39 protein-coding genes and 9 pseudogenes are annotated in these 48,370 nt (G+C 58.6%); 27 read left to right on the forward strand and 21 right to left on the reverse strand.

All coding sequences use genetic code 11. From position 1 onward, the window contains the following. Positions 1-130 precede the first annotated feature (130 nt). The gene (gene gabT, locus NKJ35_RS27435; protein WP_352650606.1) at positions 131-1,432 is read left to right on the forward strand and encodes a 4-aminobutyrate--2-oxoglutarate transaminase; all 1,302 of its coding nucleotides are present in this window, start codon (positions 131-133) and stop codon (positions 1,430-1,432) included. Positions 1,433-1,638: 206 nt separating this feature from the next. Continuing rightward, a pseudogene (locus tag NKJ35_RS27440) lies at positions 1,639-1,880 on the forward strand (dihydrodipicolinate synthase family protein); the annotation flags it as partial. Between the two features lie 34 nt (positions 1,881-1,914). Here the strand turns inward: NKJ35_RS27440 and NKJ35_RS27445 are convergent. Next, positions 1,915-3,088 (reverse strand): annotated as a pseudogene (locus tag NKJ35_RS27445) (ATP-grasp domain-containing protein). An 827-nt stretch (positions 3,089-3,915) separates the two neighbouring features. Between NKJ35_RS27445 and NKJ35_RS27450 the strand changes: the two are divergent. From NKJ35_RS27450 to NKJ35_RS27470, 6 genes are all read left to right on the forward strand, one after another. Beyond that, positions 3,916-4,449: an SDR family oxidoreductase gene (locus NKJ35_RS27450; protein ID WP_352650663.1), complete on the forward strand. Its 534-nt coding sequence runs from the start codon at positions 3,916-3,918 to the stop codon at positions 4,447-4,449. Further along, positions 4,446-5,174 (forward strand): SDR family NAD(P)-dependent oxidoreductase, encoded by a 729-nt coding sequence (locus NKJ35_RS27455; protein WP_352650608.1) that lies wholly within the window; start codon positions 4,446-4,448, stop codon positions 5,172-5,174. Before NKJ35_RS27450 ends, NKJ35_RS27455 begins: the two co-directional genes overlap by 4 nt. A 759-nt stretch (positions 5,175-5,933) precedes the next feature. Further along, positions 5,934-7,586: an ABC transporter substrate-binding protein gene (locus NKJ35_RS27460; RefSeq protein WP_352650610.1), complete on the forward strand. Its 1,653-nt coding sequence runs from the start codon at positions 5,934-5,936 to the stop codon at positions 7,584-7,586. Between the two features lie 203 nt (positions 7,587-7,789). Continuing rightward, complete coding sequence (locus NKJ35_RS30975) at positions 7,790-8,197, forward strand: N,N-dimethylformamidase alpha subunit family protein (protein ID WP_023816965.1); 408 nt, start codon at positions 7,790-7,792, stop codon at positions 8,195-8,197. Further along, complete coding sequence (locus NKJ35_RS27465) at positions 8,190-10,400, forward strand: N,N-dimethylformamidase beta subunit family domain-containing protein (RefSeq protein WP_352650612.1); 2,211 nt, start codon at positions 8,190-8,192, stop codon at positions 10,398-10,400. Before NKJ35_RS30975 ends, NKJ35_RS27465 begins: the two co-directional genes overlap by 8 nt. A 280-nt stretch (positions 10,401-10,680) precedes the next feature. Further along, positions 10,681-11,412: a cysteine hydrolase family protein gene (locus NKJ35_RS27470; RefSeq protein ID WP_352650614.1), complete on the forward strand. Its 732-nt coding sequence runs from the start codon at positions 10,681-10,683 to the stop codon at positions 11,410-11,412. A 27-nt stretch (positions 11,413-11,439) separates the two neighbouring features. On the opposite strand, the pseudogene tnpC reads toward NKJ35_RS27470, so the two are convergent. The 3 genes and pseudogenes from tnpC to tnpA (NKJ35_RS27485) all read right to left on the reverse strand — a co-directional run bounded on the left by tnpC (position 11,440) and on the right by tnpA (NKJ35_RS27485) (position 13,828). Then, positions 11,440-12,971: pseudogene (gene tnpC, locus NKJ35_RS27475) on the reverse strand (IS66 family transposase). 69 nt (positions 12,972-13,040) lie between these two features. Beyond that, positions 13,041-13,397 carry an IS66 family insertion sequence element accessory protein TnpB gene (tnpB, locus tag NKJ35_RS27480; protein WP_023709031.1) on the reverse strand — a complete coding sequence of 119 codons (357 nt, stop codon included), beginning with the start codon at positions 13,395-13,397 and terminating at the stop codon, positions 13,041-13,043. Continuing rightward, positions 13,394-13,828: an IS66-like element accessory protein TnpA gene (gene tnpA / locus NKJ35_RS27485; RefSeq protein ID WP_352650615.1), complete on the reverse strand. Its 435-nt coding sequence runs from the start codon at positions 13,826-13,828 to the stop codon at positions 13,394-13,396. The genes tnpB (NKJ35_RS27480) and tnpA (NKJ35_RS27485) overlap by 4 nt, the downstream gene beginning before the upstream one ends. Positions 13,829-14,118: 290 nt before the next feature. On the opposite strand from tnpA (NKJ35_RS27485), the gene tnpA (NKJ35_RS27490) reads away from it, so the two are divergent. Beyond that, positions 14,119-14,532 carry an IS66-like element accessory protein TnpA gene (tnpA, locus tag NKJ35_RS27490; protein ID WP_352650617.1) on the forward strand — a complete coding sequence of 138 codons (414 nt, stop codon included), beginning with the start codon at positions 14,119-14,121 and terminating at the stop codon, positions 14,530-14,532. Beyond that, positions 14,529-14,834, forward strand: coding sequence for an IS66 family insertion sequence element accessory protein TnpB (gene tnpB / locus NKJ35_RS27495; protein WP_352650619.1), 306 nt, complete (start codon positions 14,529-14,531; stop codon positions 14,832-14,834). The genes tnpA (NKJ35_RS27490) and tnpB (NKJ35_RS27495) overlap by 4 nt, the downstream gene beginning before the upstream one ends. A 120-nt stretch (positions 14,835-14,954) precedes the next feature. On the opposite strand, the gene NKJ35_RS27500 is transcribed toward tnpB (NKJ35_RS27495), so the two are convergent. Further along, positions 14,955-15,989, reverse strand: coding sequence for an IS481 family transposase (locus tag NKJ35_RS27500; protein WP_352650621.1), 1,035 nt, complete (start codon positions 15,987-15,989; stop codon positions 14,955-14,957). Positions 15,990-16,167: 178 nt separating this feature from the next. Here NKJ35_RS27500 and NKJ35_RS27505 point away from each other — a divergent pair. The 4 genes and pseudogenes from NKJ35_RS27505 to NKJ35_RS27520 all read left to right on the forward strand — a co-directional run. Further along, positions 16,168-16,647: pseudogene (locus NKJ35_RS27505) on the forward strand (transposase domain-containing protein); the annotation flags it as partial. A gap of 118 nt (positions 16,648-16,765) precedes the next feature. Further along, complete coding sequence (locus NKJ35_RS27510) at positions 16,766-17,539, forward strand: IS66 family transposase (protein WP_352650623.1); 774 nt, start codon at positions 16,766-16,768, stop codon at positions 17,537-17,539. Between the two features lie 180 nt (positions 17,540-17,719). Continuing rightward, the gene (locus NKJ35_RS27515; RefSeq protein ID WP_352650624.1) at positions 17,720-18,445 is read left to right on the forward strand and encodes an SAVED domain-containing protein; all 726 of its coding nucleotides are present in this window, start codon (positions 17,720-17,722) and stop codon (positions 18,443-18,445) included. Between the two features lie 13 nt (positions 18,446-18,458). Next, the gene (locus tag NKJ35_RS27520; RefSeq protein WP_352650626.1) at positions 18,459-18,860 is read left to right on the forward strand and encodes a nucleotidyltransferase family protein; all 402 of its coding nucleotides are present in this window, start codon (positions 18,459-18,461) and stop codon (positions 18,858-18,860) included. Positions 18,861-19,064: 204 nt separating this feature from the next. On the opposite strand, the gene gabT (NKJ35_RS27525) is transcribed toward NKJ35_RS27520, so the two are convergent. Further along, complete coding sequence (gene gabT, locus NKJ35_RS27525; protein WP_352650628.1) at positions 19,065-20,360, reverse strand: 4-aminobutyrate--2-oxoglutarate transaminase; 1,296 nt, start codon at positions 20,358-20,360, stop codon at positions 19,065-19,067. 376 nt (positions 20,361-20,736) lie between these two features. Here gabT (NKJ35_RS27525) and NKJ35_RS27530 point away from each other — a divergent pair, with 376 nt between their 5' ends. The 4 genes from NKJ35_RS27530 (at position 20,737) to NKJ35_RS27545 (ending at position 26,668) form a co-directional block, all read left to right on the forward strand. Next, on the forward strand, positions 20,737-22,392 hold the full coding sequence (locus NKJ35_RS27530) for an MFS transporter (RefSeq protein WP_352650630.1): 1,656 nt from the start codon (positions 20,737-20,739) through the stop codon (positions 22,390-22,392). A 491-nt stretch (positions 22,393-22,883) separates the two neighbouring features. Then, entirely contained in the window at positions 22,884-23,828 is a 945-nt protein-coding gene (locus NKJ35_RS27535; protein WP_352650632.1) for a dihydrodipicolinate synthase family protein, read from the forward strand. After that, on the forward strand, positions 23,806-25,332 hold the full coding sequence (locus tag NKJ35_RS27540) for an aldehyde dehydrogenase (RefSeq protein ID WP_352650633.1): 1,527 nt from the start codon (positions 23,806-23,808) through the stop codon (positions 25,330-25,332). The genes NKJ35_RS27535 and NKJ35_RS27540 overlap by 23 nt, the downstream gene beginning before the upstream one ends. A 13-nt stretch (positions 25,333-25,345) precedes the next feature. After that, the gene (locus NKJ35_RS27545; protein ID WP_352650636.1) at positions 25,346-26,668 is read left to right on the forward strand and encodes an NAD(P)/FAD-dependent oxidoreductase; all 1,323 of its coding nucleotides are present in this window, start codon (positions 25,346-25,348) and stop codon (positions 26,666-26,668) included. Here NKJ35_RS27545 and NKJ35_RS27550 read toward each other — a convergent pair. Then, positions 26,665-27,576, reverse strand: a complete 912-nt coding sequence (locus NKJ35_RS27550; protein ID WP_352650638.1) for a LysR substrate-binding domain-containing protein — start codon at positions 27,574-27,576, stop codon at positions 26,665-26,667. The two genes, NKJ35_RS27545 and NKJ35_RS27550, sit on opposite strands and share 4 nt — an antisense overlap. Before the next feature lie 352 nt (positions 27,577-27,928). Between NKJ35_RS27550 and NKJ35_RS30980 the strand changes: the two genes are divergently transcribed. The 4 genes from NKJ35_RS30980 (at position 27,929) to NKJ35_RS27575 (ending at position 29,780) form a co-directional block, all read left to right on the forward strand. After that, on the forward strand, positions 27,929-28,453 hold the full coding sequence (locus tag NKJ35_RS30980; protein ID WP_502904677.1) for an SDR family NAD(P)-dependent oxidoreductase: 525 nt from the start codon (positions 27,929-27,931) through the stop codon (positions 28,451-28,453). 96 nt (positions 28,454-28,549) lie between these two features. Next, positions 28,550-28,696 (forward strand): SDR family oxidoreductase, encoded by a 147-nt coding sequence (locus tag NKJ35_RS27565; RefSeq protein ID WP_352650666.1) that lies wholly within the window; start codon positions 28,550-28,552, stop codon positions 28,694-28,696. Between the two features lie 8 nt (positions 28,697-28,704). Beyond that, the gene (locus tag NKJ35_RS27570; RefSeq protein WP_352650639.1) at positions 28,705-29,469 is read left to right on the forward strand and encodes an SDR family NAD(P)-dependent oxidoreductase; all 765 of its coding nucleotides are present in this window, start codon (positions 28,705-28,707) and stop codon (positions 29,467-29,469) included. A gap of 122 nt (positions 29,470-29,591) precedes the next feature. Then, positions 29,592-29,780, forward strand: coding sequence for a hypothetical protein (locus tag NKJ35_RS27575; RefSeq protein ID WP_352650641.1), 189 nt, complete (start codon positions 29,592-29,594; stop codon positions 29,778-29,780). Here the strand turns inward: NKJ35_RS27575 and NKJ35_RS27580 are convergent. After that, positions 29,758-30,903 (reverse strand): YgeY family selenium metabolism-linked hydrolase, encoded by a 1,146-nt coding sequence (locus NKJ35_RS27580; RefSeq protein ID WP_352650643.1) that lies wholly within the window; start codon positions 30,901-30,903, stop codon positions 29,758-29,760. The genes NKJ35_RS27575 and NKJ35_RS27580 overlap by 23 nt on opposite strands. Before the next feature lie 206 nt (positions 30,904-31,109). Then, complete coding sequence (locus NKJ35_RS27585) at positions 31,110-32,384, reverse strand: diaminopropionate ammonia-lyase (protein ID WP_352650644.1); 1,275 nt, start codon at positions 32,382-32,384, stop codon at positions 31,110-31,112. A 793-nt stretch (positions 32,385-33,177) separates the two neighbouring features. Here NKJ35_RS27585 and NKJ35_RS27590 point away from each other — a divergent pair. Further along, the gene (locus tag NKJ35_RS27590; RefSeq protein ID WP_502904678.1) at positions 33,178-33,924 is read left to right on the forward strand and encodes an IS110 family RNA-guided transposase; all 747 of its coding nucleotides are present in this window, start codon (positions 33,178-33,180) and stop codon (positions 33,922-33,924) included. A 434-nt stretch (positions 33,925-34,358) separates the two neighbouring features. Here the strand turns inward: NKJ35_RS27590 and NKJ35_RS27595 are convergent. From NKJ35_RS27595 to NKJ35_RS27650, 12 genes and pseudogenes are all read right to left on the reverse strand, one after another. Further along, a pseudogene (locus NKJ35_RS27595) lies at positions 34,359-34,562 on the reverse strand (transposase); the annotation flags it as partial. A 26-nt stretch (positions 34,563-34,588) separates the two neighbouring features. Then, positions 34,589-34,873: pseudogene (locus tag NKJ35_RS27600) on the reverse strand (transposase domain-containing protein); the annotation flags it as partial. Positions 34,874-34,917: 44 nt separating this feature from the next. Beyond that, positions 34,918-35,253 (reverse strand): IS66 family insertion sequence element accessory protein TnpB, encoded by a 336-nt coding sequence (gene tnpB / locus NKJ35_RS27605; RefSeq protein WP_352650646.1) that lies wholly within the window; start codon positions 35,251-35,253, stop codon positions 34,918-34,920. After that, positions 35,250-35,621, reverse strand: coding sequence for a transposase (locus NKJ35_RS27610; protein ID WP_352650648.1), 372 nt, complete (start codon positions 35,619-35,621; stop codon positions 35,250-35,252). The genes tnpB (NKJ35_RS27605) and NKJ35_RS27610 overlap by 4 nt, the downstream gene beginning before the upstream one ends. A gap of 79 nt (positions 35,622-35,700) precedes the next feature. Continuing rightward, positions 35,701-35,906 (reverse strand): annotated as a pseudogene (locus NKJ35_RS27615) (ISNCY family transposase); the annotation flags it as partial. Positions 35,907-36,048: 142 nt separating this feature from the next. Then, positions 36,049-36,471 (reverse strand): GNAT family N-acetyltransferase, encoded by a 423-nt coding sequence (locus NKJ35_RS27620; RefSeq protein WP_352650649.1) that lies wholly within the window; start codon positions 36,469-36,471, stop codon positions 36,049-36,051. A 471-nt stretch (positions 36,472-36,942) separates the two neighbouring features. Next, positions 36,943-38,331 carry a threonine synthase gene (gene thrC, locus NKJ35_RS27625; protein WP_352650668.1) on the reverse strand — a complete coding sequence of 463 codons (1,389 nt, stop codon included), beginning with the start codon at positions 38,329-38,331 and terminating at the stop codon, positions 36,943-36,945. Then, positions 38,255-39,289 carry a 2,3-diaminopropionate biosynthesis protein SbnB gene (sbnB, locus tag NKJ35_RS27630; protein WP_352650651.1) on the reverse strand — a complete coding sequence of 345 codons (1,035 nt, stop codon included), beginning with the start codon at positions 39,287-39,289 and terminating at the stop codon, positions 38,255-38,257. Before sbnB ends, thrC begins: the two co-directional genes overlap by 77 nt. Before the next feature lie 2 nt (positions 39,290-39,291). Continuing rightward, positions 39,292-40,353: a 2,3-diaminopropionate biosynthesis protein SbnA gene (gene sbnA, locus NKJ35_RS27635; RefSeq protein WP_352650653.1), complete on the reverse strand. Its 1,062-nt coding sequence runs from the start codon at positions 40,351-40,353 to the stop codon at positions 39,292-39,294. Between the two features lie 408 nt (positions 40,354-40,761). Continuing rightward, positions 40,762-41,748, reverse strand: coding sequence for a D-alanine--D-alanine ligase family protein (locus tag NKJ35_RS27640; RefSeq protein ID WP_352650655.1), 987 nt, complete (start codon positions 41,746-41,748; stop codon positions 40,762-40,764). Positions 41,749-42,362: 614 nt separating this feature from the next. After that, positions 42,363-42,977, reverse strand: a complete 615-nt coding sequence (locus NKJ35_RS27645; RefSeq protein ID WP_502904679.1) for a hypothetical protein — start codon at positions 42,975-42,977, stop codon at positions 42,363-42,365. A 449-nt stretch (positions 42,978-43,426) separates the two neighbouring features. Continuing rightward, the gene (locus NKJ35_RS27650; protein ID WP_352650657.1) at positions 43,427-44,653 is read right to left on the reverse strand and encodes an ATP-grasp domain-containing protein; all 1,227 of its coding nucleotides are present in this window, start codon (positions 44,651-44,653) and stop codon (positions 43,427-43,429) included. Positions 44,654-44,955: 302 nt separating this feature from the next. On the opposite strand from NKJ35_RS27650, the pseudogene NKJ35_RS27655 reads away from it, so the two are divergent. The 4 genes and pseudogenes from NKJ35_RS27655 to NKJ35_RS27670 form a co-directional block, all read left to right on the forward strand. Then, a pseudogene (locus NKJ35_RS27655) lies at positions 44,956-45,289 on the forward strand (transposase); the annotation flags it as partial. Between the two features lie 326 nt (positions 45,290-45,615). Next, a complete protein-coding gene (locus NKJ35_RS27660; RefSeq protein WP_352650659.1) occupies positions 45,616-47,226 on the forward strand; it encodes an ABC transporter substrate-binding protein in 1,611 nt (536 codons plus the stop codon). Next, entirely contained in the window at positions 47,226-48,167 is a 942-nt protein-coding gene (locus tag NKJ35_RS27665) for an ABC transporter permease (protein ID WP_352650661.1), read from the forward strand. Before NKJ35_RS27660 ends, NKJ35_RS27665 begins: the two co-directional genes overlap by 1 nt. Before the next feature lies 1 nt (position 48,168). Beyond that, a pseudogene (locus NKJ35_RS27670) lies at positions 48,169-48,370 on the forward strand (ABC transporter permease); the annotation flags it as partial.

Here is a 48,370-nt window from a genome sequence, read left to right on the forward strand (position 1 = left end):
GCGGAGGAGGGCGCGCACTACTGGGTTTTCCAGGTGACCCATAAAGTCAACGCACAAACGGAGGAGCGGCCATGACCACGATACCGCCAGCCGATGCAAAGCTTGTTTGTACAGGGGAGTGTGTTGCAGCATGATGGCACGATCGAGCGCGGAATTCCAGGTGAGACGTGAGAGCGCGCTGCCCCGCGGCGTTGCATGTGAGTTTCCGGTCTGCGCGGAACGCGCCCAAGGCGCGGAGATTTGGGATACAGAGGGCCGCCGCTATATCGATTTCATCGGCGGCATGGGCGCGCTTGCGGTCGGACATTTGCATCCGAAGGTGGTTGATGCGGTCAACACGCAACTGCAGCGCTTCACCCATACCTTCTTCGGCAGCATTCCTTATGACGGGTACGTGCGGCTCGCGGAACGACTCAACGCGATAGCTCCGTTCCCCCCGCCGGCGAAAACCTTGCTTGTTACCACTGGCGCAGAAGCGGTGGAGAACGCGATAAAGATCGCTCGTTTCCACTCGGGTCGAAGGGGGGTCGTCGTCTTCAGAGGGGGCTTTCACGGACGCACGTTACTAACTCTTGCGATGACCTCACAGCTCGACCCTTACAAACGCGGCTTCGGCCCCTTTCCAACCGATGTCTACCACGCGCCCTTTCCGTCGGCCTATCGAGGCCCTAGCGCAGACGAGGCCCTTCAAGCGCTTCGAGACCTGTTCGAGACGCAGATCGAAGCCGACCAAGTTGCAGCTATGGTGATCGAGCCGATCCAGGGTGAAGGCGGGTTCCTCCCGGCGCCACCGGAGTTCATACTCGGTCTGCGCGCTCTGTGCGACGCGCACGGCATCGTTCTGATCGCGGATGAGGTGCAGTCCGGCTTCGCTCGCACCGGCTTGGTTTTCGCCATCGAGCATTCGGGCGTGGAACCGGACCTTGTAGCGCTGGGGAAGAGTTTCGGCGGCGGCCTCCCTATCGCCGCTGTCATCGGCAGGGCGGCGATCATGGACGCCGTGCCGTCTGGCGGACTTGGAGGCACCTACGCGGGGAATCCCCTTGGATGCGCGGCAGCGCTTGCGGCCCTGGACGTGCTGGAGGAGGAGAACCTAGCTGCGCGCAGCGTTGAAATCGGCGAGCGACTCACCAACGGCTTCCGATCCCTCAAGTTGGGGACTAGTTCCCCAATCATCGGCGAGGTGCGAGGTTTGGGCGCGATGATCGGGATTGAACTCGTCGACGGTGCAATGTGCCAGCGCCCGGCGACAGCGCTGACGGCGAGGCTCGTGGAAGACGCCGCGATGCACGGTCTTCTGCTCGCCTCAGCCGGACGCGCGCATAACGTCATCCGCGTCCTTGCGCCACTTACAGTGTCGAACGGGATCGTCGACGAAGCCTTGGCGATTTTTGACGAGTCACTTACGCGCGTGGCCGCTTGCCCGCCGTAGATTTTATATGACGCCGATAATTCGGAAAGGAAGCCGCAAATCTGATTAGGGGTGCCTTCACCGCTCCCGGGCGACGGCGGAGACGATGGACCGCGCCATCTCCTCGGTAGATTCGACGGCACCAAGCCCATGAGCCATGCTGGCGCTTCGCGGATGACTACCGTTTCATCGTTGTGGCTTCGTTGGAGTTTAGGTAAGGCGTAAGGGACGATCAGGCCCTCGAATTCTTCGCCTCGAGCGCCAAAGGGTGGGTTTGCGGCACAGGTTACTGCTTGCCGGCAGAGCACATCGCGCTATTACGAAGTGTGCGTGATCGAGAAGGATTTCACTATAGGCAGGCAGATCACGTCGGCCTTCAGCCGCTGATGAGAGTTCTCGAGCAGGGCGGCAGCTTGTGCAGAGCTTTAAGTTGGGGTGCGAGCCGGCTGGGTTGCCCGCTGGCCCCGTTACATTTCATTGTATCGCCGCATCGCATATCGTTCCTATTCGCCAATAGTCGGAAATGGTGTGATCGACCAATTAATCAAGTCGGTGGCACGTTGAAGGATGGCTTTAGTCTGAGCAAGGTTTGGTGCAACGGCCATCACATAACCCATAGAGTCTCCGCCATCGCCTTTCCTGAAGATCGGCGTCTCAGGTTTAACATGCAACTGGACCTCCGCGACACCTGACAGGGCAGCTGCCCGGTTGGCGCCGTCTATCCAATTGAGAATGCCATCGCGATCAGGAAGTAGGGAACGCCAGGCCGCAGTGTATGAACGCCTTCTGCGCAAATCCCATTCGTTGCCGATGACAAGCTTGATATGCTCAGTGACAAGATCGACACCGTAAGCCAACTGAACCGGTTGAGGACCGCCAGCTAGGCGCGGATTAACTTCGATGATGACGGGGCCACGCTTCGTCAAACGGAATTCAATATTCGTCGGCCCCCAGCCAAGGCCGAGAGCTCGCAAACAGCTCAGCGAAACATCGGCAATGTGATCACGCTCGTCATTCGTTAGTACGGCCGGACAGGTGCACTCACGATAGACGAAATGCGGCGGGGGGCCGAACTCAAGGGCGGCAATCCCAATGACCTCACTTCCCATAATATCAATACTGTAATGCGGGCCTTGTGCGAATTCTTCGACCAATACCCTTGGCGGCGACCTCCATATGTGTTTCCCGCCGAACAGATAGTTCGTATGTTCGACCACTTCATCGCGGTTACGGCACAATCGGACACCTGTGCTGCCTGCGCCCACGGCCGGCTTGAGAACCACCGGCCAGCCGATCTCCATTCACTGCCAAGCGATAAGCAGGTATTGGAACGCCGGCTTCCACGAGGAGCTGACGTTGAACGAATTTGTCGCAGCATCGTTCAACCGATGTGGGGTTCACTCCCGGTAGAGGCTGTCGCATAGAACGCCTCCAGGGAGGACGTAATTCCAGCAATATCATGAATGGCCCCTAGACGGGCACATTCACGGTCAGTGCGTCGATACTGTTTGTATCGACACGGATTGCCTCGTACTTTGCCGCCGCAAGATACTCGTACCCAGCTGGATCAGCCGACAGGGTAATTGGATGAAGACCAAGTCGCTTTGCCGCTTGGATGTAGAGGAGACCAGTACCCGTTGGGTCGCCTTCAACCAGAATGAGTGCTCTCGCTGCCATTGCCCGAGAGATCGCGTGTCGTTTTCGCATCCTGGCGCTGGCAAGCGAATCAAAGTCCAGCTCTGCCGCAGCGACGCAGGGTGCACCGGTGGTCCTGCTCGATTTTATTGCGGTGGTGCTAAGAGTGACGAGTCCAAGCAATACTGCCCACTTCTAGGGAAACGCCGTGACAAACTGTCGGTTGTGTCGAGTCCGTGACACGAAGGCGGTCGGCTTCCCTGATGATGCGCTCTCAATTAAGGCTTTGAATAATCAGTAGAACATCTTTTCTGACGCTCCATCTGCTCAGTTGGCATGACTTTTGAGGCGCCTTGTAGCGAGGCAGCAGGGATTGCCGGCGGCGGGGGCAGAGCGCGCGGCCTACTTTGCAAGCCCGAGGGAGCCTAATGGACGAGAGGATGTGTTCCGCGGCAAATGGCGAAGCTCAAGCGCGCGACGCGCAGTTTTGGGAGAATTCACTGTGAAATGCGCTCTCGATTGGCACGCTGCGTGTTCTTCAGGGTCTTCTAGAACGTGATCAATTATTGTGGGCGTGCCATGGCCACCAAGCCAGGCTCACGCTTTGGACGTCACGCTATGTCTTGTATTTCACCGACCTGTGTCATGCACCAGGCGGAACAATCGGGGTCCCTCGAAGTGCTGGACGAAACCGCGCCCGGCACATCGATATCCGCTTCGGTCTCATAAGGCAGGTCGCGGCCGCTCTGGCGATTTCGCCTGCATCGGACGGATTGGAAATCTTTGCGCGACGCCTTTGAACCTGAGCCAGTTGGTACTGGCGTAGGCGAAGGCGCGGGCACCTAACCGAGAAAGAGGCTTCTGTGCAGATGCTCCCACTACATTTTAGATTGAAACATCGGACATCGAATGGCGCGCCGGGCGCAGCCGAGGCGGCGGCCTCGGACGATATTGCGCATGGCCATCAGATCAGGCCCACAGAGCCGTCGGTTCTGATTGACAAATTTGTCCTTCGTGTCGCGTACCGCACGCTCGTGCCGGAGCCTTTGGACGTACAAACACGACTATCCATCTTGCGGTTGAAGCGGGCGACGCCGACTTCGCCGCCCAAGACAGCGCCCGCGTCGCCAACGACGTGGGTGGGCCGCGACCACGCGGGAGAAGGTGTCCGGGACGGAGCGGTGTGCCGCAAGGAATTCGACACGCCAATGCTGCGCACCGGCTTCGCCATACGCGGACTGGACTCGAATGCGGCGATGGCTGACCGGGACGACTCGGTGCCGCTTGGTCGAGTCGCCCTGCCGGAAGACATCGCTGATGCTGTCGTGTCCTTGGCGTCCGATGCCGCGCGCTATATGTGCGGCGCGCTTGTCGAGGTGAACGGCAGAAAGGCTGTAGGATGACCCGCTTCGCCGGGAAGGTCGCCCTGGTCACCGGGGCCAGCAGCGGCATTGGGGCGGCAATCGCCGACAGGCTTGCCGCCGAGGGAGCCAAGGTATTTGCGGTTCAGCTTGAGGAGGCTGGCCATATAGAAACGATAGTCGCGGACCTTTGCGACCCCGACGTTCCGGCGGGGATCATTGACGATGTCGTTCAGCGGGCTGGCCGGCTCGATATCCTCGTCAACAACGCCGGGCGCATGGTTGAAGCCAAAGTAGATCAGACGGGGCTAGACGAGTGGCGATGCACAATGGCGCTCAACCTTGATGCTCCTTTTCTGCTGATCCGTCGCGCCATCCCTCATCTTCGCCGAAGCCGCGGCGCCATCGTCAATATCGGCTCGATAGAGGGATTGGCGTCCAACGCAGGGCACGCGGCCTATTGTGCCTCGAAGGCAGGGCTGCATGGCTTGACGCGTGCCGTGGCGGTCGACGGCGGGCCAGATGGGGTGCGTTGCAATGGCGTGGCTCCCGGCTGGATAGATACGGATCTCAACGCCAATTTCGTCGCCGCTTTGCCGGAGCAGGCGCGAGCGAGGCTGGGTGCCATTCATCCGTTGGGTCGTACCGGCCGTGTTGAGGAAGTCGCGGCTATGGTCGCATGGATTGCCTCCGACGAGGCTGCATTCGTCACCGGCCAGATCTTTGTCGTGGATGGTGGCCGCACTGCCAAGCTAAGTCTTCCATGAAAGTAAGTTGTCAGAACTGAGCGGCAGAAGTTCCCGGCGATATTCATGTCGTGGGAGGACATCGGAAAGCAGCCTGTCAGAGCCGTGTCAGATATGGGTAGACACATTTGGTCCAACTTCTGGGGCGACCGTTTGATGCGGGTATGGTCATGAATCGTTTCCGCAAAGATCGGGACAGCAGCAGGTTTCTTATCGTCCTTGCTTTCACCACTCAGCGATGTGATCGGGCAGGAATCATGTGGCTCTATCTCCTGAAACGCATTGTCCTTGCGGTCGCAATCACACTTCTGTTCCTGATGGTCCAGGCCGTGAGGGCGATCCTGCAGTAGCTTTGCTCGGCCCACGGGCGACTCCCGAGATGAAGTGGCCAGCCGACACGGTTCATGTAGCTGCATCGCGCGGCGGCAAGACAACCGGTCTCGACGAGGTTCAAATCGTCGCGCAAGGCGCGATAGCCCGAAAAGCAGGCGCGGCACGGTATCGACCGTATAAGAGTAAGTCGGGTTTAACCAAAACGAGGAAACCGGACCGGTCATCCACGCGGTAACGTCGAACCAATCAGAGGACGAACTTGCAAAAAAATCGCCCGCCTGTTGATTTTAATTCGAATGGCCCCGTGCGCTGTTTTCTGTAACTTGCGGTGCGTGAATGGCGCAACAGCGGCAAAAGGCACAGCCTTTCTATCTTAGCGTGCCGAAGATCCTGGCGCTATCTGCGCTGGTACAAACCCGCTGTCCTTAGCCAATTTGGGAGGTTCAAATGGGGCATTTTGCTGAGCATGGCAAACCCATGCCTAAGGTCTTTGACAGCCTTGCCGAGGAGGCAAAAAAGGGCGGAATGGACCGGCGCGAGTTCCTGGCGCTCGCTTCGGTCTTCAGTGCGTCGACAGCCATGGCGTACTCGATGCTGGATGCAATGCCGCCTGCGCATGCCGCAGAACTGCCTAAGAAAGGCGGAACTCTGCGGATTTCTATGCAGGTCAATGGTCAGAAGGACCCGCGCCTAAATGACCTTCCGGATTTAGCGAATATTTGTCGCCAATTCCTAGAACCGTTGGTCAAATATACTACGGAATACACTTTCGAACCCAGGCTTCTTGAGAGTTGGGAAACGAATGACGACGCGACGGAGTATATCCTGCAACTGCGGAAGGGCGTCAAGTGGAACAATGGCGACGATTTCACCGCAGATGACGTAGTGTCTAACCTGCTGCGCTGGTGTGAAAGGGACGTGCCTGGGAACTCAATGGCTGCGCGTATGGCCACGCTCGTTGATGAAAAGACAGGCAAAGCGCTAGACGGTGCCATTACAAAAGTTGACGATCACACGGTTAAGCTTAACCTTCCCAAACCCGATATTACGATCATCCCGGGGTTTGCCGACTATCCCGCGCTCATTGTTCACCGTGACTACGAAAAGAACGGGTCGGACCTCGTCGCACACCCCGTTGGCACCGGGCCGTTTGAACTAGTGTCATGGGACGTAGGTCAAAAGGCCGTCCTGAAGCGTCGAACAAATGGAAGCTGGTGGGGCGGTGAAGCCTACCTCGACGAAGTGCAATTCATTGACTATGGCAGCGATCCGTCCGCTCTTCTGAGCGCTTTCGAATCAGGTGAAGTAGATGCGAACTATCAGACGTTCGCAAACAATGTAACTACATTTGATGACCTTGGGTTGGTGAAGTCTGAGGCGAAAACTTCCACGACGCTAGTGTGTCGCGCCCACGTCGCTACTAAGCCGTACGACGACCAGCGGGTGCGTAATGCACTGCAGTTGGCGGTCGACAATGGTGCTGTGCTGCAACTTGCCGCCAATGGCTACGGCACCATTGCCGCGAACTATCATGTTGCGCCATTACATCCCGAATTTTACCCGGTCCCGGGAAAGAAACGGGATATTGAGGCTGCCAAGCGCCTTATGGCCGAAGCGGGGCAGACGGAATTCGAACACGACATTATAAGCAATGATGAGGATTGGCATAAGGACACGGGCGACGTGATTGCCGCGCAGTTGCGCGAGGCCGGGTTCAAGGTGAAGCGTACGGTGATACCCAGTAGCACTTTTTGGAACGATTGGTTGAAGTACCCGCTTTCGACAACAAATTGGAATATGCGGCCGTTGGGCGTACAAGTCTTGGCCCTTGCCTATCGCAGCGGCGCAGCATGGAATGAGGCGGCATGGTCAAACCCGGAATTCGATAAGAAGCTCGACTCGGCGTTGGCGGTTCCGGATCCGCAGAAACGCAAGGCGCTCATGCAGGATATTGAAACACTCCTGCAGGACTCCGGCATAATCATTCAGCCCTATTGGCTTTCCCTGTTTAATCATTCGACAAAGCAAGTCAGGGGCTACGCCATGCACCCGACATTTGAGATCGACCTGGGTAAGGTTTGGCTCGACGGGGCCGCCTGAGACAACAGCTAGCCCGACTATGGGGCTTCGTCGGACGTGACGAAGCCCTGCACCTTGCGACCTGTGAATGTGCCGTTTGGTGCTGCAGGTGTTATCTGGTGCCGAGAGTGTCGCATATTAAGACGATGATGGCGCCGATGCATAGCCTTGGGCTGACAAAGGCGTAAGGCGAAGGATTGCCATAATAAGCTAGGAGCCCCACGGTGACGGTTGACTGTTCGAGCGCTGAGTTCGGGAATTCTCAATCGCAGTACTCGCCTGAGAGTGCCGGTACGACTGCGGCCCGCTCTGCCTTGGCCGAGTTTGCCGGTCGTTCTGACCTGGTCCGCGAGTTCCTTGTCGCACCTTTCGGCCGCCACAGCGCCGAGCTCCGTTTTATTCTGGACGTGATGCGCTCACAGCCGCTTGCTGGCAAATGGATCGCGATCATGACGCGGCCGTATAGCGAGTGGCGTGCTGCGCGCTGGTCGCGGAATTTGCCCATGCGGGTGGTCGACATGGCCCCGGCATGTTTCCAATCGCGCGAGGAAGTTGAGTGCTGGGTGTTTAAACAGCGTTGGCAGCACCTCATTGGGCCACTCCCAATGCGGGAGGGGGGTGACGATGTCTGATCGCCCAGCGATTCTCGCTTATGCCGACCGCGACAGCGTTAAACCTGGCGAAAGCATAGCGTTCGCTGTGAGCTGTCTGAAACTCGACAGCTTCCAATGCGACTTCGTTCGGCTGCTCGGCTGCGACGCCGGGCCGGAGATGCCACCATTCCGCCCATCCGTCATGGCGGCGCCGGAAGCAGCACGTTATCCCGGGCGCGAGCAGCCCATTCGTGCCGGCTCCTACATCGAGGTCAATGGGTCGCAGCGCTTGGCGGATCTCGGGTCGGTAACGGTCTGCGCCAATATCATGCCGACTCTTATTGCCGGCCAACCGCGCTGCCTGCTCAGCACGCTGACCCCCGCAGGGGACGGGGGGATGGCATTGCGGCTGGAGGCAGACGGCTGCCTGGCAGCAATCCTGGGGAATCCAGTTGAGCCACGGATCTATCGCCTGGCCAGTCCCTTGTCTCTCTGGCTCTGGAGCTTCGTTGCGCTTAGCTATGATGCCCAGCGCGGTCAATTGATGGTCGTTGCGCATCGTCTCGCTTCCGGGACGCATGACCATGTTGGCGCGAACTGGCTTACTGTGGATGACGTAGAGCCGCCCGCGAATGGCGATGGCCGCCTTCTAATAGCCGCCGAGCGGGATGGCGACGGATTTCCTTGCCACCATTTCAATGGCAAAATCGAGCGCCCCCGGATTCTGGCTGCGGCACTGTCGCTCGAACAACTCAGCGATTTGGCATCACGCAAGCCGACTGAACCTTTGAATTGGCCCTGTCTGGGCGATTGGAATTTGCTGGGCGAGCCAGTATCAGAAGTTGTTCCAGATGAATCAGGCTCTGGTCACGACGGCGTGTGCATCAATCAGCCCACCCGCGCTGTCCAGGGATCGGCTTGGGAAAGTCCAACGATGGATTGGCGCCGCGCGCCTGAGCAGTACGGCGCGGCTCACTTCCACCACGACGATATTGAAACCCCCGGCTGGCAGGAAGACCTGAGGCTTACCGTGCCGACCGATTGGTCCAGCGGCTGCTACGCCGCGCGTCTGCGCGGCGCGGATGCAGAGTTTTTTGTTCCGTTTTTTGTACGACAGTCTGCCGACGCCACCAGCGATGTTGCTTTTCTGGCCCCGACTGCAACATATGCGTGCTACGCGAACTTGACCATGCAGCGGCAAACGAACGAGTATAACCTCGGTTGCATCGCGTCCTCGTACACGCCGCTCGATCTGCTGGCTTTCGAACACCCGGGCATAGGTAAGTCGCTCTACGATCCGCACGATGATGGCAGCGAGCGGTGCATTGGCTCGCTGCGACGGCCGGTGGTGAATCTCCAGCCTGGAGGGTGGCTTTGGAACTTCCAGATTGACCTTTGTTTGCTAGGCTGGCTCGCCCGCGTTGCTCCGGATCACCAGACACTGACAGACGAAGACGTCGACCGCGAGGGCTTGGCCGCACTGGACAAATGTCGGGTACTTATTACCGGAAGTCATCCTGAATATTGGTCGCTGCCGATGTTGCAGGCCCTCGATGACTTTCTCAATCGAGGTGGACGGCTCATGTACCTTGGCGGGAACGGGTTTACCAGTGCGATCGATTATCATCCTCAACGAAAAGGCCTGGTTGAATTCAGGCGCCGCCATTCAGGAAACGGCCGCTTTGGTGCTGGCGAAGCCCATAGCAGTTTTACTGGCCGCCTCTGCGGCATGTGGCCGGACTTAGGCAGACCCGAACAATCGCTGGTAGGCGTGGGATATCTGACAGAAGCTTTCGATCGGGGCAGTTATTATCGTCGTCTCGCCGTCAGTGACGATGCCCGAGCTCGATTCATTTTCGAGGGCATAACAGAAGATGTCATTGGCGATTTCGGCATCATCGGCGGAGCCGCCGGACTCGAGATCGATGTGGTCAATGAGGAGCTCGGTACACCACGTCACGCACTCGTGGTAGCCGCCTCCGAGCAGCACGGCAGTTCTTACGCGCGCATACTTGGCGGCCTTAATTATTTCACCAGACTATGGAATGATGCCCCAAGGGAGCCCATTCGTGCGGATATGACATTCTTTGAGACACCCGCAGGCGGCGCGGTCTTTTCTGTAGGCTCGATAGCTTGGGGCAGTTGCCTCCCGCACGCCGGCTATGTCAACAATGTCGCACGCATATCTGAGAACGTGTTACGCCGCTTTCGCGATCCGACACCCTTCCAAATGCCTGACTGAATCGCGGCAGCCGCTTAAGGCAGATATCTGATAGCCTAATTGTCAACCTCTCGTGACCCTCCGGGTGCCAGATCGCGTTTGATGAGCCGCCTCTGACGACACTACAACTGACGCAGGAAGCAGGCACCGATCCCCTGTTCTGACCATTTCGAACGTAACCGCTGTTCCTGGGCCGCCCAAGCAGGGATGTAGCTCCCCCCTTTGTTGACGCGATGTAGGTGGCGGATCATGATAACCAAGGGCGCAAAGAGCGACACCTCATGCTGGTGGGAGGATAAAAATGCAGCCACTTGTCATCGACGCGAAGCCTCAACCTATTTCAATTGATCCCGCTAACGCTGCAGTTCTCGTCGTGGACATGCAGAATGACTTCGGCTCCATAGGTGGAATGTTCGACAGAGCCGGAATCGATATCTCCGGCATTCAACGGGCTGTCGACCCTACTGCCAGCGTAATAGCTGCCGCTCGCAATTTGAGAGTGCCCATCGTCTATCTGAAGATGGGGTATTATTCCGACCTCTCGGACCTTGGGACATCGGACGCCCCCAACCGTATCCGACATCTCCAGATCTTTGGGGTCGGTGAGAGCATGACAGCCCCGGATGGTAGCGAGAGCCGGATTCTGATCCGCGACACCTGGGGAACAGATATCGTTGACGACCTCAAGCCAAAGGCAGGGGATGTCGTCCTCTACAAAACGCGGTTCAGCGGTTTCTACGAGACCGAACTCGATTCTGTTCTGAAGACCGCAGGCATCAAACACCTCATCGTGACAGGATGCACGACCAGCGTGTGTGTGGAGTCGACAATTCGGGATGCCTTCTTCAGGGACTATCACTGTATACTGCTGACGGATTGCACTAGCGAGCCCATCGCCTGGGACGCCTCTAGGAGCAATCATGATGCCTCGATCACGCTCGTGCAGATACTCTTTGGATGGACATCGACGTCCGACCATTTCCTGAAGGCGATCGAGCAGCGAGTTCAGGGGCGTCTTGAACTAGCCGAATGAGTTGGCGAGGCCGCGTATCACCCGAACTCAGATCACGGCCTTGAGATTGGGTGCGGTGACGTAGGCCCATGGCAGGAGATCGTTGATTCGGCTGTTGGGATAGCCGTTGACGATCCTGGTGAGGACGTCGGCGAGATAGCCGAGTGGCTCGACGCCATTGAGTTTGCAGGTTTCGACTAGCGACGCAATGACCGCCCAGTGTTCGGCACCGCCGTCGGAGCCGGCAAAGAGCGCGTCTTGCGGTTGAGCGCGATGGGCCGGATGGACCGCTCGACCGTGTTGCTGTCAATCTCAATGCGACCGTCGTCGAGGAAGCGGGTCAGCCCTTGCCAGCGCGAGAGAGCGTAGCGGATCGCCTCGGCGAGCTTTGTCTTCTGGCTGATCAGGCCGAGCTTTTCGCGCAACCAGGGTTCGAGATCGGCGACAATAGCGCGGCTACTTTCCTGTCGCATCGCACGGCGCTCCTCGGCCGATCGGCCACGGATGCCGTCCTCGATCTTGTAGAGCTCGGCGATCCGTCTCAGCGCCTCGCTGGCGATCGGTGCGGGACCGGCAGCTGCCAGTTCATAGAAGCGTCGGCGCACGTGTGCCCAGCAGAAGGCGAGCGTGACGCCACTCTTTTCGGCCAGCACGCGATAGCCGCCATAGCCGTCGACCTGCAGGATTCCGCCAAATCCTGCGAGATGAGCGATCGGCCGCTCGGCCTTTCGGTCCGGCGCATAGACATAGGCGACGCCCGGCGGGTCGCTCCCCTCCCATGGTCGATCATCGCGGGCATAGGCCCAGAGCTGCCCAGTCTTGGTCTTGCCGCGGCCGGGATCGAGCACCGGCGCCGTGGTCTCGTCAGCGAAGAGTTTTGGTGAGGTCTTCAGCTTGCCAAGCAGCCGCTCATGCACCGGACGCAGGTGCCAGGCGGCGCGGCCGACCCAGTCGGCGAGCGTGGAGCGATCGAGATTAATGCCTTGCCGGGCATAGATCTGCGCCTGACGATACAGCGGCAAGTGATCGGCGTATTTGGAGACCAGCACCTGGGCGACCGTTGCCTCGGTCGGAAGACCACCCTCGATCAGCCGCGCCGGCGCGGGAGCCTGAACGACCACATCCTCACAGGCGCGGCAGGCATATTTGGGCCGCCGCACGACGATCACACGCAGCTGCGCCGGAACGATATCGAGCCGCTCGCTCACATCCTCACCGATCCGGTGCAAGTCATTGCGGCAGCAAGGGCAGGCATGGTCCTCGATGTCGACCACCATCTCCACGCGCGGCAGATGGGATGGCAGCACGCCCCGGTTCGCTCGGCGCTTTGCGACACGCGCCTGACGTTCGCCAGCAGCGGTCTGTGCCTGCTCTTCGTCACCGGCGGCCTCGATCTGCTCGGCCTCTTCGAGCCCCAGCAGCAATTGATCCTCGGGGAGCGTCTCAGCACGACGGCCGAAGCGGTGGCGCTGCAATTCCTTGATGATCTGGATCAGCCGGGCGTTCTCGACGTCGCGCGCCAGGACCATCGCCTTGAGCGCATCCGGATCGTCGGGAAGCTGGTCCGCCGTCATCGCCATGACCGGATCAGACCATATTCGCCGACAGCCCGCGACAGCGGAATCCAGGCTGATTCACTTCGTCGCGGGTCAGCCGGCCTGGGCTGGAACACGGGTCCGGCGCGCCTCATGGACGCGCCGCCAGTCGAGACCTTCGAGCAGCGCCGAGAGCTGCGCGGCCGTCAGCCGCATCATGCCGTCATGCACCTTCGGCCAGCGGAACTCCCCATCCTCCAAACGCTTGGCATAGAGGCAGACGCCAGTGCCATCCCAGAAGATCAGCTTGATCCGGTCAGTCCGTTTCGCCCGGAAGACATAGACCGCCCCACTGAACGGATCGGCCCCCATCGTCTCTCGCACCAGCGCCGCCAATCCCTCCGCGCCCTTGCGGAAGTCGACCGGCTTCGTCGCCACCATGACCTTGACCGCACCCGTCGGGCCAATCACGCTGTTGCCTTCAGCGCGCGGATCACTGCGGCCACCGTCTTGGTATCGGCGCCCCGGCCGACGCGCATCGCGATGCCGTCGATCTCAAGCTCGATCATGCCTGCATCTCGGGTGGCTTGCCGTTTCCGCTGCTTCGGTGAACGGCTGGCTGCAGGTTCCGGCACCACCACAACCGCCGGCACGAAGGTCGGGGATTCCTGCTGCGCCGAAGCAGCCCGTTTGCGCGCTTCGCGACGCCAGGCGAAGACCTGTTGCGGCCTGAGACCATACCGGCGGGCGACCTCGGAAATGATCGCGTTCGGTTCCAGCGTCTCCGCGATGATCCGCACCTTGTCGTCCACCGACCAATGACGCCGACCGCCGGCCCCGTTGATCACCTCGAAACGCCGAAGCTGCCGCTCCGGGTCAAGCGTAAGGTCAAGTCCAGACACAAGCCGATCTCCGATCCCAATACAGGATCGGCAACCTCACAGATCGCGACCAATCCCGAAAGGTGGTCCCACAACAGCGCTTACTTTCGAACCGCTGCTCGAAGGGGATTTTCCACGTCGACAGAACAGGAATGTCCTGACGCCGATTTCGTAGCCACGTCCCGGCGCGAGCTTTCGCCAGATATTATTGGAGGGTAAGTGCCCGGTGACGACCGCCTTCCGTGGCGGGGTTCGGATCGGATAGGGGTCGGGCTCTGGACGCTGAAGATAGTGTCCATGAGCGGGGCTTAATGGACACGATCGGGACGGATGGAGTGGCAGGCCAACATTCTCGTGGCGAGACGGCGCGCGCCCGCCGGCGCAAGTCATACAGTCTCGAAGAGAAGCAGCGGCTGGTTGCCGAGAGCTGTGAGCCTGGGGCGTCGGTGTCGCTGGTGGCGCGGCGGCATGACATCAATGCGAACCTGTTGTTCACGTGGCGCCGGCAGATGCGCACGCCGACGTCGGCGGCTTCGCCGCTGGAATTGGTCCCCGTCGAAGTTATCAGCAGCGCGTCGGCTGCCTCACCAGCCGCGGCGGCCGGGGCGGAACAGCGCGGCATGATTGAGATCGTCCTGGTCGGCGGTGTGCGCGTGCGGGTGGACGCCGAGGTCAGCGAGGCAGCGCTGCGGCGGGTGCTGTCGGCTCTGAAGGCGGTGGCATGATAGCGCCTGGGTCTGGGGTGCGGGTCTATCTGGCGACGCAGCCGTGCGATATGCGCAAAGGGATGGATGGCTTGACCGCCCAGGTCCAGAACGTGCTGGCCGCCGATCCCTTCTCCGGGGCGCTGTTCGTGTTCCGGGGCAAGCGCGGCGACATGTTGAAGATCCTGGCCTTGGACGGAAGCGGGCTGTGCCTGTTCGCCAAGCGCTTGGAGCAGGGAAAGTTCGTCTGGCCGCCGATCGTGGCGGGTCGGCTTCAGCTGACAGCGGCCCAGTTGGCCTTGCTCGTCGAAGGGATCGACTAGCGGCGGACAGTTGCGCCGGAACCGGTCAGCGCCCGGAAACCATCTAAATAAGTTGTAGAAGTTTGCACTTGATCGGACAGTTGGCGTCTGAGAATGGTCCGTTTTGCCTGTCTGATGGGATCAGGCGGCGATCATTTTCTCCTTCGCCAGCGGGGCCGTGTCAAGGAAGGTCTGCATCGGCGTCTTGCCGAAGCACCAGCGGCCCTGATGTGGGCGCTCCTCATTGTAACTTCTGACCCATTCATCCAGATCGGCCTGCAGCTCCTCGATCGAGCCGTAGATCTTCTTCCTGAAGGCGACCCGGTAGAACTCGTCCAGCACCGTCTTGTGGAACCGTTCAACGATGCCATTGGTCTGCGGGTTCTTGGTCTTGGTGCGGGAATGATCCACATCCTCGAGCGCCAGATAGAGCTCGTATTCGTGATGTTCGGGATTGCCGCAATATTCGGTGCCGCGGTCGGTCAGCACCCGGCTTAGCTTCACGTCGTGGGCGTCGAAGAACGGCACCACGCGGTCGTTGAGGAGATCGGCGGCGGTGATCGGCGTCTTGCGGTCATAGAGCTTGGCGAAGGCGACCTTCGAATAGGTGTCGAGGAAGGTCTGCTGATAGATGCGTCCCACCCCCTTCATGTTGCCGACATAGAAGGTGTCCTGGCCGCCGCAATGGCCCGGGCATTCACTCTCGAACTCACCATGCGCCTCCTTGTCCAGCTTGGCCTTTTCCAGCGCCGCCAATTGGCTCTCGGTGAGCACGATACCGTCTTGGGCGACCTTCGCCTCCAGCGCCTTCAGCCGCTTCTTCATCGTCTCCAGATCGTGACGCTGCCACACCCCGCGTACGCCCGATGGCGAGACCGAGTGGCCGAGCTTGCGCATTTCGTTGGCGATGCGGGTCTGTCCATAGGCGGGATATTCCAGCGTCAGCTCGAGGATGATCGCCTCGATCTGCGGTGGCGTGCGGTTGGCCAACAGCGGCTTCCTGCGCGTCAGTTCCTGCAGCGCCAGTTCGCCGCCGGTCTCGTAAAGCTCCTTGAAGCGGTAGAAGCTGTCGCGCGAATAGCCCATCATCTTGCAGGCCTGGCTGACATTGCCGAGCTGTTTGGCCAGCTCCAGCAGCCCCACCTTGGCGCGGATGATCTTTTGGTCCTTGGTCATGTCAGTGTCCTTTCTAACGCCGAGGCCGGGCGCTGCGAACCACCACTCCGCGCCCGGCCTCGGCTCAAGCTTCAGCCTAGGACACCGTCTGTCAGATAAAGTTTAAACTTTTCCAAATAAGTTCCTGATTCCAAGTATTTATCCTCGCTCGCGAGTCATGACTTTGCTATAAGCCGGCATGTCTCTCGCCACTGCGGAATTGCCGTCGGATCCGGCCGCGCTGCGCGCGTTCGCGGCGGCTTTGCAGGCCGAGCTCTACGCCAAGACGCTGCATATCGAGAAGCTGAAAGCCCAGTTGGCGACGCTGCGGCGCGCGCGCTTCGGCCAGTCGTCCGAGAAGCTCGATCGGCAGATCGATCTGCTCGAGCTGATCATCGGTGATCTGGAGGAGGCCGAGGCCGCCAGCGAAGCCCGCCACGATGCGACTGCGGCGATGCCAGGCGCGATGCCGGCGCCGACCAGGCCACAGCGCGTGGGCAATCGCCGGCCGCTGCCCGATCACCTTCCGCGCGAGGTCATCACCCACGCCGGGATTTGCGCCTGCCCGGCCTGCGGTTACGAGCGGCTGCGCAGGATCAGCGACGATGAACGCGAGGGGCTGGAATATGTGCCGTCACACTTCAAGGTCCTCGTGCATGTGCGGCCGAAACTGAGCTGCCGGTACTGCGAGGCCATTACCCAGCCGACGATGCCCAGCCTGCCGATCGAGCGCGGCAGACCCGGCCAAGGGCTGATCGCGCAGGTGCTGGTGTCCAAATATTGCGACCACCTGCCCTTTGAACCGACAGTCCGGCATCTACGCCCGCGAGGGCGTCGACCTGGATCGATCAACCCTGGCCGACTGGGTCGGAGGGGCCGCCTGGCTGGTCGCGCCGGTGGCCGAGCGCATCGGCGACTACGCTCGCGCCGGCCCGGCCATCCATGCCGACGACACGCCGATCCCGGTTCAGGATCCCGGACGCGGGCGCACCAAAAGCGGCCGGCTATGGCTCGTTGTGCGCGACGAAGGCACCTGGGGCTCGCCCAATCCGCCGGCGGCTTTCTATCGCTACTCACCTGACCGCAAGGGCGAGCACGCCCACGCTCTGCTGGCGCCGGCATCCGGCTTCCTGCACGCCGACGCCTATGCCGGCTTTGACAAGCTCTACGAACCGGATCCGATCACCGGTCGCCCGCGCCTGGAGCCGGTCGCGTGTTGGGCCCATGCCAGGCGCGAACTGTTCGACGAGCACGCTAAGACCAAATCGCCGATCGCGCGTCAGGCATTGGACAAGATCGGCGCGATCTTCGCCGTCGAGCGCGACGTCAACGGCCGGAGCGCCAAAGTTCGTCTGGCCGTGCGCGCCAGGCTCAGAGCGTGCCGTTGCTGGCCGACCTCAAGAATTATCTGGAGGCCAGCCTGGGCAGGATCAGCCGCAAGGGGCGACGAGGTGTCGGGAGCTGCCAACGCTAACGCGGCCTATACCGGGCACATCATGGGGATTCGGCGGATGGGCCGCGGGGCGATCCGATTCTGTCACCCAAACTCGCCCAGGACCCCGACAACCTGATGCTGGTCTGTGACCTGCACCATCGAGTTTTCGATCGCGAAATGGTCTCCGAGCATCCCGCGAATGTCCTGACGGCGATGAAGCGCCGCCATGAAGTCCGCATCCGGACGGTCACAGCCATCGGACCTGAGCAGTCATGTCATTCGATACGCTGCGAGGATCGGGACCAACGAATCTCCCGTGGCCAAAGGCGACCTCAAATGGTCGATGATCCCGGATCGCTATCCGCTTGACGACGGTTGGATAGATCTCGATCTCGCGACGCTCGATCTATCCGATCACGAACCGGATTTCTGGCGCATCCAGGTCCGCAACCTCCGGACCGGCTTCGTCGAGAAAGTTCGCGGGCGAATGGAGCGGCAGGAAATCCGTCGCTTGACAGTATTCGGATTGGCGCCGATCCCGCTACTGTTCGAGCTGGGCCGTCTGATCTCCGACATCGCGCCTGCAGACGTCAGGCAGTTGCTGCGCAGCCCCAAGGGCTGGAAGTGGGATCTTGAGGCTCCGCCGCTCCGCTTCAAGGTCCTGCGACCATCCGGTCTGGCCGGCCTGGTCGCGCTGAAGCTGGAAATCAGCGCACGCGTCGCAGACGAGCGGATCCACGCGGTGCTTGGCACCGATGTAGCGATCTGGTCCATCGCGGCCGACGGAGCCCATAACGACATCATGCGCAGTCAGGCCGATATCGTCGAGTTCGCGCGTCTTTTTAGAACAACGCTGGACGCCATCAAGGTAGCCCATGGCGAGAACATGATCGTACACGTGTTTCCCGCCATTCCGGTTTCCGTCGCCATCGAGTCCGGTCGCTCCTGGCAGCCGAAGGCACACCCCACTCTCAAGATCTACGACCAAAACAAGAAGCTGGGCGGCTTCATTTTCGCCCATGAACTTGAACACGCCAGCTAACGAGGAGTTTTTCATGAACGTGCATATGAGCCAGACGATCACTCAAGAGGCCCACGAAGTTCTCGAAGACCTCGGCAAAGAACTTGGGATTCCCGAGCGTCGATACGAACAGGCGGCGACGAGCTACAAGTCGCTGGGCGACTGGCTCAACCGACCGGAGTCGACAATTTGGCAATACGGGCCCCAAGTCCACGTCCAGGGGTCGTTCGGTCTCGGTACCGTCACGCCGCCACTCACCGCGGACGAACACTACGACATCGATGCCGTTTGTGAGTTTCACCGTCTGACGAAGAACGAGACCACGCAGGCCAATCTGAAGCGCCTGCTCGAAACCGAAATGAGACTATACGCGCGCAGCAAAAACATGATCAAGACGTACTTTCAGGAGACGTACCTTGGGTCGAGGCCAAAGTAGCTCAACATCGGCCTTCAAGTACACAACTTTGGGTGTCCGATCAGCAAGGTGTGCTTCCCCACGACAGGGACGCTCCGAAATCGGCGCAGCAGCTTTAACTGTATCTGCCGAAAGACGGCCCTCGGAACCCTACCGCCAGATCAATGTTTCCCAGGCGGCCAGCAGTTCCCTTGGCTTACCCTCCCGAGTGCTCCGCCTTCCGTGCTAGGCTTGGTGTTTAGACACATTTTCCATTGATCGACTAAGGATGGAAATGGCTTCGTCCAGAATCTCGTTCGAAGTTGTGAGTGGCACAAGGAAGCGGATCACGTTGTGAAAGCGTCCTGCCGAGGCCAGCAGCAGGCCGTTTTGAGCGGCTTCTTGGATGATTCTCGTGGTGACATCTGTCGCGGGCTCGCGGCTGACGCTATCCGTAACCAATTCTATGCCAATCATTGCGCCGAGCCTACGGATCTCGCCGATCTCTGCATGGTTGCTTCTAATTCGGAGGCGCTCAAATCCCGCTTGTAGGCGCGCACCGATTTCTTCCGCCCGAGTGAGCAATCCTTCGTTCTCAAGAACGTCTAGGACTGCCAGTGCGGCTGCGCATGCCAATGGATTACCCGCGTAAGTGCCCCCAAGCCCCCCGCGGTGAACCGAGTCCATGATCTCGGCCTTGCCGATCACGGCTGCAAGTGGCAGGCCGCCCGCAAGGCTCTTGGCGGCAGCTATCAAATCCGGCTGAACGTCGAAGTTTTCTATGGCGAAAAGTCTGCCCGTCCGTCCAAAACCCGACTGGACCTCATCAGCGACCAACACTATGCCGTGAGTGTCGCAGATCTGTCTAAGGGCTTTAAGGAATTCAGAGGACGCCGGCAGGAAACCACCTTCGCCCTGCACCGGCTCAATAACAATTGCGGCTACTTCTGATGCATTGAGTTCTGCTTCAAACAGAGCATGGAGGGCTGACAGGGCGTCTTGCGTGCTGATTCCGCGATAAGCGTATGGGAACGGAACACGATAAATGTCTCCTGGAAATGGGCCAAAACCCACTTTGTAAGGGTTTACCTGAGCTGTCATTCCTAGTGTCAGGAGCGTTCGGCCATGAAAGCTTCCGCTAAAGACAATAATTCCCCGGCGGCCCGTATGGTAACGAGCGATCTTAACTGCGTTCTCGACTGCTTCCGCGCCGGTCGTAACGAGCAGGGTCTTGGCTGGAGCCATCGGTGCAAGAGCATTTAGTCGCTCGGCCAAGGCAACATAGCCTTCATAAGGGGCAGTTCCAAAAAAGGTGTGAGTGAAGCGATTCAACTGATCGCGAACCGCTGCTACGATTCCAGGATGCGAATGACCAACAGCGAGGGCACCCATTCCACCCACGAAGTCGATGTAACGTCGTCCGTCAACGTCCCAAAGCTCTGCGTTAAGAGCTCTATCAGCGAAAATTGGGAACGCGCAGGCTACACCACTGGGAACCGCCGCTATGCGCCTGCTCTCAAGTTCGCGGTTTGTGACGCTCATATTTTGTTCCTCTGCCCATAGGCAAATTACTTGGCTGCGGCCCTTTTAGTCGCCAGCTTTTTGGACTTGCCGATTAGCAACGCACGATCAAAGGGTCAGGGACGATTAGCACGTATCGAAGCCTTGCAGAGATGCAAAAAAATAGCCTGCCGATTGACTTTAGTTCGAGTGGCTCCCCGAGGTGCATTGGTAGATACGTGAACGGCCGTCGGATACGCTCGCGTATGTGCGGGGAGGTGGCCGATCGGGTGGAAATGCCAGTGGCGCTCGCCAATTTGCCCGAGCCTTCGAAAAGCTTGCCCGGTCACCATGCTGATCCCGCTCGACGGCACGCAAAGGGCAACCGGACCGGTAGACGAAAGGCAAAGGCACAGAGATGGGCGAAGTGGCTGGCGCAGATGCGGATGTAATTTCGCCAGCGACGTTTGCGCCGCTCAAGAATCGAACCTTTCGTTCCATCTGGCTCGCCACGCAGTTCTCAAGTCTTGGTTGGCTGATGCAGACTGTTGCCATCAGCTGGCTGATGGCAACGATCTCGACGTCCGATCTGATGGTTGCGCTGGTGCAGGCTTCATCCACGCTACCTGCGTTTATTCTATCTGTCTTCCTCGGGGCCATTGCCGACAATTTCAGCCGTCGCAGGGTCATGTTCGCCGGCTGGTGCCTTATGGCGGCGGCGTCTGCGATGCTGACCGCTGTTGTAGCGCTGGGCTTTCTCGACCCATGGATGATTCTCGGCTTCAGCTTTTTAATCGCATGCGGCGGCGCTCTCAACGATCCCGCCTGGCAGGCGTCGGTTGGCGATATGGTGGACCGGCGCGATGTTCCCGCTGCCGTTACCCTGCTTTCCGTTGGCTTCAACACCGTACGGACCGTGGGCCCGGCGCTCGGCGGCATCGTGGTTGCCTCCTTCGGGCTTTTGGCCGCTTTTACCGTGACCACCCTCACCTATTTGGTACCCTTGGCCACCATATGGCGCTGCAAGTGGAAGGTTCGCTCCTCACCGCTCCCGCGTGAATCCATGAGGACGGCGATCTATGACGGGCTGCGCTTCACGGCGATGTCATCGGAAATCAAGGCGGCGATCGCACGCGGAACCCTCTTTGGCCTTGCGAGCATCGCCATACTCGCGCTGCTGCCCCTGGTCGTCCGCGACCAGCTGGGAGGAGGCCCGCTCGCCTATGGCACGCTTATGGCAGGTTTCGGAACAGGCGCGGTCTTCGCCGGCCTCTCCAACAGCCTGTTCAGACGGAGCTTGTCGCAGGAACAGCTGATGAGGCTCTCCTGCGTCGCCTGCGCGGCGTGCTCCCTCTCCCTGGCGCTTACCTCTTCGATCGGCGTGGCGGCAATTGCACTTGCTTTGGGCGGCGCAGGCTGGGTCACTGCCTGGTCCGGGGTTGGCGTGAGCGTGCAGCTGGCAAGCCCGCGCTGGGTCGTGGGGCGCACGATCTCCATCTACTATGCATTGATAGACGGCGGCATAGCGGCCGGCAGCTGGGTGTGGGGCACCGTTTCCCAGAACCATTCGCTGACCTGGGCGCTAGAGGGTTCCGCTGCGGCCCTGCTGCTCGTTGCTGCAGCCGGCGTTCTGTTTCCTCTTCGCGAGCGCCGCGAGTCCGAGCCCGATCCTTTGGAGGAATTCGACGCCCCAGCTGTCGCTCTCAGTTTGAAGCCGAGAAGCGGCCCGATCGTGGTCAAGATCGAATATCTGATAGCCGAGAGAAATGTCGAGGCCTTCCTCGACCTCATGCGGCAGCGGCGTCATGTACACAGCCGCGTCGGTGCTCGGAACTGGACGCTCCAGCGCAACCTTCAGAATCCTATGCAGTGGACAGAAACGTTCCGCACGCCGACCTGGACCGACTACCTTCGCCTCAATCATCGTCTCACGGAAGTAGACAAGGAACTGGACAAAAGGGTCCTCCTCCTGCACGCAGGAGAGTTTCCACCTCAGATCACACTTTCGATCGGGCGGCCGACGGGGCCCAATCGCAAATCCGAGCAATCCGTTCCTTATTTTCCCCGCCGTTGACCCTCTCCCAAGGCTGAGAGCACGTGACGACATGCGGAATTGTGGCTTTCACCGTTCGCCGTAGTCGACGAACGGCTAAGCGCTCGCGGAGTCGGTACCCCATCGAATTGGTCGGTACCTCAATGAAATGTTATGAGCTCGCGCTTCGCCGCGGCATGGGACTGGAGCTTCAACGGGCTCCGGTCCGTACTTCGGCCGCGGCGTTAGGCAATCCGAATGATACGAAGTGCTCCTGACCAGATATCAGCCAGAAACCCTAGCTTTAAGCACCCTCATAACCCCCGATTAGGTAAGGGATAGCAACGACTATTAGCCGTCAGATGCGCGACTTGCTCGTGTCAGGCGGCGCGGCGATACGCCGATTCACCTAGGTATGCTCGATCATAGCCCGAACCGCAAAAAAGTTGCGTGCCTAGTGACTTTATTTCGACTGCTCCCGCTCCTCAGCTTGCATATAACACTGACCTGTAGCCCGAATTGGAGACAGGCAGATGTCGTTCAAAGGCGTTATTCCGCCCGTCACAACGCCCTTTCATGCGGACGGATCGATCGACCGTGACGGCTTCTGCGTCATGGTCGAGCACCTGGTCGCAGCTGGCGTCCACGGTATCATTGTCGGTGGCACGACAGGCGAGTACTACGCTGAGTCGCGCGACGAGCGCGTCAGCTTGCTTAAGCTTGCCAGGAGCGTGGTGAAGGGGAAGATGCCCCTGATCGCCGGCGTCGGCGCCATTCGTACCGAGGATTGCATCGAATATGCGCTAGTTGCAAAGGACCTGAAGTACGACGGGATCCTGATCGGCTCGCCGTACTACGCTGTTCCAACGCAGCTCGAACTTGGCAATCATGCGCTTGCGATCGACAAGGCAGCCAACCTACCGGTGATGCTCTACAACTATCCCGGACGCACAGGCACGATGATGGACCTCGAGTTCCTGGACCGGGTCGGTCGCAGCTCCAATTTCTGCGCCATCAAGGAATCCAGCGGCAGCATGAATCAGCTGCACGCTTTGGCTCGTGACTATCCCCACATCGATCTGTTTTGCGGCATGGATGATCAGGCCCTCGAATTCTTCGCCTGGGGCGCAAAAGGGTGGGTGTGCGGCGCCGGCAACTGCCTGCCGGCAGAGCACCTCGCGCTCTACGAAGCCTGCGTGATCGAGAAGGACTTCACCAAGGGCCGGCAGATCATGTCGGCGCTTCTGCCTCTGATGAGGCTTCTCGAACAGGGCGGCAAATTCGTCCAGAGCATCAAGTTCGGGTGCGAATTGGCTGGATTGCCGGCTGGGCCCGTGCGCCTGCCGATGCGGGCACTCGGCGACGAACAGAAGCGGGAACTCGAGTCGACGATCCGCACCCTTAAGGCAGTCATCGCGTCAATCACTGCAAAATCCCAGAAGAGGGCTTCCGAGAATGTCATCGCTATTAACGCGTGATGAGTACCAGAACCTGGCCGACAGCCTGCCACTGCCGACCAGCGCAGTAATTGACGGCAAGGCGCAGGCTGCACAATCTGGGGATACTTTCGAGACCATTAATCCCGCGACAGGGCAGGTCATCGCCAGGATCGCTTCCTGCGGCCAGGCCGATGTCGATCTCGCTGTCGAGAAGGCGCGACTGGCGTTTGAATCGGGCGCCTGGTCGCGTGCGCATCCGAGCGAGCGCAAGCGCGTTCTGCGGCGGCTCGTGAAACTGATGAAGCGAAACGCCCATGAGCTTGCAGTGCTTGAGACGCTCGAAAGCGGCAAGCCGATCTACGACGTCGAAACCATAGACATCCCCGAGGCTCTGCATTGCCTGGAATGGCATGCGGAAGCCACCGATAAGCTCTACGGCCAGACGTCACCTTCGGGCGACGATGTCGTGTCGATGATCGTGCGCCAGCCGCTGGGCGTGGTCGCCTGCGTTCTGCCCTGGAATTTCCCGATCCTCATGCTGGCCTGGAAGATCGGTCCGGCACTTGCGACGGGCAACTCCGTCATCGTCAAGCCGGCCGAGCAGACCAACATGTCGACGTTGCGGATCGCCGAACTGGCGCATGAGGCCGGGCTGCCGTCAGGCGTCCTGCAAATCGTCACCGGTCCGGGCGAAGTGGCCGGCAAGGCACTCGGCGTGCATCCCGATATCGACATGGTTGCCTTCACCGGGTCAACTGACGTCGGCCGGAAATTCTTGGAATATTCCGCCAAGTCCAATCTCAAGCGTATCGTGCTCGAATGCGGGGGAAAGAACCCATGCATCGTGCTGGAAGACGCCGAGAACCTCGACGTTGTTGCACAGCATGTCACCCAAGCTGTTTTCTGGAACATGGGCGAGAACTGCTCGTCCAATTCCCGCCTGATCGTGCAGGAGAAGGTCAAGGACCGCTTGGTGGAAACCGTCCTCCATAAGCTCAGGGAATGGCCTTTGGGCGAGCCCTTGGACCCGGGCAATCGGCTCGGCGCAATCGTCTCGAAGGAGCAGTTCGACCGCATCATGGGCTACATCAAGAAGGGGCGGGCAGAAGGCGCCAGGATCGTCACGGGCGGCAACGCCCACAGGCTTGGCAAAGGCTATTTCATCGAGCCGACCGTATTCGACGATGTCACGCCCGAAATGGCGATTGCGCGAGAAGAGATTTTCGGTCCAGTGCTGTCGGTGATCAAAGTGGCCAACGCTGATGAGGCGCTTCGGGTCGCCAACGATACGCAATACGGGCTTGCAGCGTCGATCTTTACCGCCAATCTCGGCAAGGCGCATCGCATGGCAAGGGACATTCGCGCCGGGACGGTGACCATCAATTGCTACGGCGAAGGAGACGTCTCGACTCCCTTCGGCGGCTTCAAGCTTTCGGGCTTCGGGGGACGAGACAAGTCACTGCATGCCCACGACCAATATACTGAACTCAAGACCATCTGGGCGGACATCTCCGATCCTAAAGTCTCGCGTTCGGTAGACTAGCCTAGTCGCATCGATGAGCGATTATGAGGCTGTCCGCACGCCTGCGGACACATCCATTCCCGGCTGGTACGGTATTCTGCCGCCTCCCAAGGCACCGGAGGTGCTGCGCGGCCGTCACACGGCGGACTGGCTCATTGTAGGAGCTGGGTTTGCTGGCTTGGCGGCCGCGCGGCGCCTCTCACAGTTGGTGCCGAACGAGCGCATAGTGGTGGTCGATGCTCAGCGCGTCGGCTGGGGTGCCGCCGGGCGCAACTCCGGCTTCATGATCGATCTTCCGCACGAGCTCGGTGGTGAGCATTACGGCGGAAGGCAGGACCACGACCGCAAGCGCATCCGCATGAACCGGGCCGCGATCGAATTCTCTGCTTCGGCCGCGGACGAATACGGGTTGCAGAAATACTTCGTTCGAGCCGGCAAGTACCATGGAGCTGCAACTGATCACGGTGTTGCGGTCCTGCGCGAATTCGAAAAGCACCTGACGGGGCTAGGCGAGCCATTCGAGCGGCTCGACGGGCCGCAGTTGAAGGAAATCACCGGAACCGAGTTCTTCGTCGGCGGTATGTTTACGCCGGGAACGGTAATGGCACAGCCGGCCGGCTTCATTCGTGGACTCGCCGAAGGTTTGTCGAGGCGTGTGCAGCTATTCGAGAATTCACCGGTCACAACTTTGCGGACCGGCAAACTGCACACTGCCAAGACGGCTGACGGCGAGATCAAAGCGCCGCGGTTGATACTGACAGTCAACGGTCATCTCGAAAGCTTTGGTTACTTCAAGAAACGCCTGCTGCATGTGTTCACCTATGCCAGCATGACTAGGCCGCTCTCCAAGAGCGAGCAGGCAGCGCTGGGCGGTGAGCCGCATTGGGGCTTGATCCCGGCCGATCCGATGGGATCAACCATCCGCAGGATCCGGGATCGGATCGTCGTCCGCAACACCTTCACCTATAATCCGGACATGTCCACCAGTGAGAAGCAGATCCGTCGGATCGGCGTCGTGCACGATCGATCATTCCAGGCGCGCTTCCCAATGCTGGGTGAAATACCGATGGAGTTTCGCTGGGGAGGCCACTTGTGTCTCTCCCTAAATTCCGCGCCCGCATTCGGCGAAATTGAAGACAGAGTCTTCGTAGCTGGATGCTGCAATGGCTTGGGAACGGTGCAAGGCACCCTCTACGGGATGCTGGCTGCCGATCTTGCCGTTGGCAGCAACGAGCCAATGGTTGCAGACGCCCTGAAAGAGCCAGCCCCGGTTCGGCTTTATCCAGAACCGCTGATGTCGATCGGAGCGCCGCTGAAGCTGTGGGCGATGCAGAAGCGCGCCGGCAGAGAGCTCTAGCTTTCTCGTTCTTGCGCTGCCGCTTCGCGGATCCAGCTACGGAGGCTCTGGGCGGCAGGGGAAAGCGTGCGATTGTCATACCAAGTGAGATAATAGCTGCCAGGGGCCGGGAGCTCAAGATCCGTCAGTCTGACGAGCTTCCCTTCGTCAATTTGCGCCTTGACAAGGCGGTGCCAGCCGACGGCAACGCCTTGGTCAGCCTGGGCCGCCTGAAGCGCCACAAAGAACTTGCCAAAGCGCCGACCGCGAGTCGAGCCGTGCGGTACCCCCGCACGCCGTAAAACCTCGTCCCAGCCAGCCCAGTCAGGATCCACCCAGTCAACATGCAGCAAGGGGAGATCGGCCAGCGACTCCGCCGTCGTATCCCGATGTCTGCTTGCAAATCCCGGTCCGCAAACGGGATAGATTGTCTCGTCGAACAGAAGCTCAGCATTTTCGTTCGACCACGATCCGAATCCGTAGCGGATTCGCAACTCGACCTCCGCGCGGAGGTAATCGCGAGGATTGTCCGAGATAAGGTGGTCAACGGCAATATCCTGGTACCGTGTCCAGAAGTCCGGCATGCGCGGGATCAGCCACGTCGACGCGAAGGCGTCCGTGCACGCCAGCGTGACATTCTTGGAACGATCGCCGCGTTTCACATTTCGGACGATGTCTGCAGCCCGCGAAAAACCGCTGGCCAACACGCCATAAAGGTCTTCGCCGGCGCTTGTCAGCGCCACACCGGTTCCCAATCGGGTAAACAGTGGAACCCCCAGTTCGTCCTCGATGGCTTTGATCTGGCGGCTGACGGCGCCAGGAGTGACGTTCAGTTCCGCGGCAGCCAATTTGAACGACAGGTGCCGGGCAGACGCCTCGAAAACAGCCAAAGCGGTCAGGGACGGCAGGTCGTAATAGCGGCGAACCATCTCAATGCTCCACGCTTCGATAATTGCTCCGCGCGACAAATAGAGCAAGCGATGCGCAAGATATCGGGAAAACCATTTGCAAGGCGGCGCAATAGCCTACGTTTCGACTGACTATGGCTGCGATCCCCAACCCATTTGCGAAGAACATAGGAAAACTGTCCGAACCATGCTTCGCGATCTGCGACACTGTCCCACCAATGTCCGACGCGCAGCAGCGTAGCATGTATAAGGCGATGTCTGTGCTTAGCAACTCAACAAGGGGGTGAGACTTTTGCAGGGCTGCCCCACTGGTCTTCGGCAGCCGTTCAGAGATTATGAGCTGAACTTTCCGCTCATAAGATCGTCTTGAACTATGGCTGACATTGAGAAGAAGACAGCGGTGATAACAGGCGCGGCCGGAGGTATCGGACATGCGATCTCCAGACAGTTCGTTGCCAACGGCTTTTGTGTGGTTGCAGGCGACGCCGATCAGGCTGGTCTAGACAAGCTCGAGGCCGAACTCAACCGAACCGAACAGAATGTCTGGAGCAAGACCGGCGACCTCAGGAACAAGGCCTATTGCGAGGATTTGATCGAGTACTCCGTCCAGGCCGCAGGTCGGTTCGACGTGCTGGTCAATAATGCCGGAATAATCACGCGCGGAAACATTTCTCGAGACGACCGACGACGATTGGGAGCGGACGTTCGACATCAATCTCGCGTCGATATTCTACACTTGCCGCAAAGCCATCGGACACATGAAGGCTCACAGCGGCGGCGCGATTGTGAACGCATCCTGCTAGGGAGTTTGTCACCGACCCTAGCACGCGGCGTATTAAACCAGCAAAGCAGCCGTATCGGCCGTTTCCAAATGTCTTGGCCGCGACCATGCAGGTGATGGGATAGGGGGTCAACGCGGTGTGCCCCAACGAAGTCAACACCCCGATGCTGCGTACCGGTTTTACCCGGCGTAGGCTTCAATCCGGACACAGCCATAGCGGAGCTCAACAACACGGTGCCGCTAGCTCGGATCGCTGAGCCGGAAGACATAGCCGACGTGGTATTCTTCCTATGTTCCGACGCCGCCCGCTACATCGCCGGCACGGCGGTCGAAGTGAACGGCGCAAAACCTGTCTATTGAGGGCATCCATGGCTGACAGACTGGCAGGCAAGATTGCAATCATCACCGGCGGCGGACGTGGTATCGGCGCCGGTATTACACGGCGCTTTGTCGAGGAGGGGGCGAAGGTTGCCATTGTGCAGAGAAATTCGCCGCCTGACGCGTTGCTTGACGGTCGAACCATCCATGTGAAGGCGGATCTCGCGAATTCCGTCGACATTCGATCAGCCGTCGAGACTGTTGTCGAAGGCTTTGGTGGCCTGGACATCCTGGTGAACAACGCCGGGATCATGTTCGAGAAGACCGTCGAGGAAATGACTGAGGCGGACTGGGATCACATGATGGACATCAACCTCAAAGCCCCGTTTCTGCTGGCGAAAGCAGCAATGCCGCACCTTCGGGCGCGGGGTGGGGGCGGCATCATCAACATCGGCTCAATCGAAGGCCTGGCGTCCAATCCGGGGCATCCTGCATACTCCGCCTCGAAAGCGGGCATTCATGGCTTCACAGCAGCGGTCGCGGTCGATCATGGGCACGAAGGAATCCGGTGCAATGCTATTGCACCGGGTTGGATCAATTCTGATCTCAGTGAGGTCTACCTCGACGGCATGGCCGAGAGTTCCCGCGTCCGCAGAGAACTGCTCGCCATGCATCCGGTTGGGCGTCTTGGCGAGCCGACCGATGTCGGAAATCTTGCGGTCTGGCTTGCCTCGGCAGAGAGCGCCTTTGTAACCGGTCAAGTCTACGTCATCGACGGTGGCCGTACCAAAAAGCTGCCGCTACCGATTTCATAAAGGAGGCGAAGCACCGACCTTTGTCAGGCTGTCGGATCAACTTTCTCGCTAAGTTTGCTTGGTGATGCGATCGATACGGATTGCCGGAACCATGACGGCGAGGCCACACGGACGAACAGGCCATGGTTGGTGACTTCTCGAACAAGGACGGGGGCCTGAGGCCGGTCCTCGAAGGCAAGAAGCCGATCGGATCGCTACACACCGCCGACAACGCCGGTCTCGGTCTCGGTCTCGCCCAGGCCATCTCTGTCGCCGAACTGCTAGAGATTGCTGTCGCTTTCAGTCACGTTACGTTGCGGCAAGCAATGTGAGATGCCGATAGATATCTCGAGCCAACGTCAGTTGCTCAATTTCGATTGATTCATCGATCGTATGCGCCTCCTCCTCCCGCCCGGGACCAAGCCCAATCGTAGGGATGTTGCGTCTACCCGCCGACTCCGACCCATTTGTGCAGAACCACCAGGTGCCCACTGACGGCTCAACACCTGAAGCCTCAACTGCAGCGATGGCGTTGTTAAGAAGCATGTTGTCGCTTTCAGCCTGCCATGCCGGCAGCCAGCGAGGAGGCATAGCGGTCCTACCCGTATAAGTCATCACGGGGTCCTCGGTTATGGCTAGGTCGAAGCCGCGAATTTCAGCTTGGTGAAGACAATCCTCGATAGAGCTCAGGATATCTTCCTTCCTTTCTCCGGGTAGCGTCCGTCGATCGAAGCGGATTTTTGCGGCGCTGGGAATCATGGAGATCGATGGGTAAGGGGAGGAGATCACGTCGGTAGGAACCAGAAGCGCTTCGCCAAAATCACGATCCTGGGGAAGCGGCAAAGCCTGTAGCGCCTGAAGTGCCTTTGCCGCAGCGTAAAGTGGGTTGATTCCGCATTCGGGAGACGCCGCGTGCGCCGGCTTTCCATGTAGGGTAAGAAGAATCTCTAGTCGGCCTTTTTGTCCCGACTTGATTTGCAGCTTCGAAGGCTCGCAAATAACTACGGCCTGTGGACGGCAGGAATCCAGTACTGCAGAAAGTGCATGACCTTCAATAACCTCCTCCAGCACGCTCGCGGACACTGCGACACGACGCTTCAGCTTGCCTTCCCGGGCCGCGGCGGCAACACCACATATTGCGGCAGCAATGCCGCCCTTCATGTCCGTGCTCCCTCTCCCATAAAGCCGTCCTTCGCGAATTTCGCCTCCAAACGGGTCGACGGTCCATTTCCCCGTAACCGGAACGACGTCCAAATGTCCATCGAACAGTATCGCGAGGTCGCTTTTCTCAGGGCCCACCGTGCCGAGAACCGATCCGTTGTGGTCGATGCTTACCTCAAAACCAAATTCTCGCATCCGCTGTGCAACAAGCGATGCTACGCAGCCCTCTTCGCCGGACAGACTGGGTGTTTGCACAAGCGCTCGGGCAAGGGACACAACGTCGCTATTTTCCATTGCCGTCTCCAATATTTACTATTTGACAATCGCAGCGACTAACAAAATATTTCGCCATTTTGAAAACCAGTGGGGAAGGAGCAGACCCAACGGCAGACGAAATGCGTCAATAACAAGGCATTTAGGGCCATCCCTCGAGTCATCCCCAGCCAACGTGAAAGGCGTGCCTGATCCATTCAGAGGCACGCAAGGTGGACCGCAGTCGCTTATGCAGTCTTCCTTATGGCTTCCGCGGGCTGGCCCACGATCTGTAGATAAAGTGCGGGATCCGTAGCACCTTCGCTGCCAAACACCAGAATCCGGCTGGTCGAGCTAAGACCCATAGCAGCGCGTTGAGCCAAATCTTGCGCGGATCCTAAAAAACCCGCCAGCCCCCCCACTGCCGATTCACCCGCGACAAGAGGATCGTCTCCAGAGCGCCCCTCCGCCAAAAACGTCATAAGCTCGAGCGCAGACTGATCGTCGATAGTCAGGAAAGCATGTGCACCGATGCGAAGGATTTCCCAAGCCAACAGCGATACTTCGCCGCAAGCTAGACCGGCCATGACGGTATCTAGCTCCCCATGTACAGCCACTGGATGGCCCGCTTTGGCGCTTTCGAAGAGACAAGCCGCCTTCGCAGGCTCCACAATAATAACGCGCGGTCGCTTTGGACCAAGGGTCTCCCAGAAATGGGCACAGACCGCCGCAGCCAATCCTCCAACACCTCCTTGCAAGAAGATGTGAGTGGGCAATTGATCCGACGGCAATTGGCGAAGGACTTCTTCCGCCATAACCGAGTAGCCCTGCATCACGTCCCGTGGCACATCGAGATAGCCTTCATACGAGGTATCGGAAACCACAAACCTGCCATACCTTGCCGCATCAACTGCGGCCTGCCGCACAGCATCATCGTAATTGCCCGCTGAGCGTACGATCTGTGATCCATATTTTGCAATCGCATCTACCCTGCCTTGACTGACGGTCGCATGAACATAAATGACGCACTGACAGCCGAAGCGTTGCGCGCCCCAGGCAACCGAACGACCATGATTTCCGTCGGTCGCGCAAGTCACCGTAATTTTATGCGTAATTTCGGTGTACTTGCCTGACAGAAGATCATCAATGTCGACTTTTTCTCGTCCTGTGTATGCGCAAATCTCACGAGAAAGTAGCCGGCTGACTGCATACGCCCCACCCAGTGCCTTGAAGCTACCAAGACCGAACCGACTCGCCTCATCTTTGTAGTGAATCGCTTCGACTTGCGTAGCACGCGCCAGTCCGCGCAAAGGCACGAGCGGCGTGGACTGATATCCGGGCCAACGTTCGATCTCGCTGGCGGCGTTAGCAGAAGCAGCCAGGCTAAGAATTTCGCGCTGGGTAGCTCCATACTCAGCGCTCGGATCGGCGGCCGCATTTAATGTGCTCTTCAGATCCACCTTCGGAATCAAGGTACCAAAGCCGCAGCAGACGGTATCCACGCATGCCATGATATCTGTCACCTCCGTCCCGGTTACCTGCAGGGAGCGCCATAGCACCGGCAGCGCAAAAGACCAGCGCCACGAAGCTGCAAAAAGATCACCTCACACGTGAGTCGATGGACGAGTTCGGACTGCCTTTTCCGCCCTCGGGGAGACGAAGCGGTGCCAGCTCCTGGCCATTGCGCTCGCCAACAAGATGACGCGTGGCATCTGGGCCATGCTGACAAAAGAAGAGAACTAGCGGAATCCGGCAACAGTACCTCCATGAGCATTCAGCAGCACACCTGAAGCCGGCCCGCCGTGGATGTGAGGAAGCCTGAACCACATGGGCAAATGATCGATCAGATTGGAGTCGGGAAAACCAGAATGACGCACCGACCCTCACGCTCGCTTTCTAAATTTGGACCTGATCCGCGCATCACCTTAGCGGCCAGCGGCACTCCACGGCTGCAACTCAAGGCCTGACACAAGACCGCTCTTGATCACGCGTTCAAAGTTCAAAGTCTTCCTTGCAAAACGGCTGGCACACACACAGTATTATGTAGATTATGTAGCGTGCTCGCTGGGCTGCCACTCGTCTTTTGCCCCAGCAGCAGAGCTTCGACAAGTCGGCTGATGGCGTCGTCATCGGGAAGATTCGGCGACGTCCGTGCGCCTTGATCTCACCGTTTAGACGCTCGATGGGATTTGTAACCGGTATGATCATGACGGTGCCATCCGAACCCCGCTGGAGATGAGCGATTTTCGGCGATGGTGCGACCATCCGGGACAGGGCACCGGGAGCACGCCAAGTGCGGGCAGCCCGATGTATTCGATGGAGATCTGGGTTCCCGATGAGCGGACGGAGCGGCTTCGCCGCCTCGTCGCGCGGCGCAACCAGGTCGTTCGGCATCGCACGCGAGTGAAGAACGAGGTGCATGGCATCCTGCAGGCGCACCTCGTGCCGAAGTGCCCGCATGCCGATCTGTTCAACCGTCGGGGTCGCACCTGGCTCGAGCGGCAGGTGCTTCCCGACGACGAGCGGGCCGCTATCGCCCGCCACATCCGGGAGATCGATCGCCTGGCCGAGGATCTGGCTGACCTCGATCGCGACATTGCCCGGGAAGCGGTTGATGATGTGCAAGTCCGGCGGCTTCAGACGATCACCGGCGTCAATGCCATCGTCGCGAGTGGTATCATCGCCGCCGTCGGCGACATCCGGCGGTTCCGCGAGCCGCAGAGGCTAGTGAGCTATTTCGGCCTCAATCCGCGTGTGCGCCAATCCTGTCTTGGCTTGGCGCAATATGGCCGGATCAGCAAACATGGGCGTTCCCATGCCCGCGCCATGCCGGTCGAGGCCGCCTGGGCGGCGGCGAAGGGGCCCGGACCGCTCAGGGCCTTCTTCCTACGCATCCGCAACAAGCGTGGCCATCAGGTCGCAGCCGCGGCGGTCGCCCGCAAGCTCGCGGTGTTGATCTGGCATCTGCTGACAAAGGAGCAGGACTACTTCTGGGCTCGCCCTGCGCTGGTAGCGGCAAACCAGAGGTCGCCGCGGTTCGGCTTACGCCTACAACGTGAATGAGTCGCGAAACAGCGAGAAAGCCGCGGCCGAGAATGCCGAGCGTGCCTACGAGTTGATGGTCGGCATTGGCGGCCACCCGGGCCGAAGCGGCGCACGGACGCCACAAAGGAGGAACGACTATAACGGCTGCGTGGCGTCACTCTCATCCTCTAGCACCACTCTTTGCCACGTGGTCGTCCGTGCCGGACAAATATAGCATAAGGAATGTGCCGGCACGACCGCCGCCTCGGTCCCGCTCCAGACTGGCGCCGCGCTCGACGCAGTCAAGGCGTGGCCTGGAAACCTCAAGCCGGCCGTGCCGCCATCGCACCGGCCAACCTTGACTGCGTCTCCACACGCTCGCACGGGAAATCCTGTGGGGGCCGGGACGAAGAAACACGCTCACCTGAGTCGAACAAAGAGACGTAACAGGAATCGAAAAAGCCGAAATCAGGCTTGTCGATGTCATCCGTCGAGTGGAGCGTGGCGCGATGCTCTTTGGGGAGGGTCATGTAGGCAGGAACGTCGGGCTCGCCTGCGTTCATGATTGTCGCCAACTGCGGCATCTTTGGCCGGATCTGATCGGCGACTGCTCGCCATTGCATGCTCGCCGCGTCGGCGGTCTCCTGAGCGAAAGCGGTTGCGATGAAGGCAGAGATGGCTTTGACGGTCGAAGACCGCGCCTCTCTGCCGCCAGTTCGTCTTCGCTGGCGTCGGCCTCCAGCTCCTCAAGCTGCAACTCCATCTGGTTAAGAAGCCTGGCTTTGCGTTCCGAGCGACTGCCATGGATGTCGCGCTTCAGCTTCTCGATCTCCAGTCGCAGTCGCGCGATCAGCGCATCCGAGTGCGAGTTCACGGCTTGCGCGCGGGCAGCGAGAGCTTGCGCCTCGCGGCGGGCGGCATGCTCCGCGAGGATCATCGCGTGCGCACTGGCAAGATCATCAGGAAGCTGATCGGCCGCATCGGTCATGGCGCGATGGAATCATATTCGCTCCTCCATGCCAACGATTTTGATCATCCCGCCGAGCTCGGACGCCAGGTCTTTTGCGGCATCCGCCAGTCGATGCCTTCGAGCAGATAGCCGAGCTGAGCGGGCGTGATCACCACCGTGCCGTCAGCCGCAGAGGGCCAAATAAAACGCCCGGGCTCCAGCTTCTTCGCACCCTGACCGTCATGCCAGATCACCTTGATTAGCCATCCCTGACGCCCGCGGAAGCAAAACAAGTGACCGCTGTGCGGATCGCGCTTCAAGGTCTCCTGCACCATCAATGCGAGGCCGGGGAAGCCCTTGCGCATATCGGTATAGCCAGTGGCGAGCCACACCTTCACGCCGATCGGGATCGATATCATCGCCGCTCCAGCACATCCAGGATCCGGCCGAGCGCCTCGCTATCGATGTCACTCTCAATCCGCGGCCGACGGGCGCCGCCAAGCTCGATTGTCACCGTGCTGCTCTTCTTGCGCGGTCGGGAGATTTGGCGGTGGCTGCGCCTCGACGACCTCCACGGGAACAAGCTGCGGCACGGACGGCGCGGAGATCTGTCAGAGCTCCTTGCGCCACCGGAAAGCTGGCTCACATGAAGGCTCGCCGATCGCGCGATCTCCGAAACACTGGCCCCAGGCTCGAACGTCGCCGCGACCAGCCGCTCCTCCTCCTCCCGAGACCAGCGCCGGCGCCGCTCGACCGACGTGATCACTTCAATCTGATGCTTCGTCACAGGGCTACTCCTAGTGCTTGCACTAGGACTTGCAGCCTTCAGCCTACCTCGGCAAGGCGGCCGTCACCGTGGGGATACTGAGTAGCGCGCAGCGAAGCACTGCCTCCGTCGGCAGGCCGGCGCGACCGGTTCCCTGACCCCATGCCGGCGCAGCTCCCGCGTCACCAGCCCGAGCAGCTCGCGATGTTCGTCCAGCCACTGCGATATGGCTTTCAGCTCACGGCCGATCTCGTGTTCGGCGAAAAGCTCGAATACACTAGATTGGACGGTGCGTTCTTGGCGCATTGTCGGCTCCGGCGGTTGCGGATTTCCCTTAGAATCAGTGGAATGATCTAAAGTGTACCTGAAACCGTCGGGCCTTTCCTGCGGAAATTTGGCGATCCCTCCAGTAATTTCAGCAGCTTACCGTTTATGGGCGAGCACTAGTCTAATGATTAAACCTCTTCAGCAAAAAGTAGTGTTCGAAGCTTGGGGGCTGGTCCCCGATGGTGCCAAAGATCGTGTACCCCGAGCGCTCATAGAATGCCGGAGCTTGAAAGCTGAAGGTGTCGAGATAAGCACCAATGCATCCACGCTGCTGGGCTTCATGTTCAGCGCGAGAGAGGATCAGTACACCAATGCCAGCGCCCCGAAGATGCTCCGGCAGCCATAAAAGCTCAATGTGAAGCCAAGACGCAAAAATGCGACCGATAAGACCTCCGACAACGTCGCCGGACCGATTTCTGGCGAGTACGCTAATAGGCTCCGAAGTGCCTACTCCGCGTGTCTTATTGAAGGATCTGAGGCCGTCTAGGACTACTTGGTGATCGCTAGCAGTTGGCGAGGTCGTTGTATCGATAAACACCTGCATGTTACATATGCCGTTTGATGAGGAAGATTGTGGATAGTCTCACTGTGGTTGTTGGTGTTCCTGACGGGGTTGTCCTATCTGCCTGCGGTTGGGGGAACTTGTCAGCTTGGTATCTAGCATCCCTGAGATCGGCGAGATCAAAAGAACACGCAGGCATTAGTCATGAGGGTGTGTGATGGATTGTCGTCATTGGGGAAAGGGCAGGCCCGCCAATCCACAACTAATAGATCTTCCGGTGTCACTATTATTTCCGCCGGACGGGTGATGCCACCTTGATCAGACAGTATCTGCAATATAGGCATGGTGGTAGGATAAGTTGCTCCTGTCGCGCGCGAACGCTACTTTGTGGTACCCCGCCCGTAACTGTCAGACGATTCTTCTCGATGGAAATAGGTACTGTCAAGCGGCCGTCCTTCGGGATCATCATTTCTACATCGGTCGAGTCGTGGGATGTCGTCAGTCTTTCCCCGCCTACTCGATTTTCTGCCATGCGCCAGGCTTCACCCGTGGCGCGTCAGCATACTTCTGAGATTGAAGCACTGGCCGGAGGTCCTTCAGACCGGTGCCTGTTAAAATAGTGACTACGGTTTGACCAGGTTGCGTCATGCCGAAGCTTACCAGACGCTCAGTAGCCGCATACGCTGCCGCTGCCGAGGGCTCGACAAAACAGCCGTGCTGGCGGGCGAGACTGTGGACGGCGTCGATGATCTCAGTGTCAGTCAGCTCGATGGCGGATCCGCGAGAGGTGTATAAAGCCCGAACTGCGAGGTCTGCGTCTCTCGGCTCGCCCACGCTGATACTATCGGCCAGACTCCGGGGTTGTGCGACAGCAAAGTGATCTCCCCTGTAGCGGCGAGCAATCGCGTTAGAACTCTTCGCTTGCGCCGCAATGAGCCGGGGCAGGGAAGTGATCATTCCGATTTTGAATAGCTCCTCGAACCCTTTCGCCATTCCAGACAGAATGTTGCCGTCCCCGGTAGGAACGACAACCCAGTCCGGAGCTTGCCATCCGAGTTGCTCAGTGATCTCGAACGCACACGTCTTTTTGCCTTCGCGAGTGTAAGGGTTCCGTCCCGTGTTACGATTGAGCACGTCCCGATGTCGGCTGACCTCGTTTGCTAGGTTGAAGGCGTCGTCGTAGGTGCCTTCGACCCTGTAAACTCGCGCACCATAAGCTACGCTTTGGGCGAGTTTAGCGCCTGGGACGTTCTCAGGCACAATGATTGTTACAGAAATTCCCATAGCTGCGCCGAGACAGGCCAGGGATGCCCCAGCATTGCCCGTAGATGCCACAATCACATTCCTGATGTTGTTTTGTGCGGCTAGAGCAAGTACAACCTCGCTGGCCCGATCCTTGAGCGATCCACTTGGATTGCGAGTCTCATCCTTAAGCAGAAGGCGGACGCGGCCAATACTCCCGGCCTCGATTAATGGAGTCCATCCGACATCAAGGCGGCTTGCATAGCGAGGATGCGCCGGCAGCAATGGCGAATATCTCCAAAGGGACGGTTTGCCAGTCGAGCCCGTTGAAGCAAGTAGAGCCGCCTTGGTTGCCGCGCCAGTACTGTACCGGATCAGGAGATTTGATTGTCTTGTGCAGGAGCAGACGGACGTATCGGGCTCTGCTGGATACGAGGCACCACACGTTGAACATACGGCTAAGAGCTGCGTGCTAGCGGCCAGGGGCAAAGCCCGCGTTAAATTCGCATTGAGGATCGGCTTTGGATGCTCAGAGGTCTGGATCATGGAGTCAACCTTAGGCTTCATACCCATGGCCGTCGCCTCATACTCGGGTAAGATCATAGAAGAAATCAGGGAGTTCAGTAGCCGCTCCATTGCGCACTGTCGCGTCGAGCACATGCAATCCAACAGCGAGGTCGAGAATTCCCATTCCAAAGGGGGAAAAGATTACCGGCCGCGATCTATCGGGAATGGGAGCGCCACAAAGAATTGCGGGCAGTGTCCATCCCACGAAGTCTCGGCGCCCGGTCTGTTGATGGGCCAAGTGGAGCGACGTGTTCGCCTTGAGGCAATGATCAACATCGTCGACCACATTGTGCGCCGAAAGAACAACTTCGGGAGAGAGGTCGCGAAGCGACACATGAAGCACAAGTGGGTTATGAGAGAGCGAGGCTGGATCTGTTATGTACGGGCTCGACGCAGTAGTCGTAAAAACAATAAGATTGGCGGTTCGAGCTAACTCTGTTGCCGAATCGTGTTTTTTTACGCATCCGACTGTTTGTCCGAACCGGAGGGCAAACGCCTCTGCCGAATCCGCATCCATGTCGTGCAAGTGCAATTCTTCGAAGTGCCACCCGGTGCGCAAGAAGAATTCCACAATATAGCGGGCGATGAAGCCTGTACCGACTATACCGAGGCGGGGAGCAAAACGGCTGTGACCGTTTAGCCAAAGAGCTCCGAGCACCGCTGACGCCGCAGTACGCGCTGCGCTGATCACACTCGCCTCAAGGCACGCCAGCGGATAGCCCGTGGCTGGGTCGTTGAGAATTAGCGTAGCCGATGCACGTGGTATGCCCCGCGACAGGTTATCGGGGAAGCTCGCAATCCACTTGATACCGGTTATGGATCGTCCGGGCTCTTCGATGTGTGCAGGAAGGGCTATAATGCGGTCCTGTTCTCTGTTCGGGAAGCATAAGAAGAAACTGTCTGGATTGACTGTATTCTTCTGTTCGTGTGCCCGGTAGGCAGCTTTGACCGTCTCTATAACAGTGTCTATAGATTCGTGGATTGTCTCGTATGCGCTTCGCCCGGAGACGACGCGAAAGCATGGCACCGATCCTGCTTGATAATAGCTCATGATCATTTCCTTAGGCCTGCAAGGTGTTTAGAGGGCTTGAGCCCGGGGAAGTTTTGCTCAACCCATTGGTCGTCAAAGATCGTATCGAGATACTTTGATCCGAGATCCGGTGAGATCGTAACGACCGTGTTGGTCTTAGCTATTCGGTCTCCGATCTGAGCAATTCCTGCGAGGACCGTGCCAGTGGAGCCGCCGACAAGGACTCCTTGCCGCGCAAGCGCACGGCACATGGATATTGTCTCGGTTTCATCTACGTGGATGACTTCGTTGAGAAGGGTAGGGTCAGTGATCTCCGGACAGCGGCTAGTACCAAGCCCTGGTATAAGCCGGCGAGCCGGGAGTGTTCCGAAGGTTACGGAGCCTTTCGCATCGACGGCAACGATCCTGGTAAGGGGCGAGTTACGATGGAAGTACCGAGCACATCCCATCAGCGTTCCGGTTGTCCCGGCACCAATCACCAGCCAATCGACTTTTGGGAAACGGCTCAAGATTTCTGGGCCGGTTGTGTCATAATGCGCCTTCCAGTTGCTGTCGTTCGCATACTGGTTAACCCAGACTTTTGACGGATCTCCGGCACATATGGTCTTGATCAGTTCGATACGAGCGCCGAGATATCCCCCGTTCGCATCCTTAGTTGTGACAACTATCACCTCGGCTCCCAGAGCACGCATGATCTTAATACTACTAGAAGCCGCATTTGCGTCAGTGACACAGATAAAGCGATATCCGCGTGCTGCGGCGATCATGCTAAGTGCAATTCCAAGATTTCCGGAGGATGACTCTACGAGTGTGCCTCCCGAAGTGAGAGTTCCTGCGCGCTCAAGGTCATCGATGATTCGTGTGGCGGCCTTCGCTTTGACGGAACCCGCTGCATTTAGACCTTCGCATTTTACAAACACGGGTGCTCGGACAATGTTCTCGACAGTGAAGAACAGGTTTGAGGGGATTAAGTCAAGGAGAGATCTGGAAACTCGGGAGAAGAAAGGTGAGTTCGACAGAGGAATGTCCAAGGAGTTGTGGACATAATTAGAAGTTGTCACAACAATATCCTCCTTAAAGATCACGATTTTCAGGAACGTTTATCGATGATTATCGATAAATGAACATAGTGATTTCAAAACAGGTCAGCAGGACGATTCCGAACGCCGGCGCCATCACGTCGAGCTCAATCAAGAGGATGTCCGTCCCAGTGCATCGAGCGATAGCGCCAGAAGTGGCATTGTAAAACCGGGGGAGATCGAAGCGGCAAATATGCTGCCGATGATTGCTACCCGGGTTAGTTGTCGACAACCCTGCATGAATAAGCATCTTTGAGCGTGGACGGACGAATGTGATCGTCCGCGCCAAAGTCAAAGAACGATGAAACCTGCGTTTTCCGCGATGAGACTGAAGTGGACCCCCTTGTCGGCCTTTTTCGGCTATTAGCTGGCGTGCGCTGCTGCAGTGTGCTGGATATCCCTTGAACATTGGTCTCATTTTAGCTGCCCAGGAATTTGCGAAGCAGTGCTCAGTGTGAGGAGATCTTCGAACGAGAACCGCGATTGGAAGGAGAGTGCCGCATTGCTGCCAGGGTACAGTCCTGGGATGGTGTTAGCCTCGAGATAGACGGGGGCGCCGTCGTTATAAATAAAGTCGAAGCGCACAAGCCCTTTGCAGTTCAATTGCCTATAAAGCCTGAGGGCATCATTGCGGATACGTTCTGCCGCCGGTCTACGGAGTATCCTCGGTGTGGCATGCTCATCGACCAATTTCAGCTTCAGCCGGTCATCGTAGAAGCGCCAGCCGTCTGGAAGGTCGAATAGTACAGCATCGCCAATGATAAGCTCTGGGCCACCTTGAAAGATGCCGACGGTACCGAATGGCCCTTCTATGAATTCTTCAAGGCGCCATCTGGAGCGGTCAGTAGGTTCGATTCTGGCAATTGCCTCCGCGGCTGCAGCCTGGCCATCCAGCATCTTGATTCCAAGACTGTCCCCCTCGTCAATCGGTTTGAGGACCAGTATCCGCGATTGCTGGAGTTCGCGCGGCCAGGACCGAGGATCTCCCAGGGTTGTAACTAAGCAGCCGTGTGGGACTGGATACCCCGAATCACGAAGCAACGAGACAAAGATCTCTTTGTTCATTCCGATTGCGGAGGGCAGTGTTGATGGCCCGGAGTAAGGAACGCGTAGGATGTCAAGGAACCCCTGCATCGTACCGTCTTCGCCTCCTGCGCCATAGACAACATTTAGTACGAAGTCGCATTGGCGAACGGCGCGGAGCAGATGGTCTACATCGTTCGAGTCCACAACTTCAATCGAACGGCAAAGTTTTTGAAGATAGGGCAATAGTGCATCTCTAGTTGTAAGTGAACTTCCGCGCTCGGTTGATGAGCCTCCTGCAAGAAGAATGAGACGCGTATTGGACAGAACTTCTCGTGCGTCAGAAAGCAGTGCGGCGTCATGCTTATTGTCATCCATATTGTCATCCTCCTTGAATGCGAGCTCGTACTGAGTACTCGTCTGCGCGACATGTCCAAGTGCCTTGTTGAACATCTCGGCCCGGAGCCGGGCGCCGTCCTTCAATGGATTAGGGCTGGCCAGGACGGCCTGAAAGAGCGCTTCTCAGCTTAAGAGATGGCGGTGCTGCCCTGACATGTTGCTTCCTTCCTTCGTTCCATCAATCGCGGTTACCTGCGATATGAGTGTCGGTCGGCAGCCCCCGCCGCCTCACAACAAAAGTCGCAAAAGTCGTGCCAACTGCGCAGAAGAGCTCAGAGAGAATTTTTTGAGTGTTATTCAATGCATTAATAAGAGTGCAGTAGGAAACCGGCCCAACACCATCGTGTCGCTGACTCAACACACCCGACCGTTGTCGGTTGTCGAGCATCTTCCCAGGAATAGCTGACAGGATCCTCCGTGGGTAAGCGGCGACCTGACCTGATGGAGTGGCGGCCTCGGCTCCCAGCATCGAGGTGCCATAGTGTGGCTGTCACAAGTCAAATGAGGGAGAGCCATCCATGGAGAAATTTGCCACAGTTAGTCTGAATATTGCGAAAGCAGGTCGCGCCTTGCGAAGGGCTTTGCGTTGAAGATCAGAAGCCGATGGCAACGCCGCGGTTTGCAAAAAAGCGCTCGAAGCTGACGAGCGACAGCGTCACGCTGGCCTGACTCGCCTCGTCATGACCAGATGGGTTGTGGAAGCGGATGGCCTCGGAAGAGGCGGCCGTCACCAGCACCAGATGCCCACCTTTGGATGCCGGCTCTTGCTCTGGCCAGCGAATAGAGTGATGCACAGAGGCCATGAAAAACTGCCGCCTTGAGAGAAACTCGGGAATGGCGACAGTTTCGACATTCGTCATCACTTCTGCTTCCAACCCGAAACGCTCGGTGATGAACGTGACGAAGGGTGCATAGATAAGCCCCTTGATCGAGGCATCAAGCTCGTTGACGACGTAGCTGCCATAGGTCGTGCAGGCGCGCGCGAGGCTGAGTGTTGGGTGTAGCTCGCCGCGCGCCGCAAGGATCATCTTCAGGCAGGCCATGCCGCAAAGGTTGCCAGCCCCGCGCACATATTCCTCAATCGTCTTCGCACCGGAATTGCGCCACAGAGGGTCATGCTGCAGTGCCGGTGGTCCGTCCACCAGCACTGGCAATGTCATTGCCGGCGTTTCCCATTGGGTGAAATAAGGGACCGTGAGCCCAGGCATTTTCATATGCGATCAAGCTGACCGAGGTATCAAAGCACTCAAAAGGGCGCCGTTCTCTTATTCCGGAGGTGGCGGCAACCCGAAGCTAGCACATGGCCGTCGCACCGCCGGACAAATGGGGCCGGCGAGCTCCGCCACGGATGCGCATGCTGCATCAGGTTCAGGTCCGCTCGCGGTCTGCCGGATACAAGTCTGCCGCGCGACCTCCGCGCCTGGCTCCGGCGAGCTCATCTATAGGGTATCTGCCGTCAGCGTTTGGCCCCGCCGGACACGGCTGACCCGGCAAAGCCCTGCCGCCAGTGTTCGTGAGCGTCAATGACAAAGTCGCATGGCGTTGGCTGCAGCCACCCTTGACCGTCACCGTCGCGGCGAAAGCTTTACCGCATGCTTACGTCTTCTATGTCCGTCGACGATCACCTCTTACCATCTTTGCTGGTGCGGCCTGCAGATTATTCGGCAGCGGTCGGAAATGGCGTGATCGACCAATCGATTGAGTCGACGGCACGCTGAAGTATGGCCTTCGTCTGAGCGAGGTCGGATGAGGTGGCGATAACATAGCCGATCCTGTCTCGGTAATCGCCTTTCCTGAGGATCGGGGTCTTGGGTTGGACAATAAATTTGGCCTCGACGACACCTGGTACGGCAGCCGCCCGGGTACTGCCGTCGATCCAGTCCAGGATGCCATCGCGATCAGGAAGTAGGGACCGCGAGGCCACAGTCTGCGAATGCTTTTTGCGCAAATCCCATTTCTCTCCGATGACAAGCTTGAGGTGCTCGGTGATGAGATCGACACCGTAAGCCAGCTGAATCAGTTTAGGATCCCCGCTCGCCATACGCGGATTGACTTCAATGACGACTGGGCCACGCTTTGTCCACCGGAATTCAATGTTCGTTGGCCCCCAGCCAAGATCGAGAGCTCGCAAGCAGCTCAGCGAAACATCGGCGATATGTTTATACTCGTCATCAATCAGCGGGGCGGGAAAGGTGTATTCATGAAAGACGAAATGCGGTGGGGGGCCAAACTCAGCGGCGGCAATCGCAATGACCTCATTTCCCATTATGTTTGCACAGAAGTGTGGGCCTTGTGCGAATTCTTCGACCAGTATCCTAGGTGAAGACCGCCATATATGCTTGCCGCCCAACAGATAGGTCGTGTGTTCGGCTAACTCGTCGACGTCGCGGCACAATCTGACGCCGTAGCTGCCGTTGCCGACGGCTGGCTTCAGAATTACCGGTAGGCCGATCTCCGCGGCAGAGGTTGCTACCTCGCTCGCATTTGCTGCCACGCGATAGGCTGGTACTGGAACGCCGGCCTCGGCGAGGAGCTGACGTTGAGTGAATTTTTCGCAGCATCGTTCAATGGATGCGGGATTCGGTCCCGGCAGATCGAAATGCCGGCAGAGCTTGCCAGCTGTCGCATAAACCGCCTCCCTGGCGCTCGTAATGCCAGCAATGTCATAAATCGCACCTAGCCGGGAACATTCGCGGATCAGCGCATCGAGATTGTTTGTATCGACACGGATTGCCTCAACCCCTGCCGCCGCAAGATTGTCGTACTCAACTGGGTCGGCCGACAGGGTTATTGGGTGCAGACCAAGACTCTGGGCCGCGAGGACGTACGGCAGACAAGCCTTTTGCGTAGTGCCTTCAAGCAGGATGAGCGCTCTCGTTGCCATTGCTGTTATCTCAACGTTGCGTGCAGTGTGGCGGCCTGTGCGTAGATTGGCCGGCTTTTTCGGCCGTGCCTCACCTTAGACCTTGCGGTGAACGTATCATTGTCAGCGATCTGCGCTCGCAAAGATTCTGTAAAGTTATTTGAAGGATCTGTTGCGATGTTCAAGGGACGCTAGTCTGACCTGTAAGAGTTCAAACTGGACCTGACAGACGGCGACATAGGCTAGCAGGCTGTTGAAAAAGTGGCTCACAGCGGAGCTGTGAGCGTGATTCAGTCTCTCCGTAGAGATTCGGAGAACGAGGCATGCGCGGTGGAGAAGAACGGTCTGGCGAACTGTTCAGTTATGTTGATCTCGAGGCTCGGGTGCGCGCGATCATCCGTTGCGGCGTATTCGGGCGATTGTGATCGAGACGCTGGCGGCATTGGAGCGGGACTTGCCCCGCTGTATTCGCCGATGGGGCGGCCTTCGATCCCGCCGGAAAAGCTGCTGCGAGCGGTGCTGCTGCAGGCGTTCTACTCTATCCGATCGGAGCGGCTTTTGATGGACCGGCTGGATTACGACCTTTTGTTCCGCTGGTTTGTCGGTATCGGCGTCGATGACGCGGCCTGGAACCATTCGGGGTTCTCAAAAAACCGCGGCTTCCGGCCTATCCTGTTCACCATTTTGCTTATCCTACCGTATATCTGAGTCCTTTTTATGTTAGGGGCCCTCATCAACCATCGTATCTGGGACTGCGCAAAAAAGTCGCCTGAGGCTTTACTTTATTTCAATTGCATGCCCGCCGCCTGCTGCCTAAACGTTCCATCGTTGAAGCTAATGTGACGCCGTCCCGCGCCCAGGGCCGGAGTTCAACGTTACGGCAAGTGCTCGACGAGGATCCCACCGACAACATCAAATTGCAGAAAACTGCTTCACAAAGGCGCGGATCGTTTGCGCCACAAATAAAAAAGGGGAACTGAAGCATGACAATCTCTCGAAGGAACCTATTGAAGGTGGGCCTGGCCGCTGGAGCGGCGATGTCAGTCCCCTCTGTCCTGCGGGCGCAGACAGAGGCAGCGGCTGCAGCTGCGCGAACTATGCGGATGGTAAAAGGAATCGACCTACGCGTCTTCGATCCGATCTGGACGACGACGAACATCACCGCCGATCACGGCTTGGCAATTTACGACACGCTGTTCACGCTCGACTCCAAGTTTATGTCTCAGCCGCAAATGGTCGGCCGGTGGGGCGTTTCCGACGACAAGAAGACGTATACATTCGAACTGCGGGATGGTCTCGGTTGGCACGATGGCACCCCTGTCACCGCGGCGGACTGTGTCGCCTCCATCCGTCGCTGGGGCCAAGTCGCACCTGGTGGGCAATTGATAATGGGACGCGCCAGCGACATCTCCAAGAAGGACGACAAGACTTTCACGATCGCGCTCAAAGAGCCGCTGGGGCTTTTGATAGATCTCTTGGCGGATGTGACGCCGCCGTGCCTGTTTGTCATGCGCGAGAAGGACGCCAGTCGCCCCGCGACTGATCAGGTCACCACGAATGTCGGATCTGGTCCGTTCAGGTTCAATGAAGCTCTTGTCAGGCCGGGCTCAAGTTACACTTACGACCGCAATGAACAGTACGTACCACGCAGTGAACCGTCCGACGGACTGGCCGGCGGTAAGATTGTAAAGGTCGATCGCGTCGTCTGGGATAATATCGCTGATGTGCAGACTGCGTTCGCTGCTCTGCAGGCGGCCGAGATTGACTACTGGGAGGTGCCTGCGGTGGACCTTTACCCGCTAATCGAGGGCGATTCCAATCTTGACTTGCAAGTCCTGGACAAGGCGGGATCAGACGCGTACGTCCGTTTGAATTGCTTGCAACCGCCATTCAACAACGTGAAGGCCCGTCAGGCGATCCTTCACCTGATCGATCAGGAGGCGTTCATGAAGATCATGGCGCCGAACTATGGCCGTCCGGTTACTTCGATATTTAGCAATGATAACCTTGTATCTAACAACGAAAATACTGGGTGGTACAAGAAAGGCGGCGATCCCGAAAAGGCTAGGCAGCTGTTCAAGGAGGCAGGTTATGCCGGCGAGAAGGTCGTCATTCTCGATCCGACTGATTGGCACGAGGGTGACAATGCCTCGCAGTTTCTAGCGGCGGAATTACGCAAAATCGGCATCAATGCCGAGCTTGCGCCGAGTGACTGGGGCGGCGTTAGCACGCGCCGGGCGAAAAAGGACTCCGTCGAGAACGGCGGCTGGAGCATGTTTATCTCGACCCAATTTGCTTATTCCTTTGGCAATCCGCTCACAAGTCCTGGAATGCTCGCGAGCGGCGACAAGGCTTGGTACGGCTGGCCGAAAAACGACGAATATGAGGCGCTGCGGGCCAAATGGGCGGATGTCGAAACGCTCGAAGAGCGCAAGGCACTGGCGCTTAAGATGCAAGCAATCTGGTGGGACTTCGTCGGCGATGTGAAATTGGGAAATTATGTCACCCCGATCGCGCGCCGCAAGACCCTTACGGGAATTATCGGCATGCCCCAGCTTATTCCCATGTGGAATATGCAGAAAACGTCGGCCTAATGGCGGCTTACCTTTTGCGGAGGTCTATTTCGACCATCGCCGTCATGGCGAAGGTCGGGATATTCGTCTTCCTGTTGTTGAGGCTGGCGCCCGGCGACCCGGCGGCGATGATCGCCGGCAATTCGGCCACGGAGGAGGTCGTCGCCGGCATTCGAGAAAGCATGGGCTTGAACCATCCCCTTGCAGTTCAATTTTTACACTGGATGCGCGACATGCTCGGGAGCGATTTCGGCACCTCGATCTTTTCCGGTCGCCCAGTTCTGGAACTGATTTTGCAGCGGCTTGAGCCGACCCTCTCTCTATCGATCCTGACAATGATCCTTTCAGTGACGGTCGGCATCTCTTTCGGTATCTTCGCGGGGTGGCGCACCGGCGGCCTCATCGACCGGCTCCTGGCGGCTTTTTCGGCTGTTGGTTATTCCGTTCCCGTATTTGTCATCGGCTATTTCCTGATCTACTTCTTTGCTATCAGGGCACACTGGTTGCCAGTCCAGGGATATGTAGCGATCGACAATGACCTGGGACGCTGGTTTGAGCACCTGATCCTGCCCACCGTGGCGTTAAGTCTCGGTTATATCGCGTTCATCGCGCGGGTTACGCGGGCGAGCATGCTTGAGGTTTTGTCGGAAGACTATATGCGAACAGCCGCTGCCAAAGGCGCTTCGTCCTATGCAATGCTCTTCCACCATGCCTTGAAGAATGCCGGCGTCCCGATCCTGACCGTGATAGGCATAAGCTTTGCCTATCTGATCGGCGGGGTTGTCCTCACGGAAACGGTGTTCAACATCCCCGGTACTGGTCGTCTGGTCGTCGATGCAATCAACACCCGCGACTATCCCATAATCCAGAGCGTTCTCATCCTGACTTCGGGTCTGTACGTCTTGATCAACCTCACGGTCGATCTTGCCTATTCGCTGATCGATCCCCGCATCCGGTACTGAAATGACGCTCCCCTCCGCAGCACTCAAATCCGCGCCATCAGCCCCTCTGGGACTTCACGGTTTTCCCCGGTTCGTTAAACGGCACCCACTGGTCCTCTTCGGCGGTGGCCTGCTGACACTGTTGATCGTTCTGGCACTCGCCGCCCCGTTTTACGCGGGCGATCCGGTGAACATGGATCCATTCAAACGCCTCCAGCCACCTT

The sequence above is a fragment of the Mesorhizobium sp. M0136 genome (assembly GCF_040322515.1).
Classification (GTDB): Bacteria; Pseudomonadota; Alphaproteobacteria; order Rhizobiales; family Rhizobiaceae; genus Mesorhizobium.

Excerpts from the sequence above, each read along its gene's own strand:
- gabT (WP_352650606.1), top strand. The coding sequence starts at position 131 with ATGATGGCACGATCGAGCGCGGAATTCCAGGTGAGACGTGAGAGCGCG.
- NKJ35_RS27450 (WP_352650663.1), top strand. The coding sequence starts at position 3,916 with ATGCTCCCACTACATTTTAGATTGAAACATCGGACATCGAATGGCGCG.
- NKJ35_RS27455 (WP_352650608.1), top strand. The coding sequence starts at position 4,446 with ATGACCCGCTTCGCCGGGAAGGTCGCCCTGGTCACCGGGGCCAGCAGC.
- NKJ35_RS27460 (WP_352650610.1), top strand. The coding sequence starts at position 5,934 with ATGGGGCATTTTGCTGAGCATGGCAAACCCATGCCTAAGGTCTTTGAC.
- NKJ35_RS27465 (WP_352650612.1), top strand. The coding sequence starts at position 8,190 with ATGTCTGATCGCCCAGCGATTCTCGCTTATGCCGACCGCGACAGCGTT.
- NKJ35_RS27470 (WP_352650614.1), top strand. The coding sequence starts at position 10,681 with ATGCAGCCACTTGTCATCGACGCGAAGCCTCAACCTATTTCAATTGAT.
- tnpA (WP_352650617.1), top strand. The coding sequence starts at position 14,119 with ATGGACACGATCGGGACGGATGGAGTGGCAGGCCAACATTCTCGTGGC.
- tnpB (WP_352650619.1), top strand. The coding sequence starts at position 14,529 with ATGATAGCGCCTGGGTCTGGGGTGCGGGTCTATCTGGCGACGCAGCCG.
- NKJ35_RS27500 (WP_352650621.1), bottom strand. The coding sequence starts at position 15,989 with ATGACCAAGGACCAAAAGATCATCCGCGCCAAGGTGGGGCTGCTGGAG.
- NKJ35_RS27520 (WP_352650626.1), top strand. The coding sequence starts at position 18,459 with ATGAACGTGCATATGAGCCAGACGATCACTCAAGAGGCCCACGAAGTT.
- gabT (WP_352650628.1), bottom strand. The coding sequence starts at position 20,360 with ATGAGCGTCACAAACCGCGAACTTGAGAGCAGGCGCATAGCGGCGGTT.
- NKJ35_RS27530 (WP_352650630.1), top strand. The coding sequence starts at position 20,737 with ATGGGCGAAGTGGCTGGCGCAGATGCGGATGTAATTTCGCCAGCGACG.
- NKJ35_RS27535 (WP_352650632.1), top strand. The coding sequence starts at position 22,884 with ATGTCGTTCAAAGGCGTTATTCCGCCCGTCACAACGCCCTTTCATGCG.
- NKJ35_RS27540 (WP_352650633.1), top strand. The coding sequence starts at position 23,806 with ATGTCATCGCTATTAACGCGTGATGAGTACCAGAACCTGGCCGACAGC.
- NKJ35_RS27545 (WP_352650636.1), top strand. The coding sequence starts at position 25,346 with ATGAGCGATTATGAGGCTGTCCGCACGCCTGCGGACACATCCATTCCC.
- NKJ35_RS27550 (WP_352650638.1), bottom strand. The coding sequence starts at position 27,576 with ATGGTTCGCCGCTATTACGACCTGCCGTCCCTGACCGCTTTGGCTGTT.
- NKJ35_RS30980 (WP_502904677.1), top strand. The coding sequence starts at position 27,929 with ATGGCTGACATTGAGAAGAAGACAGCGGTGATAACAGGCGCGGCCGGA.
- NKJ35_RS27570 (WP_352650639.1), top strand. The coding sequence starts at position 28,705 with ATGGCTGACAGACTGGCAGGCAAGATTGCAATCATCACCGGCGGCGGA.
- NKJ35_RS27575 (WP_352650641.1), top strand. The coding sequence starts at position 29,592 with ATGGTTGGTGACTTCTCGAACAAGGACGGGGGCCTGAGGCCGGTCCTC.
- NKJ35_RS27580 (WP_352650643.1), bottom strand. The coding sequence starts at position 30,903 with ATGGAAAATAGCGACGTTGTGTCCCTTGCCCGAGCGCTTGTGCAAACA.
- NKJ35_RS27590 (WP_502904678.1), top strand. The coding sequence starts at position 33,178 with ATGGAGATCTGGGTTCCCGATGAGCGGACGGAGCGGCTTCGCCGCCTC.
- tnpB (WP_352650646.1), bottom strand. The coding sequence starts at position 35,253 with ATGATATCGATCCCGATCGGCGTGAAGGTGTGGCTCGCCACTGGCTAT.
- NKJ35_RS27620 (WP_352650649.1), bottom strand. The coding sequence starts at position 36,471 with ATGCAGGTGTTTATCGATACAACGACCTCGCCAACTGCTAGCGATCAC.
- thrC (WP_352650668.1), bottom strand. The coding sequence starts at position 38,331 with ATGTGCTCGACGCGACAGTGCGCAATGGAGCGGCTACTGAACTCCCTG.
- sbnB (WP_352650651.1), bottom strand. The coding sequence starts at position 39,289 with ATGAGCTATTATCAAGCAGGATCGGTGCCATGCTTTCGCGTCGTCTCC.
- NKJ35_RS27640 (WP_352650655.1), bottom strand. The coding sequence starts at position 41,748 with ATGGATGACAATAAGCATGACGCCGCACTGCTTTCTGACGCACGAGAA.
- NKJ35_RS27645 (WP_502904679.1), bottom strand. The coding sequence starts at position 42,977 with ATGCCTGGGCTCACGGTCCCTTATTTCACCCAATGGGAAACGCCGGCA.
- NKJ35_RS27650 (WP_352650657.1), bottom strand. The coding sequence starts at position 44,653 with ATGGCAACGAGAGCGCTCATCCTGCTTGAAGGCACTACGCAAAAGGCT.
- NKJ35_RS27660 (WP_352650659.1), top strand. The coding sequence starts at position 45,616 with ATGACAATCTCTCGAAGGAACCTATTGAAGGTGGGCCTGGCCGCTGGA.
- NKJ35_RS27665 (WP_352650661.1), top strand. The coding sequence starts at position 47,226 with ATGGCGGCTTACCTTTTGCGGAGGTCTATTTCGACCATCGCCGTCATG.